This window comes from Nonomuraea sp. NPDC059007 (assembly GCF_042740555.1).
Lineage (GTDB): Bacteria > Actinomycetota > Actinomycetes > Streptosporangiales > Streptosporangiaceae > Nonomuraea.
Window position 1 is genome coordinate 113971 of sequence record NZ_JBHYJD010000007.1, and the last position, 56693, is coordinate 170663.

Below are 56693 nucleotides of genomic sequence, written 5' to 3' on the forward strand. Positions count from 1 at the left end.
AGACCATCGAAGAGGGACATCACGGGATGATGTTCCAGGAGTTCGTGAACCGCACGAAGATGCCGGTACGCGGCATGCCGGGGCCGCTCAGCCTCATCGCCCAGGTGGCGCCGTGGATCCCGCTGATCTCCACCGAGCTGTTCTTCATCTTCGTGCTCGGCGGCGAGGACCCCATCGACCACGTGCAGCGCAAGATGCTCAAGGACGGCAGGAAGCACCACCCGCTCGAAGAGACGATCATGCGCATCCACATCGCGGAGGAGGCCAGGCACATCTCCTTCGCCCGGCACTACCTGCGCAACCGCGTGCCGCGCATGCCCCGCCACCGCAGGCTGCTGCTCGGGATCATCTCGCCGATCATCCTGGGCGTCATGGCCCGGATCATGCTGGCCCCGCCCGGCCCGATGATCAAGCGCTTCAACGTCCCGCCGCACGTGGTCAGGGACGTCTACACCAACAGCCAGGCCGCCGCGGCGGAGATCCGCGACTCGGTCGGCAAGACCCGCGAGCTGTGCGTGGACGTCGGCCTGGTCAACCCGCTCACCCGGCGGATCTGGCAGGTCATGGGCATCTGGGCGCCGAGCGGGAAGAGCGCGTGAACTCCTCGCCCGCCGGGCGGGTGAAGTGCGCGATCGTCACCGGAGGCGCGTCCGGAATCGGGCGGGCGCTGGCCCGGGACCTGTCCCTGAAGGGCGTGGCGGTGACGATCGCCGACCTCGACGAGGCGGCGGGCAGGCGGGTGGCGGCGGAGTTCGGGCTGGACTTCGCCCCGCTCGACGTGACCGACGCCGAGGCCGTGGCCGCCCTCTTCCACCGGGTACGGCAGGAGCGCGGGCGGCTCGACTTCGTGTTCAACAACGCGGGCATCGCCATCGGGGGCGCCACCGAGGAACTGTCCCTGGCGCACTGGGACAAGGCCGTCGACGTGAACCTGCGCGGCGTGGTCCACGGGGTGCACGCGGCGTACCCGATCATGCTGGAGCAGGGGTTCGGGCATCTGGTCAACACCGCGTCGATGGCGGGGCTGGTGCCGGCGCCGTTCATGCTGCCGTACACCACGACCAAGCACGCGGTGGTCGGGCTGTCGCTGGCGTTGCGGGCGGAGGCGGCGGCGCGGGGCGTGCGGGTGAGCGTGGTGTGCCCGGGGTTCACCGACACGCCGCTGCTCGACCACGCCAACCCGGGACTGCCGGAGACCGAGATGGGCCGCCAGGCCAGGAGCGCGGCGGTGCGGGCTCAGGGGCGGCTGTACTCGGTGGACGCGCTGTCGCGCGACATCCTGCGCGGGGTGGCGCGCGACCAGGCGCTCATCGTGGCTCCGGCCTCGGGGCGGATGGCGTGGCGCGGGGCCAGGATGTTCCCGGCGGGCGCCGTGCGGGCGGCGGCGCTGGCCGGGCGGCGATTGCGTGTTTCACTTCCCGACAAAGCGGACATATAGCCATAAATCGGGGAGGTGTTCCGTGTGAGTTCCAAGTCGCGCCAGTCGCGCGAGCAGCACGAGGACAGTACCGGCCGGCGATCCGAAGTGGAGACGCCGAAACCCTTCGCGAAGGTCAGGGCGGCCTCGCGGGGGACCACGGAACGCACCGCGTCGGGCGGCGCGCTCTCGCGGCGGCTGGCCAAGCAGTCCCTCCCCCTGCGCCGCGGCCAGCGCGGCGGCACCACCAAGAGCTGACCTGGACGCCCTAGGCCGCCACCTAGGGAACGCCGGGGCGCCCCCACCGCCCACCTGGGGGCGCCTCCGGTTCCAACGAGCGGCGCGGCCGGAACCCCGAGCGGCCGCGCGTCACGTGGGGGTGGAACCGAGAGGCCGGTCCCGGGCCCTCCAGCCCGGGACCGGTACGCAAGCTAGAGCTGGGGCTCCGGCCGCAGTTCGACGCGGGCGTCCCGGGGCGCGCCGTCCATCTCCAGCACGACGATCTCGTTGGCGCCCTCACGCAGCAGCGGCCACGGCAGGTACAGGGTGACCTGCGGGCCCTTGTCCCAGTAGCGGCCGAGGTGGAAGCCGTTGACCCACACGTGCCCCTTGACCCAGCCGGGCAGCGCGAGGAAGCCGTCCGCCGGCCGTTCGACGTGGAGGGTGCCGCGGTGGAAGGCCGGGCCCTCGGCAGCGGACGAGCGCCCCCACGGCAGCGCCGAGACGTCGGACAGCGGCACGGGGTCGATCTCCCAGCCGAACAGGTACTGCTGGTCGTGCTGGACGCCGTCCAGGACGCCCTTGCGCTCGCCCACCAGCGGGCCGTAGTTGACCCGGCCCATCGCCTCGACCACCAGCGTCAGCTCCGCGCCCTCCGCGGGCGTCTTGACCTCCACGTCCGAGGCCCCGTCGCGCTCCAGCACCCCGGCGACGGCGCCGTCGACGAGCACGTTCGCCCGGTCGTGCAGGCCCCTGACGCGCACCCGGAGCGCGTCGCCGCGCGGCCCGGGGATCCGCGTGCGATAGACGGCCAGGCCGTAGTCCTGGCCGAGCTCCTCGAACGTACGCGTGGCCGCGCTGCGCACGGTCCCGGCCGAGAGGACGTCCAGGCAGTCGAGCAACGCCAGCCGTTCGCCCAGCTCCACCCGCTGCGGCGGCAGCGTCTCCTGAACGCTCTCCGGCACCGGCGGCAGGTCGGCGTGGCGGCCCAGTACCTCCCGGTACGCCCAGAACTTCGGCGTCAGCGCCCCGCTCTCCGAGATCGGCGCGTCGTAGTCGTAGGAGGTGACGGTCGGCTGGTAGGTGTCGCCGTCGGCGTTGGCCCCGGCCCAGAAGCCGAAGTTGGTGCCGCCGACGGCCATGTAGAAGTTGACGGAACCGCGCTCCAGGATCTCCTCCAGCGCCTGGGCGGCGTCCCGCGGGTCGCGGGTGTGGTGCCGCTCGCCGTAGTGGTCGAACCAGCCGTTCCAGAACTCCATGCAGAACGGGTCGTCGTCCGGCCGGTGCCGCGCCAGCGCCTCGAACTGCCGCTCGGCCCCGCTGCCGAAGTTGGCCGTGGCCAGGACGCCGGGCAGGGTGCCACCGGTCAGCATCAGGTCCGTGGCGCCGTCGGAGGTGAACAACGGGACGTCGATGCCGCGCCGTACCAGGCCGTCGGCCAGGTGGCGCAGGTAGACGGGGTCGGTGCCGTAGGAGCCGTACTCGTTCTCCACCTGCACCATGACGACGTTGCCGCCCCTGGTCGCCTGGTGGGCGGCGATGCGCGGGATCAGTTCGTCGAAGAAGCGGTCCACCGGCTCCAGGAAGCGCGGGTCGTGGCAGCGGTAGGGGCCGGGCAGCCATGACGGCAGCCCGCCGTTCTCCCACTCGGCGCAGATGTACGGCCCGGGCCGCACGATGACCTTCAGCCCGGCCTCACCCGCCGCCAGGAAGAAGCCCTCCATGTCGGCCAGGCCGGTGAAGTCGAACCGGCCGGGGCGCGGCTCGTGCAGGTTCCACGGCACGTACGTCTCGACCGTGTCCACACCCATCGCCCGCAGCTTGCCCAGCCGGTCCGGCCACTGCCGGGGCAGCGTCCGGAAGTAGTGCATGGCTCCGCTGAGCACCTTCATCGCCGGTTCCCTTTTGCCGATTACGGTTTGCTTCGCCGTACTTTAGAGCATGTGTGCTCAGGGACGGCGGGCGAGCAGGACCTGCGTGCGGACCTCCTCCACCCAGCGGCCGGACGGGTTCGCCGCGGTCAGGGCGGCGCGCAGCGCGCCGACGAAGGCGTCCTTGCGCTCGCCGAGGCGGGCGGGCGCCGAGTAGGAGTAGGAGAGCTGCAGGCCGATCACGTCGCCCTGGTCCCGGTCGCGCCGCCAGGTGAACACCTCCGCCTCCAGGTCCCCGAACGGCGAGTCGGCCAGCACCTCGTCGTGGTGCTTGCCGCTGGCCTGGAAGGAGTCGCGGGCGGTCAGCCCGTTCACCCCGAACTCCTCCCGCACCCGCCGCGTCACCGGCTCCCACGGCAGGTTCTCGTGGTCGCGCGTGGGGCCGACCAGCGCGACGATCCCGTCCGGCGGCAGCAGGTCGTCCAGGTCGGCGAGGACCGTCCGCCGGTCCATCCAATGGAAGGAACGGCCCATCACCACATGGCCGAAACCCGGCAGTTCCCGCAACGTGGTCGAGTCGCCGGCCAGCCACCGGATGTTGGCCCGCCCGGCGCCGAGCTTGCGCCCCTCGGCCAGCATCTCCTCCGCCGGATCGACCGCCAGCACCCCTTCCACCTGCTCCGACAGCGGGATCGCCACCGTGCCGGGGCCACAGCCCAGGTCGAGCACGGTGGCCCGCGCGCCGAACGCCGCGGCCAGCCGGTCGATCGCCGCGTCGCCGTGGTCGGCGCGGTGTCTGGCGTAATAGGGGGCGGCACCGCCGAACAGGTCATCCATAGGTGGGACCATAGACGGGTTTCGAGGTGTTCGAGGGAAGGTCAAGATCGGTGAGGCGGCTTCTCACGGTCCTGCTGCTCGCCTGTGCGGCGGTCGGCGGCTGGATCGCTCCAGCGCGGGCGCACAACGTGCTGGTCTCCAGCGATCCCCGAGCGGACGCGGTGCTCACCGCCGCGCCGCAGCGGGTCACGCTCGTCTTCGACCAGCCGGTACGGCAGGGCTACGCGCAGATCGGCCTGACCGGGCCGGGGGGCGAGGCGCTGACCGCGGGCGCGACGGTGGTGGCCAAGGAGCGGGTGAGCGTACCGCTGAAGGCGCTGACCGCGAACGGCGCTTATGTGGTCGGCTACCGGATCCTGTCCTCGGACGGGCACCCGGTGACCGGCCAGGTGCGCTTCACCCTCAAGCTGTCCGCCCCGGCGGGCGAGTCGCCGCCCGGCGACGGGCAGCCCGGTGCCGCCGCGGTGGCACAGCCCGCCGACCTCAGCGCGCGGGCCGCGGAGGCGGCGGCCAACGGCGGGGCCGGGATGGCGGTCGTCTGGATCGTCGGCGCCCTGCTGCTGCTCGGGGCCGGAACCGTGATCGCCCTGCGCCGAAGCGCCCAGCCCGCCACGGAGCCCCCGTCCCCAGGCGACAAAGGCACGCGGGCATGAGCGGCACCACACCGGTGCGCAAGAGCGACGAGCCCGAGGCCGGGACACCCGGTCCGGGCACCGACCGCAGCCCGGCCGGGACGCGCGGTCCGGCAGAGGCGCACGAGAGCGCCGGAACGCGTGAGAGCGCCGAGGTGCGTGGGTCGGCTGGGGTGCGTGGAATGGCCGGGGTGTTCGTGCTGGCCGCCGTCGCCTCGGCTGTGGTGGCGAGCACGGTGACCGCGCAGGAGGCGGTGCCGGGGATCGTGCTGCCGGGGCCGGTGGTGGCCTTCGGGCTGCCGGTCGTGCGGGTGCTGCTCGACGTGGCCGCCGTGGCGACGGTCGGGCTGAGCCTGCTGCCCAAGCTGCTCGGGTTCGACGAGCCGGAGCGCACCGAGCCGGTCCTGCGCCGGGTGCGCCCGCTGGCCGTCACCGCCGCCTGGGCATGGGCGATCTGCGCGCTGGTCACGATCGTCTTCCAGGCCGCCGAGCTCAACCCGGGCGGCGTCCCCACCCTCGGCATGATCACCGCCTACGTGAACGGGGTGGGTACCGGCCAGGGGCTGCTGTTCAGCGCCGCGTGCGCGCTGGCGGCGGCGGGGATCGGGCTGATGGCGGTGCGGTTCGGCGAGAAGGTGCCGGCGGAGCTGCGGATCGTGGTGGCGGCGTTCGGGCTGCTGCCGATCCCGGTGACCGGGCACGCGGTCGACTCCGTCTGGCACGACCCGATCATGATCTCGATGGAGCTGCACGTGATCGGCGCCGCCGCCTGGACCGGCGGGCTGCTGGCCACCGTGGTGTTCCTGGCGCCGCGCCGCGACCTGCTGGCCACGGCGCTGCCCAGGTTCTCCCGGCTGGCGACGCTCGCGCTGGTGCTGGTGGCGGCGTCCGGGCTGGTCAGCGGCCTCGGCACGCTGGCGCTGACGCCGGGTGTGGAACTGCCGGGCGCGATCCTGACCACCGAGTACGGCCTGCTCGTCGTCACCAAGGTCGCGCTGACCGCGCTGCTCGTGCCGCTGGCCGCGCACATCAGGTGGCGCCTGCTGCCCGGCATCGCCGCCGGAAAGGCCACCTCCGTGGTCGGCTGGGCGAGCGCCGAGGTGGCCGTGATGGGCCTGGCCTACGGCGTCGCCGTAGCCATCACCCGCGCCTCGATCGGCTGAGGCGGACACAACCCCCACACGGCCAGCGGAATGCTCAGGCGGGTACGACGTCGCGGGGTTCGAGGGGGTGGAGTTCGAAGCGGTTGACGAACCATTCGCAGGCCAGCCAGGCGGCCAGCAGTCCCGCTCCCGCCCAGACAGCCGACGCCGTGGCCAGGGGCGGGGCGCCCAGGAGTCCTTCCATGCCGTTGAGCGTGCCGTACACGCCGCCCATGAGCGCGCTCTGCGCGATCAGCCCGCCGTAGACGGCGGCGGTCGCGAGGACGGTCCCGGCGACGGCGCGTACCACCGGCATCCTGATCGCGAACGCCAGGTCCACCGCGATCGCCCCGGCGACCAGGAAGAACGGCACCGCCGACGGCGGGAACCCGGTGGCGGTCAGCATCGGCCACACCAGCGTCCTGAACCCCACGTACGCGAGCGCGACCAGCGTGGCGCTGCCGAAGCGGCCGATCATCAGCCGGGCGACGGCGAGCACGGTCATGCCGACGACGACGGCGTAGACGGGATAGAGCGCGTCCGGCACCGGCAGTGAGAAGCCGACCATGGTGGTCCGGTCGACCTCCCGCCCCATCTGGTCGGCGGCGAACTGCAGCAGGATCGGCTCGGCGTAGGCGGAGTTGTTGTCCCAGGCGCCGATGGACAGCACGCCGTACTCCTGGTGCTGTTCGGGGAAGTGCACGTTCTCCAGGAAGAACGCGAAGAACGCGCCCAGCACCACGGTACGCTCCCGGCCGGGCGGCGCCCCGGTGAACCAGCCCCGGATCACCCCGGCGATCATGAAGAACGTGCCCACGTACAGCAGGATGTGCGACGGGCTCCACGAGGTGATGTCGAGGCCGTTGACGCGGTGGTTGATCAGGTCGAGCGGGACCGCCACCAGGAAGATCCCGGTGCCCCACTGGATGAGCCGCAGCGCCGTCCTGTCGACGCCGTAACCGGTGTAGCCGTGGACGATGGTGAGGGCCAGGGCGAGGACCGTTCCAGCCGAGTTCAGCAGGTGCGGCGGGGCCAGGTCGTCGCGCAGCCACTTGAAGTGCCAGGAGACGTCCCAGGCAGAGCCGAGCAGTTTGAGTGAGAACGCCGCCAGCCAGCCGTAGTAGAGGACCCGGAAGAGGTCCGGTGGCGTCTCGCGCCCCGCCTGGCCTCTGGTCCAGTACGGCAGAGCCCAGTCCTTGATCATTGCTGCTCGTTTCACGGCACGAAATCTTGCCCGGCCTTTACCCACATCGCAATCGGACACAAACCGCAGATCAAGCCGGGCGCAGCCGTACGGGAAGGTGCTTGAGGCCGTTCTGGAAGTTGGAGGTGAGGCGGACCGGCTCCCCGATGAGCGTGACCTCCCAGCGCAGCAGTTCGGTGAAGACGGCGCGCATCTGCACTCTGGCCAGATGCGCGCCCAGGCAGAAGTGCGGTCCGAAACCGAAGCTGACGTGGTCGTTGGGGGTACGGCCGGCGTCGAAGCGGTCAGGGTCGGCGAAGGCCGCCGGGTCGCGGTTGGCGGAGGCGTGGTAGACGACGACCTTGTCGCCCTCCTTGATGTCCTGGCCGGAGAGGGTGAGGTCGCGCGTGGCCGTACGGCGGAAGTTCATGACGGGCGGCCAGAAGCGCAGCATCTCCTCGATCGCGGACGGCAGGAGCGCGGGGTAGGCGCGCAGGCGGGCGTGCTCGGCGGGATGACGCAGGAGGGTGAGCAGGCCGCCGGGGATGCCGTTGCGCAGGGTCTCGTTGCCGGCGACGGCGAACAGGAAGAACATGTTCTGGAACTCGTCCTCGGTGAGGCCGCCCTTGAGCATGGCCGACATCACGGACGTCTCGTCGGTCGGGGTGGCGGCCAGCGCCTTGGCGTAGGCGAACATGTCGGCCAGGGCGGCCTTCGAGCGGGGGTTCACGCCGGGTTCGAGCTCGGGGCGGGCCGCCAGCGCGAGCCGTCCCATGGGGCTCAGCCGCCGCGCGTCGGCCGTGGACAGGCCCGCGTAGTCGGCGTCCTGGTAGCCGATCACCCGCGAGGCCCAGTCGTGCAGCAGCCGCCGGTCGCCGTCCGGCACGCCCATCACGTGCGCGAGCGTCCAGACCGGCAGGTCGGCCGCCACCTCCACGAAGTCGCACTCGCCCGCCGCGAACAGCGCCGCCGCCCGCCCGGCGATCGTGCGCTCCAGCAGCCGCACGGCCCGGGGCGAGAACGCCGCCGCCACGATCCTGCGCAGCCTGGAGTGGTCCGGCGGGTCGGTGTTGAGCATCATCGCCCGCACGAACGCGAGGTCGGCCGGCGTCGCGGGATCGCGGATCTGGGTGGCGCCGCGATGGGAGGAGAAATCCTCGGGTGTACGCAGCACGTGCTTGACCTCTTTATGCCGAAATACACCGAAATATCCGGGCCCTGCCTGCCACGGCCCCACCGCGAGCTCCGGAATCCAGTGCACCGGCGCCTCATCCCGCAACCGGGCGAACAACTCGTAGGGCACGCCACTCTCGTACGTCGACGGCAGAAAAACGGTCTCCACACCCATGGCCCCCAGCGTGCATGATGACCCCGTGACACCTGAAGAAGGCGACGCGATTCTCCGGGACTACTTCGCCCCCTGGATCCAGGACCTCGGGCTGCGCGTGGAAGAGGTCGGCGAACGCCACGCCGTGGTCCGGCTGCCCTGGTCCGACGCGCTGGCCAGGCAGGGCGGCGGCCTGTGCGGGCAGGCCATGATGGCCGCCGCCGACACGGCCACGGTGATCGCGATCTCCTCGGCCAGGGGCGGCTTCGTGCCGATGACGACGGTGCAGCAGTCCACGACGTTCCAGCGGCCGGTGGCGGGCAAGGACGTGCTGGTGCACGTGCGGATCACCAAGCTGGGCAGGACGCTGGCGTTCTCCGACGTCACCCTCACCCCCGACGGCGCCGCCGACCCGGCCGCCCACGCCAGCACCGTCTACGCCATCCTGACCTGACCCGCCTCACGCCAGCCGGCGGCCCGCCATCACGGGAGCCGGAGCCCGCATCACGGCAGCGGGCGGCCCGCATCACGCGAGCCGACCGCCGCTTCACGGGAGTCGGCCGCCCAGCGGTGGGCGCCCCAGCGGGCGGCGATCTCGGCGGCGCTGGTGAAGTGGGCGCGGGCCGTATCCTCCTCGCCCAGCAGGCGGGCCAGTTGCCCGAGCGTGTGCGCGGGCGGTGGCAGCGCGACCGACATGCTGCCCGCGCCCGCGGGCGGCCCGCCGGCGTGCGGGAGCAGCGCGTCGTACAGCTCACGCGCGCCCGCACCCTCGTCCAGCGCGACCATCGCCATCGCGCGGAAGGCGGCGAAGACGGGGAAGAAGTAGTCGGCCCTGATCGGCACCGCCCGCCGCCGCATCTCGCGGGCCTCCTCCAGCCGTCCCTCCGCCGCCAGGACCACGGCGACCAGGTCCGCGGCGAGCCCGCCGTACTCCTGCAGCAGCCGCCACGCCACCTCCGGCAGGTCCTCGTCCATGAAGGCGGCCCGCACGAGCAGCAGGTACCCGTGCGCGTGCAGCGAGCCGTGCGCGGCCATCCGCGCCGTGGCCTCGGCATAGGTACGGCGGGCCGCGACGTCGTCCCCCCGGATGCGGGCGAGGGTGGCCAGCGCGCACTCCCCCACGTTCACCGGCTCGGTCATCCGGTAGCGCCTGGCCAGTTCCAGGCTCTCCCCGACCAGTTCCAGAGCCCGCTCCGGCTCGCTCCCCGCGACGGCGACCGTGGCGCGCAGGAACAGCGTGTACCACTGGTACTCGGGCGTCTCCACGCGCGCGAGCCGTTCGGCGATCCCGGCGCGTTCCCGCGCGTCGAGCACCGGGTCGAGGTCGTGGGCGAGGGTGGACAGGGCGCGGGCGAGCAGCGACGGGTCGTCCAGGCCCGCGGCGATCGCGACGGCGCGCCGGGCGGCGGCCCGCGCCTCGGGCGCGCCCTGGGCGGCCAGTTCGGCGGCGTAGGCGTCCAGCAGGCGGCAGCGCACCTCCTCCTCCAGGCCGGGCCGCTCCATGAGCCGCTCCAGCAGTGCCACGAGCGGGCGGTCGACGCTGCCGTAGGCGTGGTTCTGCCAGGGGACCGGGCCCGTCCACGCGGTGAAGGCGGCGATCTGCAGGCCGGGCTCGCCGCCGGCGGCGTCGATGGCGCGCTGCCTGGTGGCCCTGGCGCCGCCGAGGTCACCGGCCCGCACCTGGGCGCGCAGGAGCCTGCCGAGCAGGTCGATGCGCTCGGCGGGGGTGTGCCCGGCGCCCTCGCGCTCGTGGCCGTCCAGGCAGGCCAGGACGTCGGTGAGCAGGTCCACGGCGGCCGCGTGGGCGAAGCGCGCCTCGGCCAGCTCGGCGGCGCGCACGCCGTACTCGACGGCCTTGGGGGTACGCGCCCGCGCGTAGTGATAGGCCAGCGCCGGGGCGTCGTCCGGGTAGCGGGCCTCCAGGGCGTCGCCGATCCGCAGGTGCAGGCGCTTCGCGCGGGCCAGCGACACCTCCCCGGCCACCGTCTCGCGCACCAGCGCGTGCACGAACCGCACCCGTCCCGCCTCGGGCTCGGTGAGCAGCCCGGCGATCAGCGCCGACTCCAGACCGTCGAGCACCGCTTCCTCGCCGAGGTCGGAGGCGGCGACGAGCACGTCGACGCTCGCCTCCCGCCCGGCGACCGCCGCCAGCCTGAGCACGCTGACGGCGCCCTCCGGCAGCCTGGCCAGCCGCCGCAGGAGCACCTCCCGCACCCCCTGCGGCACCCCGTCGAGCAGCGCCCGCGCGCCGGCGGCGGGCCGGAAGGCGCCTTCGCTGTCGAGCAGGCGGGCGGTCTCGCGGACGAAGAACGGGTTGCCCCCGGTGCGCTCGGTCAGCGCCGCAACCGTGGGGGCGTCGACCGGCACGTCGCTCAGCCCGGACAGCAGGGCGGCCACCGCCTCCGGCGCCAGCCCGGGAAGGGGCAGGCGCAGCGGTTCGCGCCTGGCCAGCGCGGCGAACGTCTCGGTGAAACCGCCGTCGAGCTCGTCGTCGCGGTAGGCGGCCACGAGCAGCACCCTGCCCTCCAGCCCGGACATCAGCGCGAGCGTCTCGGCGTCGGCCCAGTGGAGGTCGTCGAGCATGATGGCCAGCGGGCGTTCACCTGACACTCCGGCCAGCCACGACCAGACCGCCCTGTGCATGAGGAAGCGGCCGGTGGCGGCGTCGCCGTACACGGTGGCGGTCTCGCCGAGCAGCGGCGCGAGGGTGGCCGCGAGCTCGGCCGGCGGCGGCGCGTGGGCGGCGACGGCCCGCAGGATCTCACCCCACGCCCACGCGGGCGGGACCCCCTCGGCCCGCGGGCAGCTTCCCGCGGCCACCAGCCACCCGTCACGGGCCAGCCGGTCGCGCAGCCGCCGCAGGAGCGAGGTCTTGCCGAGCCCGGCCTCCCCGCTCACGAGCGCGACTCCTGGTCCGCCGGAGCGCGCGGAGGCGGCCGCGCGCAGCAGCGCCTCCAGCTCGTCCGCGCGCCCCACGAACCCCCCGCCATCCGGTACGGCCCGCGTACCCTCACCCTCCGGAGCGGCGGCCACCGGCGCCACGACGGCCTCGACCCGCCCGTTCAGGATGGCCGACTCCAGCCCGGCCAGCGCCGGCCCGGGATCCAGCCCCAGCTCCTCGGCCATCACCTCGCGGGCCCGCCGCAGGGTGGCCAGAGCGTCTCCCTGCCGCCCCGCGTGCCACAGGGCCAGGGCGTGCAGCCGCCAGCCCTCCTCGCGCAGCGGGGCCTGCCTGATGAGCACCTCGGCCTCGGGCACCGCTTCCGCCGCGTCGCCCGCCCGCAGCCCGGCCGCCACCCGCAGCTCCCGCGCCACGTGCCGCAGTTCCTCCAGCCGCGCCACCTCGGCGAGGGCCCATCCGGCCCCTGCCGCCTCGGCGTAGGCGGGTCCCCGCCACAGCCCGAGCGCCCGTTCCACCCGGGCCCGCGCCGGCGCGCCGTCGAGGGAGCGCGCCTCGTCCAGCAGCCGCTCGAACTCCCACGCGTCCACGGCGTCCCCGGCCAGCCGCAGCGCGTACCCCGGAGAAGCGCTCACCAGCACCTGCGCGGGCGTGCGCGGCGCCCGTCCGGGTTCGAGAAGCCTGCGCAGGTTGGAGACGTACGCCTGCAGGGACGCCAGCGCCTGCGCGGGGGCGCGGTCGTGCCAGAGGTCGTCGATCAGCCGGTCGGCGGAGACCACGTGCCCGCGCGCGGCCACCAGCACCGCGAGGACGGCACGCTGAAGCGGCCCGCCCAGCGGCACCGCCACCCCGTCGACCTCGGCCGCGAACGACCCGAGCACCCTGATCCGCACCATCGCCCCACATGGTACGAGGAGCTCCAAGCCGGACTCCAAGTCCCTTCCAAGCACCGCCGCGGAAGCTGTGGCCATGAAGAACAACGCCCGCGCCCTGCGCGTCACCGCCGCCACGCTGACCTGGATCGTCGCCCTCATGATCGGCTACATCGGCTTCAGCTACCTGTTCACTCCGATGTCCACCGCCCCGGGCTTCGGCCTGCCCGCCTGGCCCGGCGCGGAGGCGGCCGGTTTCCTCAACGTGAAGGGCGTGCGCGACGTGGTGTCCGGCCTGGTCCCGCTGGCGCTGCTGCTGTCGGGTCAGCGCAGGGCGCTCGGCTGGAGCCTGGCGGTGATCTCGCTGATCCCGTTCGGCGACGCCGCGGTCATCCTGGCCAACGGCGGCTCGGTCGTGACCGCGCTCGCCGTCCACACCGCCACGGCCGTCGTGGTCCTGGCCACCGCCGCCCTCCACCTGCGGATCTCAGTGATCTCTCAGAATCGGTAAGTATGCTCCGACCTCATGAGAAGAGTGTCCGCGCTGGTCGCGGTACTTGCCCTGATCGGGGCGGTGGCGTGGCTGGTGTGGCCGTCGGGTCCGGAGGTGCGCGGCCAGGAGAGCCGCCTCGCCGTCACCGACGGACCCGCCGACGACCAGCGGGTGGAGCTCGACACGACGTTCTTCCCGCCCGCGGGCGGCGGGAAGGCGCCCGCGGTCCTGCTCGCGCACGGCTTCGGCGGCAGCAAGCAGAGCGTCCGCGACGACGCGCTACGGCTGGCGCGGGACGGCTACGCCGTCCTCACCTGGTCGGCCCGCGGGTTCGGCCGCTCGACCGGCCAGATCGCGCTGAACTCCCCCGACTACGAGGTCAAGGACGTCAAGCAGCTGATCGACTGGCTGGCCAGGCGTCCCGAGGTCGTCCTGGACAAGGCGGGCGACCCGCGCGTGGGCATCGCCGGCGGCTCCTACGGCGGCGCCATCGCGCTGATGACCGCCGCCCACGACGCGAGGGTCGACGCGATCGTCCCCCAGATCACCTGGTACGACCTGGCCGACGCCCTCTTCCCCGACGCCACCGGCCAGGGCCCGCAGAGCGGCGTGTTCAAGAGCCTGTGGGCGGGCTTCTTCTTCGGCAGGGGCGCCCCCTCGGCGCAGGGCCTGCAGGCGCTCACCCGCCGGCCGGCGCCGATGACCGCCGACGAGGCGCGCTGCGGCCGCTTCCTGCCGGAGATCTGCGCGATCTACCAGCAGGTCGCCACGACCGGCAGGGCCACGCCCCAGGCGGTCGAACTCCTGCGCAAGGCCAGCCCCAGCTCCGTCCAGGGCCGCATCAAGGCGCCCACGCTGCTCATCCAGGGCCAGCGCGACTCGCTGTTCCCGCTGGGCCACGCCGACGCCAACGCGAAGGCGATCGCGCCGGGCACGCCGGTGAGCGTCATGTGGTTCGACGGCGGCCATGACGGCGGCAACGGCGAGGCCGACTGGCTCTACGCCCAGACCTCCGCCTGGCTGGCCCGCTACCTCAAGGGCGACACCGGGGCGGCCCCGGTGAAGGCGTTCACCGTGACCAGGGACGGCGGCCGCGACCCCGGGACCCGCCAGCGCATCCGCCTGCACCCCGAGACCGCCGCGTACCCGGGCCTGTCCGGCACCACCACCACGGACGTCACGCTGTCCGGCCCCGAGCAGAACGTCGTCAACCCGCCCGGCGGCAACCCGGCCTCCATCTCCACGGTGCCCGGCGTCAGCGGCCTGCTCGGCGGCGGCGCCCAGAACAACCTGAGCGTCTCCCTCGACATGCCGGGCCAGGCGGCGAGCTTCGAGTCGGCCCCGCTGACCGCCCCGCTCCAGCTGACCGGCGCGCCGTCGGTGAAGCTGCGCGTCTACGGCAAGGGCGAGGTGACGCTGTTCGCCAAGCTGTACGACGTCCCCGACGCCATCCAGCCGCCCACCCTGCCCGCCGGGCTGGTCGCGCCGCTGCGCGTGAAGATCCCCGACGGGGCGCAGAGCGCCGACGTGACGGTCGCGCTGCCCGCGCTCGACCACCGGTTCACCGTGGGCCACCGGCTCCGGCTGACCGTCACCACCACGGACATGGGCTTCGCCACCCCGGCCGAGCCGGCCTCCTACCGCGTGGCGCTCGCCGCCCCCGTCCTGAGTGTGCCGACGGTGGCGACGCTGAGCGCCCCGGCGGGCGGCGTCGCGTGGTGGGTGTGGGCGATGCCGCTGGCCGCGATCGTGCTGGCCGCCGTCCTGCTGGCCCTGGGCAGGGCACGCAGGGGTACGGCGGGCCGTACCGGCGGGCAGGACGCGGCGCCGCTGGAGATCAGCGGCCTGACCAAGGCCTACCGCAACGGCGAGAAGGCCGTGGACGAGCTGTCGTTCCGCGTCGAGCAGGGCCAGGTGCTCGGCCTGCTCGGTCCGAACGGAGCGGGCAAGACCACCACGATGCGGATGATGATGGGCCTCATCCACCCGGACGCCGGAGAGATCCGCATCTTCGGCGAGCGGGTGACGCCGGGCGCGCCCGTGCTGTCGCGGCTGGGCTCGTTCGTGGAGGGGCCGGGCTTCCTGCCGCATCTGTCGGGCCGGGAGAACATCGAGCTGTACTGGGCGGCGACCGGCAGGCCGGCGGCCGAGGCGCACATGGAGGAGGCGCTGGAGATCGCCGGGCTCGGCGCGGCGCTGGAACGTGCCGTGCGCACGTACTCGCAGGGCATGCGGCAGCGGCTCGCGATCGCCCAGGCGATGCTGGGCCTGCCCGACCTGCTGGTGCTCGACGAGCCCACCAACGGTCTCGACCCGCCCCAGATCAGGGAGATGCGCGAGGTGCTGAAGCGCTACGCCCGCGACGGCCGCACGGTGATCGTCTCCAGTCACCTGCTGGCCGAGGTGGAGCAGACCTGCACCCACGTGGTCGTCATGCACCGCGGCCGCCTGATCACCACCGGCCCGGTGGCCGCCCTGCTGGCCAGCTCCAACGGCCACGGGCCACGCCTGGAGGACGTCTTCCTTGACCTGATCGGAGAGAACTCGTGAGCGAGGAGCGGACGAAGGAGGCACTCCGCACAGCGATGGAGGAGGGCGGGCGACCCAACACGGCGGAGGGCTACGCGCCGGGCAGGACGCTGCCGTTGCGGGTGGAGATCGTCCGCCAGTTCAAGCGGCGCCGGACCATGGTCATGTTCGGGCTGCTGCTCGCGCTGCCGTGGATCCTGGTCATCGCCTTCCAGTTCGGCCCCCAGCAGCCCAGCGGGCAGCAGGCCGGGCTGCGCATCTCCGACCTGGCCACGGCCAGCGGCCTGAACTTCGCCGCCTTCGCGCTGTCGGTCTCGGCCAGTTTCCTGCTGGTGGTGGCGGTTGCGCTGTTCTGCGGCGACACGGTGGCCAGCGAGGCGAACTGGTCGTCGCTGCGCTACCTGCTGGCCGCGCCGGTGCCGCGCGACCGCCTGCTGCGCCAGAAGCTGATCGTGGCCCTGGGCTTCTCCGCCGCCGCGGTCGTCGCGCTGCCGCTGATGGCGCTGCTGGCCGGGACGGTCGCCTTCGGCTGGGACGACATCCAGGTGCCGGGCACCGGCGAGGTCATCCCGGCCCTGGACGTGCTGCCGCGCTTCGGCATCGTGATCGGCTACGCGCTGGTCAGCCAGCTCGTGGTGGCGGCGCTGGCGTTCCTGATCTCCACGGTCACCGACTCGCCGCTCGGCGCGGTCGGCGGCGCGGTGGGACTGTGGATCGTCTGCACGATTTTGCAGGCGGTCGAGGCCCTGGGGACGCTGCGGGAGTTTCTGCCGACGTTCTGGAACACCGCCTGGCTGGACGCGCTCGCGCCCACCATCGACTGGGGCGGCATGGCCAAGGGCGCCTCGATCTCGGTGACGTACGCGGCGCTGCTGCTGGCCTTCACCTTCCGCCGCTTCCGGCGCAAGGACGTGGTGTCCTAGGCCCAGTGGGGCGGCTTGTTCTCCAGGTAGAAAGAGTCGTCGTCGGCCTCGCGCCAGTCGCCCCAGGCCACGTCGGTGTCGTCGGCGGTCTGCTCCGGGAGAAATTCGCTCACGGAATACATGCTACCGAGACGAACAAACCCGACCCCGCGCCGTCCGCCGCCCCAAGGACATCAGGTTTGACCGGGGGTACGATGCCTGTGCAGGTGTCGCCTAACCCCCCGTGAGGCTGCCCATGGCCACCCCTACAGGTTGGCGGCGAGAAGGCAATCTGCCGGCGGAGCTGACGAGCTTCGTGGGCCGCAACCGCCTGCTCGCCAATCTCAAACGCCACCTGGGTGAGTCACGCCTGGTCACGGTCACCGGCATCGGCGGCGTGGGCAAGTCGCGCACGGTGCTGCGCCTGGCCCACCAGGTCCGCTCCCAGTTCGAGGACGGCGTCTGGTTCGCCGATCTGGCCCGGCTGCAGGACACGGGCATGGTCAAGCACACGATCGCCTCGGCGCTCGGCATCGCCGACCAGTCCTCGCGCGAGGCCTCGGAGTCGCTGACCGAATGGGTCGGCGGGCGGCACATGCTGCTCATCATCGACACCTGCGAGCACCTGGTCCAGGGCTGCGCCGAGCTGGTGGAGGAGCTGCTGGCGGCCAACCCGAGCCTGCGCATCCTGGCCACCAGCCGGCAGTCGCTGCACCTGCCGTACGAGCGGGTGGTGCCGGTTCCGCCGCTGCAGGTGCCGGGCGAGGACCTGACCGAGAGCCTGTTCACCAACGAGTCCGTGCAGCTGTTCGCGGACCGCGCCGGTTCGGTGATGCCGGAGTTCGTGCTGGACGAGCACAACATCGGCTCGGTGGCCGAGCTGTGCCGCCGCCTGGACGGCATCCCGCTGGCGATCGAGCTGGCCGCGGTGCGGCTGCGGGCGCTGTCGGTGGACCAGATCCTGGCCCTGCTCGCCGACCGGTTCAGCCTGCTGGCCGGGGCCAGCCGCACCGCGCTGCCCCGCCACCAGACGCTGCGCGCGGCCATCGGCTGGAGCCACGAGCTGTGCGAGCCGGCCGAGCGGCTGCTGTGGGCGCGCCTGTCGGTCTTCGCCGGGGACTTCGAGCTCGATGCCGCCCGGTTCGTCTGCTCCGATGACCGGCTGCCCTCCGAGGCCATCACCGACCTGGTCACCGGCCTGGTGGAGAAGTCGATCCTGCTGATCCGCAGCAACCACGCGGGCGTACGCTACAAGCTGATCGACACCCTGGCCGAGTACGGCGAGGAGTGGCTGGACAAGCTCGGCGAGAGCCAGCAGATGCGCCACAAGCACCTGCAGTACTACCTGAGCCTGGCCCAGCGCAGCGAGGACGCCTGGTCCGGCCCGCGGCAGATCTACTGGTTCGTGCGCATGCGCCAGGAGCATGACAACGTCCGGGTGGCGCTGGAGCACGCGCTGCACACGGCGGGCGAGGCCGTACTGGCGCTGAAGCTGTTGTCGTCGTTGTGGTTCATGTGGATCTGCTGCGGCTTCACCCGCGAGGGCCGCCTCTACCTGGAGCGGGCGCTGCAGGCCAACCCCACCCCCAGCAAGGAACGCTGCAAGGCGCTGTGGGTGCTGTCGTACGTGCGCAGCGCCCAGGGCGACAGCACCGGCGCCCTGTCTGCGGCCGAGCAGTGCAGCACCGAGGCGGTCAGGGTAGGCGACTCCAAGGCGGTCATCCTGGCCTCCAAGATGCAGGGCACCGCCGCGCTGCTCCAGGGCGACCTGCAGAAGGCCAGCGCGCTGCTGGGCGTGGCGATCGAGTTCAACACCGACAACAAGGAGCTCAACCCCGGCCTGCTGCCCGCGATCGTCGAGCTGTCGATCGTGCTCACCTCGCAGGGCGAGCTGTATGAGGCCGAGTCGCTGCTGGTCGACTGCCTGCAGGTGTGCAAGGAGCGCGGCGAGCTTTTCGTCAGCTCCTACGCGTACTGGGCGCTGGCGCTCACCCGGCTGGCCACGGGCAGGGCCGACGACGCGCTGCAGGACGCCCAGGAGGGGCTGCGGATCAAGAGGCACTTCCACGACACGCTGGGCACGCTGATCGCGCTGGAGACCACCGCGCGCATCTACACGGCGCTGGAGCAGCCGTTGCTGTCGGCCCGCCTGCTCGGCGCGCTGCAGCAGAACTGGAAGACCGCGGGCCTGCCGATGCTGGGCGCTCCGTGGCTCACCGACGACCACGACAAGCTGGTCAAGGAGTGCCAGAAGTCGCTGGGCGAGGTGGCGTACAAGCAGGCGTCGGAGTTCGGGGCCAAGCTTGACCTGGACGAGGCGTCCGCGCTCGCGCTGGGCGAACTGGACGCCCCGTCCTGACTCAGACGGCCTGGGCCCATTCGGTGCCCGTCGGCCAGGCGTGCACGTACCTCGCGCTGCCCAGCGAGTACTCGATGTGGCCGCGGACCCAGTGCTCGAGCCCCTGCACGTACGCGCGGACGGCGCGGGTGCCCCACGTGTCGACCGACCCGCGCAGGCGAACCATCTCGGCGACGGCGCGATCATGCATGGTCGCGACCTCGTCGAGCGCCTCCTGCAGGGAGTAGCCCCGATGGGTGATGAGCACGTTGACGAGGTTGTGCCGGGCCTTGTCGTGCTTCTTCTCCTTGGCGTAGGAGAAGAGGTCGTTGTCCCAGACCACGAGGTCGTTGGCGTGCTCGGTGAGGGCCCTGATGTCGGGATGGTGCCATTCGTCGGGGGTGAGCCGCCGGCCACCCGCGATGTCGATCAGGGCGTAGACCGGGTACATGGCACCGGTGCGGCGGCGCATGAACACGTAGTCCTCCGGGCTGGGGACCACGTTGGACTCGCGGTTGGCGGCCTCCCAGACCTGGGCGAAGATGTACTCCTTGGTGGCCGTCGACCACCGGTCGAGCTGGTCGCGCTCCGCGTGCTCGGCGATGCGTTCCTTGAGCCCCTGCAGTGACTTGGCGAACACGTTGGTGACGGGTTCGTCGGATTCGATGTCGTGCAGGACCCGGAACATCTCCGGGAGGGCCCTGGCGATGAGTGCGGTGTGGCGGCTGAGGTTCTCCGACTCGCAGAAGCCGTCGTCGAAGGCGAACAGCCAGATGCACCAGTCCATGAGGAGCTTGAGCATGTCGCGGTCGACCAGGGGGTAGGCTCGGGCGGTGAGCCATCCGAACCTGGCGCTCTTGTAACGTTCCAGCATGTCAGGCTCGTTCAGCATGCCTGACTCGAGGAGCCAGGCGAAGCTGTCTTCGCTGGCCTCCACGACGTAGGGGTTCACCTCGCTTTCGAACGGGCACTGCAGGATGGGGATGCGGAGGGATGGGTTGTTTGTGGCTTGCGCAGAGGTTCTAGCCATGACCTCATGATCGCAATGATCTTGGAGGGTGGCCATATCGCATTAATAGCGAATTTTCTGCCCTTGGGGGCTATGTCAACCAATCCTCGACCCCGAACATGCGGGCTGTGTCGATAGCCGATGGGTTGCCCGTTTTGGGGTCCGCACCCGCTTCCAGCAGCGCTTTGACCACTTCGGGCTCCTTCTTGAACACCGCCCCCGCCAGCGGCGTCTGCCCGCGGTCGTTCGGCCGCCCGGGGTCGGCGCCCAGCTCAGCGAGCATCCGCACGGTCGGCGCGTGCCCGTGGTAGGCCGCGAGCATCAGCAGGGTGTCGCCCTTGCCGTTGGTCAGATTGGCCGGCACCCCGGCCTCCACGTACGCGCGCAGCGTCCCGGTGTCCCCGGCCCTGGCCAGATCGAACATCCTCGTGGCGAACTCCTCGAGCTCCTGCTCCCCGTCCATGACGCCCATTCTGCCTCGATAGGGTGCCCTGCACGGAATCGTTCCGGCTCGCCGTGGGTTGCTGTGGAGAGTACCTAGGGAAAGGCTGTCCAACCGTGTTCGACCCGACGGATCTCTACAAGCTCGCCGAAGATGCGCCCGAGCTGACCGATCCGGTGCTGTTGTACCACTTCGATGGTTTTGTCGATGCGGGCGGCGCCGGACGACTGGCGCTGGGCCACCTCCTGGCCGAGCTGGAGCACCGGGTCGTGGCCACGTTCGACGTGGACCGCCTCCTCGACTACCGCTCCCGCCGGCCCATCATGACCTTCGACACCGACAAGTGGGTGGACTGCGAGAGCCCCGAGCTGGCCGTCTATTCCGCCGCCGACGCCACCGGCACACAGTTCCTCGTGCTCAGCGGCCCCGAGCCGGACCGCGAGTGGGAGCTGTTCGCCAAGGCCGTGGGCGCGCTGCTCGGCGAGCTCAAGGTGAGCAAGATCGTGACCCTGCACGGCATCCCCATGGCCGTGCCCCACACCCGGCCGCTCGGAATCACCATGCACGCCAGCCGTCCCGAGCTCATCGGGCCCCAGAGCAGCAACTTCGGCCGGGTCCAGGTGCCCGGCAGCATGGCGGCGCTCCTGGAGTTCCGCCTGGGCGGCCAGGGACACGACGCGGTCGGCTACGCCGTCCACGTGCCCCATTACCTCTCGCAGGCCGAGTACCCCCACGCGGCCGTCACCGCCCTGGAGGCCGTCACCCGCGGCACCGGTTTGGTCTTCCCGATGGAAGGGCTGCGCGACGCCGCCGAGCGGACCAACGTGGAGATCGAGGAGCAGATCCGCGGCTCGGCGGAGCTGTCCACCGCGATCGAGGGCCTGGAGCAGCAGTACGACGCCTTCGCCGCCGGGTCCGACAAGGAGAGCCTGCTGGCCGAGCCGTCGTCGATGCCGACCGGCGACGAACTCGCGGCGCAGTTCGAGCGTTTCCTGGCCGAGCGGGACGAAGATCTCTAAGTAACCTGGGGCCATGGACGACATCCAGGTTGGCCTGATCGGTTACGGCCCCGCCGGGCAGTTCTTCCACGGGCCGCTGGTCCACGCCACCCCGGGCCTGCGCCTGGCCGCCGTGGTCACGCGTAACCCGGAGCGCGCGGCCGAGGTGGAGCGCAAGTACGGCGCGGCGGCCGTACCCGACGCCGAGACGCTCTTCCCCCGCTGTGACCTCGTCGTGGTCGCCTCGCCCAACCGCACCCACGTCCCGCTGGCCACCGAGGCTCTGGCCTCGGGCCTGCCGGTCGTCGTGGACAAGCCTCTGGCCGCGACCGCCGAGGAGGCCACCAGGCTGGTGGCGCTGGCCAAGGAGCGGAATCTGCTGCTGACCGTCTTCCAGAACCGGCGCTGGGACGGCGACTTCCTCACCCTGCGCGCCCTGCTGGAGGAGGGCCGGCTCGGCCGGGTGGCCAGGTTCGAGTCGCGCTTCGAGCGCTGGCGCCCCCGTCCCAAGGGCGGCTGGCGCGAGTCCGGCGGCGCCCAGGAGGTCGGCGGCCTGCTCTACGACCTCGGCAGCCACCTGGTCGACCAGGCGCTCCAGCTGTTCGGCCCGGTCCGCACGGTCTACGCCGAGAGCGACGCCAGGCGGGAGGGCGTGGGCTCCGACGACGACACCTTCGTCGCGCTCACCCACGACAGCGGCGTCCGCTCGCACCTGTGGATGAGCGCCGTGACCGGGCGGCTGGGCCCGCGCTTTCGCGTGCTGGGCTCGACCGGCGCCTACGTCAAGTACGGCCTGGACGTCCAGGAGGACCGGCTGCGCGCCGGAGCCACCCCGGACCAGCCCGGCTTCGGCGACGAGCCCCAGGATCGCTGGGGCCTGCTCGGCACCGACGACGCGGCCCGCCCGCTGCCCACGGCGCCCGGCGCCTATCTCGCCTTCTACCGGGGCGTGGAGTCCGCGCTCAGGGACGGCGGCCCGGCCCCGGTGGATCCCGCGGGCGTGGTCGAGGCCCTGAAGGTGATCGAGGCCGCGCGCCTGTCCTCCCTCCAGGGCATGCTCACCCACCTCGGCTGAAGCTAGAGCAGGCGGGCCCGCAGGGCCGCGGTGTCGTCCTGCGTCCAGCCGTGTGAGCGCAGCCACTCCAGCGGCCCGCCGAAGCGGTCGTCGAGCACGCCGAGGAACTGCTCAAGGTAGGGCGCGCGCGGCATGTGGTCGTCGGCCGGGCGCGAGTCCAGGTCGTCGCGGTAGGTGGAGCTGGCGCGCAGCCGCGCCAGCACCCGGTCCATCCGCTCGCCCGTGGCCGTGTAGTCGGCCACGATCGCCTCCCTGGTCACCCCGGACACCTCCAGCGCCAGCGCGGCGACCACGCCGGTGCGGTCCTTGCCGGCCGCGCAGTGCACGATGGCCGCGCCGTCGTCCAGCGACAGCGCGCGCAGCGCCCCGAGCACCGAGTCCGGCCGGTCGCGCAGGTAGCCGAAGTAGAAGCCGGTGACACGCAGTTCCTCGTCCAGCTGGCGCTCCTGCCAGGGCAGCACCTTGTCGGCGTCGATGGAGTCCGCCTCGACGTCGGTGTGCCTGCCGCCCTCGGCGAAGAAGCTCAGGTTGTGATGCGTGACCTCGGCCACACGGATCAGCGGGCCGGGACCCTCCAGCGCGACCTCGGCGTGCGAGCGAAGATCCACCACGTGCCGGATCTTGAGCTCACCCACGAGATAGGAGACGTCACGCTCGGTGAGACCCTGCAGGTTGTCGGAGCGGAAAATCCTGCCGGAGCGGGTGGTCCGGCCGTCCTTCGTCGGCAGCCCGCCCAGGTCACGAGCGTTGACAGCGCCTTGTAGCTCAATCCAGCTGTTCATCTGATTAACCTACATGTGAGCGAATTCCCGGTTCATAACGCAACATGAACGTATGGATCCGCGCGCTCATCCCCCGCGGCTGGTCATCGACCCCTCTCTGCCGGCCGAGATCTCGGTCGAGCTCCGGGCCAGCCCGCACCTGCTCCACATGGCTCGCCGCGGGCGGCGGATGGAGCGGACGTTCAACCCGGCCCTGCTCATCGTGCTGCCCGGGTTCCTGCTGCTGATCTGGGTGCTGACCAGCACCGTTGGGATGATCGTGGCCGGCGTCGGCATGGGGTTGATCGCACTGCTGCGCTGGGCGGCCACGGGCATCTCCAACAACACGGCCCGGCGGCGCCTGAGGCTGGCCCACGAGTACTCGGCCCACTACGTGCTCCCCCATGACCTGGACTACCCGTGCTCGCGGCTGCTGCGCCGGGCCCAGGACGCCGTGGACACGATTCTCGCCGCCGACGTGCAACGGGCCGGGCTGCTCGACTCGGTCAACAACCGGGTCTCCCTGCCGGAGGAGGTCTGGCAGATCGGCACCCGGCTGGCGAAGCTCTCGTCCATGCACGCCGAGCACGGCCAGATCGTGCCCCAGCTGATGCCCTCGGCGCTGGAGGACGCGTTCAAGCCCTACAGCAGCGCCCTGGACGCCGCCTGGACGTCGCTGTCGAAGCGGGTACGCCGCCTGGAGGAGTACGCCCTGCAGGTACGCAAGGCCGACGAGGTCTACCACGCGCACCTGCGGCTGGAGGCGCTGGCCGCCAGGACGCCCGACTACCAGGCCCTGATCGCCGACACGGTCCGCGACGACCTGGCCCGCGCGCACATCAGGGAGCTGGCCGCCCAGGCCGCGCAGGTGCGCAAGCTCTTCGAGCAGAGCATCGACGAGGCCAGGCAGACGGCGGGCGAACTGCTCAGGACGCCGCTCGCCTGAGCAGTTCGAGCGTTCTGCGCGTGCCCGCCTCGTTGCCGAGGCTGCGGTAGATCTCCCTGGCCTGTTCCAGCGGTTCGACCGCGGCCTCGCGCTCGGCCGCGTCCAGGTGCGCCTCGCCCAGGTAGCGCAGGCATTGGGCCATGCGCCAGCGCTCGCCCAGCTCCTCGAAGGCGGCGTAGGCGCGGCGCAGCTCGTCCTGGGCCTCGCGGACCCGGCCCATGCGGCCGAGGACGCGTCCGGCCGACTGGGCGCTGCGCGCGACTCCCCAGGAGTCGCCGAGCGCGGCCAGGATGTCGCCGGACTCGCGGACGTGGTCCAGTTCGACCAGGCCGTTGGCCGGGTTTCCCACCTCTCCGGCCGAGCGCAGGCAGCGGGCCACCTCCCACAGCTCGCCGCGCTGCTTGAACATCTCGGTGGCCCGGTCGAGGCTGAGTCCCGCCCTGGTGAAGTGCTCGGCCGCGGCCCTGGCCTCGCCCTCCCTGCGCAGGCCGCGGGCCTGGGCGGCGAGGGCCTCGCCGTACACGCGGAGGGTCTGTGCCTCGGAGTAGCGGTTGCCCTCGCGCTCGAAGACCTCCAGCGCGTCCTCCAGCAGCTCGCGCGCCTCCGCGGTGCGGCGCTCGGCGAGGCGGAGCTCGGCCAGGTTGCGCTGGGTGCGGGCCATCCACCAGAGGTCGTCCACGTCGCGGAAGCCGGCGATCGCTTCGAGCAGGTAGTCCTGGGCACGGTCGAGGTTGCCGCCGCTGTAAAGGATCATGCCGATGGTGCGCCGGCACCGGGCCGACCACCAGGACTCGCCGAGCTCGGTGAAGATCTCCAGGGCCGTCTCGGCGTCGGCGGTGCTGCCGCCGCCGGCCACCGCGGCGCGGTCGAGCAGCGCGATGCCGAGCATGCGCCGGTCGCCGGTACGCAGCGCCGCCTCGTGACCGATGTCGGCGACCGCCCGCCAGTCGGCCCAGTAGGCGCGCAGGGAGTGGCACAGTGAGCAGAACGCCCTGGCCAGCGCCCAGGTCTGCTCCCACAGCTCCAGCTCGCGGGCGTGGTGGATCATCGCGATCATGCTGAGCCGCTCGGCGTTGAGCCAGTCGGCCGCCTGCGACTGCCCCTCGGTGCTGGAGCGCCGCCCGCCCCTGCTCCAGTCCTGCGGCCAGCGGTCCTGGGCGGCGGCCTCGGCGCGGTGGCGGTAGCCGCTCAGCACCCGCTCGGTCGCCGGCCCGCGGCGCTCCTCGGGCAGTTCGGCGGCGAACAGGCGGACCAGGTCGTGCAGGCGGTAGCGCATCACGCCGGTCGCGTCGGTGCCTGAGCACTCGGCGAGCTGGGCGTCGATCAGCGCCTCCAGCTGGTCGCCGCCGTCGAGCTCGGAGGTGTCCAGCAGCGCGCCGGCCACCCAGCCGGGTACGTCGGGAGCCGTCAGGCCGGAGAGCATGCGCAGCAGGCGGCGCTGGATGCCGGTGCAGTCGTCGTAGCTGAGCTGCACGGAGGCGCGCACGCTCTTGTCCACCCTCGGCGCGAGCTCCAGCTGGTCCAGGCGGCGGCGCTCGTCGGCCAGGCGGCCGGCCAGCTCGCGTAAGGACCAGGTGGAGCGGGTGGCCAGCCGGGCGCCGCAGATGCTGATCGCCAGCGGCAGGTGGTCGCAGATGCCGACGATCTTCTTGGCCGACTCCAGGTCGTCCACGACCCGGGCGCCGCCGGCCAGGCGGGCCAGCAGTTCGACGCTCTGGGCCTCGCTGAAGACCGGAAGCTGGAAGTCGATCGCGTTCATCAGGAACAGCGGGTGGCGCGAGGTGACGATGACGGCGCAGCCCGGGTCGGCCGGCAGCAGCGGCTTGACCTGCTCGCCGTCGTCGGCGTTGTCCAGGCCGATGAGGATGCGCCGGCCCTTGGTCCAGGTGAGCCAGAGCTTGCGCAGCTCCTCCATGCCGCCCGGGTCGGTGGTGAGGCGGACGCCGAGCGCGCGCAGGAAGCCGATCAGCACCTCGTCCGGGCCCACGCCGCGTAAGTCGGCGTAGAGCCTGCCGTCGGGGAAGCCGCCGGCGACCTCGTGCCCGAACCTGGCCATCAGCGCCGACTTGCCGACCCCGCCCCTGCCGTACACGGAGGCGACCAGGGGCGGCGCGAGCTCGCTCGGCTTCCTGCGCCCGGCGAAGACCGAGCGCAGCTCGTTGAGTGACTCGGCGCGCCCGGTGAAGTGCTCGGGCACCGGCGGCCACTGGTCGGGCGCGCGGCCCGGCGCCTCCGGGGCGATCAGCCGCTGCCGTCGCGGGCGCACGCCGCCCTCGGTGGTGGCCCACGTGGTCAGGCCCACCAGAAGCGCGGCGGTCGCGGTGACACCGATCTTGGCTATCGGCGGGATCTCCCATTCAAGAGAGGCCGCCAGGATGCTCGCCGCCGCCGCCGCGACCCCCGCCGCGACGGGCGCGGCCAGCGGAACCCTGCGCCTTCTCGGCTTGGGCTCGGGCATCGGCTCGTCGGGCGGACGCAGTGGGCCAGTCAAGAAACACCCCCTTCGGGGCTGATTCAAGCTGATTCTGTACGGCCGGCGCCAGAGGTCCATCGATGGGGTACGGCCGGGGCCGGCCGTACCCCATCAAAGGGGTCAGAGACCGATCACCTGACAGGTGGCGGTCACGGTCTTGGCCGGGTCGCTCTCCGAGGTGGCGGTCAGCTTGACCTTGGCCAGGCGGCTGCCTCCGTCGCCGCGCACGGCGTTGACGGTGACGAGCTCGTTCTTGCCGAAGTCGACGGCGGCCAGGGCGTTGGGCAGCTGGGTGCTCCAGCCACGGCCCTGGACCTCCGCCTTCAGGCGGTAGACGTCACCGTTGAGGTAGGCGCTGACGTCCTCGGGGTGCTGCCCGGCGGCCGGGGCGGCCCTGCCGGTGTTGAACAGCGGGAACTTGCAGGTCGACACGCCCTTGGCGGTCGGCAGGCCGAGGGCGGGCAGGACCTTGACGCCGCGCTTCTGCGGGCCGGAGCCGTCGAGGGAGCGGATGGCGACCGTGTAGGACAGCACGCCCTTGCGGTCGCGCTTGACGTCGGTGACGTAGAAGTGCAGGCGGTTGGCCTGGTCGACGAACTCGTACTCGCTGCCGGAGTCGGTTCCGGCGTGGAAGAGCGCGTCGGACAGTTGGCGGTAGTCGCCGATCGTGATCGGGACCTTGGTGCCGTCGGGCAGGACGTAGTCGGTCATGCCGATGTCCTGCGGGTTGGCGTCCACCACCCACTCGAACGGCGCGCGGTCCTCGTTCTTGGTCTTGGCCAGGAGCACGCCGGAGTCGGGGGTGAAGGAGTCGGTGCCCATCCGGTCGACGACCTCGACGGTGTAGTTCTCGTAGCCGCCGCCGTCGCACAGCGGGTTCTGGGCGGGGTCGCAGGCGGGCGACTTGTCGCCGGTGTCGAACTGCAGGTTGACGCCCGACAGGCCGGCCGGGCCCGGCTGGACCGTGCGGGCGGTGATCTTCGCGGTGACCAGGCCGGAGTCGTCGAGCGCCTCGCGCGACAGGCGCAGGACGTTGGCCTCGTCGACCATCTCCAGCTTGATCTTGTTGCGGAGCATGTGCTGGGCGCCCATGGACGCGCCGGAGGTCGGCGGGATCAGCCAGCGGCTGTGCGGGCCGCCGGGTCCGTTGAAGCTGCCCCGGCTGAGCATCTCCCAGATTCCCGTGTACGCCCTTCTGGGCGGCACGCCGTACGGGTTGTTGTAGTTGTCGGCGATGCCGAAGATGTGGCTCAGCTCGTGGGCGTAGACGGCCATGCCGGAGCTCTCGGCCTGGACGGAGTCGACGCCGAAGCGGGCGTTGGGCCAGAAGTTGGAGCCGGCCTGCCAGGAGGTCCACTCGACGTAACGGGTCCTGACCCAGTTGGGGAGGCTGGGGTCGTCGGGGCCGAACTCCTCGGTCACATCCTCCTTGGTCGGAAATTTCATCATTCCGAACTCTTGCCAGGTGGCCGATTCGTCCTGGCCGGCGCTCAGGTAGAAGATGAAGTCGAACTTCGCGGCCTCCTCCGGCCCGATGTCGCCGATCCAGAGCGCGTTGCCCTCGGTGCGCAGGTTCTTGTTGCAGCTGTCGCCGGCCGGGCAGCCGGTGCCGCCCTGGAACTCCATGGCGTACTCGTGGTCCTTGCCGGTCATCGTGTACGGGCCGAAGCCGGTCAGCTCGACCCCGATGCGGCCACCGGAGTCCTCCATCCAGTACTCGTGGATGGTGTGCCCCTTGTTGAGGGCGTTCGGGGTGTTGAGGAAGTCCTGGTAGAACTTGGCGACCTGGCCGCGCGGCACGTCGTGCGCCTCGGCGCTGGGGTTCTTGTAGACCGTCGAGCCCTTCGGCTGGGTCACCACGAACGGCTGGTTGGGGTAGTCCAGCAGCACCAGCGCGCCCTTGAACGTGCGCTTGGAACCCTTGACGTTCGGGTCGTTCCACTTGGTGCCGGGAGGCTTCTTGTAGTCGGCCCACGTCATGTGGTCCGGGTTCTCCCAGTTCTGCGGGTCGATCGGCTTGAGCGGGCCGTCGCCGGGACGCGAGCGGAGCGCCTGCGCCCCTTCCGGCTCGTCGCGCTGCCAGGGCTGGGTCTGCGGCCAGTGGTCCTGGCGCCAGGGGTGTTCGGGGTCGGTGGGAGGTGCTGCGGAAGCGGGGGTGGCTGTCCAGGCCAGCGGGACGAGCACGATGCCCGCTAAAAGGCCTTTAAGCAGCTTCTTCGGGAGATTCACGGATTGGACGGTATATACGTTATTGACGGAGATCACCGATCAGTTGTAGGGAAGAGCCATCACTTCCTATCCGACAAATGTCGAAATCGCCTGGTGACCGGTGGCTGATCTTCAACGCATCGTGGACGACCTCGCCGCCCGCCTCGACCGGCCCCTCCTCCTGGAGGACCGGGTGCAGCGGGTGGTCGCCTACAGCGAGCAGAGCGGCGCGATGGACGACATCCGCCGCGACTCCATCCTGCGCCGGCACACCACGCCCGAGGTCCGCTCCTGGCTGCGCGCCGCCGGCATCCACGACGCGAGCGCCCCGCTGCGCACCCCCGGCGCGCCCCCGCTCGGCCTGCTGCCGCGCGTCTGCGTCCCGGTACGGCACGGCAGCGCCCTGCTCGGCTTCCTCTGGTTCATCGACGCCGAGCCCGAGATGCCCGACGCGGACATCGCCCTGGCCGCCGCGTCGGCTCCCCTGCTGGCCCTGGCGTTGTTCCATGAGAGCCTGGCCTCCGGGCTCGCCTCACACCGCGAGCTGGAGGCGGTCACCGGCGTCCTGCTCGGCGAGCGCGACGCGGCCCGGCAGCTCATCGAGGCCGGCGCCTTCCCGCAGGGGCAGCCGGTGACCGCGCTGGTGGCCAGGCCCGTGGCCGCCGAACCCGACGAGCCGCTGCGGATGGCGCTGGAGCAGGGGCTGCTGGCCCTGCGCCGCCGGCTGTCCGGACACCATCCGCTGCACCTGGTCCGCTACGACCACGGCGTGCTGCTGGTGGCCGGGCCGGCGGTCCCGGCCGAGGACGTGCACGCGGCGCTGGCCGTACCGGTGGTGGTGGGGGTCGGGCGTACGCGGCCCGCGCTCGCCGACGCGGCGGGCTCCTACACCGAGGCCCTGCACGCGGCCGAGACCGCCGCCCGCGTCCCCGGCCTGGGCCCCTCGGCCGAATGGGCGCGGCTGGGTGTCTACCGGCTGCTGACCGGCCTGCCCGACCACGAGCTCCACCCCGGCCTCGAACACCTGCTCGCCGACCCTCAGCACCTGCCGCTGCTGGAGACGCTGGAGACCTATCTGGACCTGGCCGGCAGCGCCGTGGCCACCTCGCGCGCCCTGCGGCTGCACCGGACCTCCCTGTACTACCGGCTCCAGCGCGTCGAGGAACTCGCCCAGACCGACCTCAAGGACGGCGGCGAACGGCTCGCCCTGCATCTTGGCCTAAAACTGGCCCGATTGTCTGGCAGGTATCGCCCCCGTGTCTGATTGCATACGCGGCCCAAGCTGCCGTTTAATGCCAAAAGGAGAAGATCCGACGGGAGAGTTGATGCCGGCAGGAGCGCGTGCCGCAAGAGTCCTTCGCAGCCGCGCGCCCGCGCCTGTGGTCGTGCATTCCGCGCCTCTGGTGCTGCCCATCTGCGCGGAACCGATCCGCGACGGCGCCGTCGCGGTCCGTCGCGACCGGGTGCTCCAGGTGGGGCCGAGGACGTCGGTGCTCGCCGCCCACCCCGCCGTCGAAGAGGTCCACTGGAAGGGCATGATCACGCCCGGCCTCGTGGACGCCTGCTCCCCCGCCGCCGCCCCGCCTCCCGGCGTCACCGCCCGCGCCACCGTCGTCACCGGCCTGGCCGACCCGGCCGCCGTACCCGCGCTGCGCGGCGTGACCTACCTCGCGGTGAAGACGGAGTCGGAGGAGGCCTGGGAGGACACCGGCCGCGACGCGCTCATCACCGCGATCCGCGAGGTGGCCTTCCCGGTCGGGATGGCCGCGCACACCGGCGACCCGCTGGTCCTGGAGGACCTCGCGGTGCTCGCCAGGACCTTCGGCCTGCGGGTACTCGTCGACCTCGACCGCCACAGCGCCGCCGCGCTGGACGAGTCCGGCATCCTGGGCCCGCACTGCCACGTCGCCTGCGCCGGACCGCTCGACCCGGGTGAGCGCAAACTGCTGCGCCTGCGCAGAAGCGTGGCCGCCGTCTGCCCGTCGCTGCTGCGCGAACGCCCCGAAGACGCCCTCGCCCTCCTCGACGAGGGCAATCTGCTCGCCCTGGGCACCCGCGGCGAAGGCTCCCCGCTCGACCAGGCCCGCGCCATCCGCGACTACGTCCGCGGCCGTGGCCAGCGCCCACCCGGCCTGGACCAGCGCCTGGTCGAGGCCGCCACGCTGGGCGGGGCGCGGGCGATGGGCATGCACACGGGCCCCGGCCGACTGGGCATCCTCGCCCCGGGCGCCCGCGCCGACTTCGCCGTCTTCGACGCCCGCGGCCGTTACCCGTACTCCGCCCTCCTTTCCGGGCCGCCCTGCCTGGCCACCGTGATCGCGGCCTGAGCCGGGGTCGTCCCGGAAACAGCAACGAAAGTTGCCAGGACGCTGGTGAGAGCCGCAGCATCGGGCCAGAGGTGATCGCCGACGGGCGATGAGCCCTCCCACGCCCGCCCACTTCGCGGGCCGGTGCCCTCTCACCCTTGAAGGAGAACTTTCGCATGCCCACCTTCACGCCCCCTCTCAACCGACCCGCGTCCGCGATCCCTCCCGAACGGCCGGATTTCTTGGCTTCTGTCGCGTTCACCACCTCCCTCGAACAACCCGCGTTCACTCCCCCTCACGCGTTCGCTGCTTCTGCCGAACGGCCCGCGTTCACTCCCCCTCGCGCGTTCGCTGCTTCTGCCGAACGGCCCGCGTTCACTCCCCCTCGCGCGTTCCCTGTTTCTGTCGAACGGCCCGCGTTCACTCCCCCTCGCGCGTTCGCTGCTTCTGTTGAACGGCCCGCGTTTGCCGCTTCTGTCGAACGGCCCGTGCGATGAGCGTCGAGGCCCAGGCGCCGCCCGTCCGGGGGCGGTTGCCGCTCGGGGTGTACCTGCTGGCGTTCAGCCTGTTCGCGATGGGCAGCGCGGAGTTCCTGCTCGCGGGAGTTCTGCCGGCGATCGCCGCGGACCTCGACATCTCGCTGTCGGCGGCCGGCGGGCTGATCTCGGCGTTCGCCGCCGGGGTCGTGGTGGGCGGTCCGCCGCTGGCCATCCTGACCCTGCGCTGGCCGCGCCGTACCACGCTGGTGGCCGCCCAGGCCGTCTTCGCCGTTTGCCTGGCGATCGGGCTGGTCACCGACGACTACGCGGTGATCGTGGTGACGCGTTTCGTCTGCGGGCTGGCCTATGCCGGGTACTGGGCGGTCGCGGCGGTGACGGCGATCAGCCTGGTCACGCCCGACCGCACCGCCCGCGCCTCCGGTGTCGTGGTCAGCGGGCTCAGCATCGCGATGATCGCCGGCGGCCCCGCGGGCGCGCTGCTCAGCTACTTCACCGGCTGGCGGGGCGGCTTCTGGGCCGTAGCCGCCCTGACCATCGCGGCCGCGGTCCTCACCATGGTGGCGTTGCCCGCGACGAGCGCGAGCGCCGTACCCAGCGTGCGGGCAGAACTGCGCACCATGCGACGCCCCCAGCTGTGGGTGGTCCTCGCCATCACGCTGCTGAGCACCGCCGCCTACATGATCACGTTCAACTACCTGGCGGCGTTCCTGACCGGCATCACCGGTGTACCGGCCGTGTGGGTCCCCGCGATCCTCACCCTGTTCGGCGTAGGCGCGTTCGCCGGACTGTCGGTGGGCGGCAGAATCGCCGACCGCAAACCCACCCGCGCATTGCTCGCCGGAGCGATAGGGATCGCCGCCGCCTCCGCCCTGCTCGCACTCCTGTCCCGCAACATGGTGGCCGTGGTAGCCCTGGTCCTCGTGCTCGGAATCGCCGGATTCATCCTGAACCCAGCGATCTACGGCCGAGTGTTCACCCTGGCCGCCAAGGCCCCCACACTGGCAGGAGCCACCACGGTCTCGGCGTTCCAGCTAGGCATCAGCCTCGTCCCCGCCCTGGCCGGAGCCGCGCTCAACGCGGGAGCAGGACTCACCTCGGTCATATGGATAGGCGCCGCCCTGGCCATAGCCACAGTGCCCCTGATCCTCCTGGACCGCCGCCACTCGGACTAACCCACACCACCTCGCACGGGCCGACCCACCACCGTCACACGGGCCGACCCACCACGGTCGCACGGGCCGACCGCACCACCATCACCCGGGCCGACCGCACCACCATCACCCGGGCCAGCGTGGACAGCGGCACGGACCACCACCCACCCACAGGCCCGACACCCCCACCACGCGGAGCGTACGTGCCCCGCCCAGAAGCACCGCGACGACGGGGCCGACGAGGCCCCGGCGTTGCAGGCGGCGACACCGCAGGCTGCGGCGTTGCCGCCTGTGGCGTTGCGGGCGGCGACCTTGCGGGCAACGGCCTTGCAGGCAACGGCACGGCACCAGAGGCGGCAGCGTTGCCGACAGCGGCACTGCCGTCCAGGGCGTTGCGGGGCAGCACCGAGGTCCGCAGCGCTACGGACTGCGGCGGAGTGGGCCGCAGCGCTACCGGCGGCGGCGACGCCGCCGGCCGTGGCGTTGCGGGCCGTGGCGTTGCGGGCCATGGCGTTGCGGGCCATGGCGTTGCGGGCGGCGGCGTTGCCGGTGCCGTGGGAGGTCGGGATGCGAGGTGGGGATGGGATGGTTAGGGTTCGTCTACGAGGGTGAGTAGGTCGCGGAGGGTTTCGCGTTGCTCGGCCGACAGCGGGGCGAACAGGTCGGCGGCGACCTCGGCGCGTACCAGTTGCACCCGTACGAAGGCCCCGCGCCCCTCCTCGGTGAGGACGACCAGTGTCGAGCGGCGGTTGGCCGGGTCGACCTCTCGGCGCAGCAGCCCCGCCTCCTCCAGCGCGTCGACCACCGGCGTCACCGAGCGGGGCGCGATGCGCAGGGCCTCGGCGAGTTGCACCATCCGCAGCGGCTGCCCGGCCTCCATGAGGACCTTCAGGGCACGCGCCTGGCTGGGACTCAAGCCGAGCGGCTCCAGGCCGGTCCGGTAGCCGCGCCGGAAGCGGTGGCTGATCCGGTGCACGAGTTCCAGCAGTTCGGTGGCGTCCTTCACCCCGCTGAGCTTATCTCACTGTTCGCTGGAATGAATATGAGGTAACCTCCGTTTGAGTGAACATCTGAAAAGGAGCCCTATGACAGAGGAACCCCGCGCGCCCCTGCGGCGCATCATCCGACTCTTCCGCCCCTACCGGGGCCAGCTGGGCGTCGTGCTCGGCCTCATCTTTCTTTCCTCGCTGGTGTCGCTGGCCTCGCCGTTCCTGCTGCGCGAGGTTCTCGACGTCGCCATCCCCACGCGCGCGGTCGGGCTGCTGTCCCTGCTCGTGCTGGGCATGCTGGCCGTGGCCGTCGCGACGAGCATGTTCGACGTGGTGCAGACGCTCATCTCCACCCGCGTCGGCCAGCGCGTCATGCACGACCTGCGCACCACCGTCTACTCCCACCTGCAGCGCATGTCGCTGGCCTTCTTCACCCGGACGCGCACCGGCGAGGTGCAGTCGCGGCTGGCCAACGACATCGGCGGCATGCAGGCGGTCGTCACCAGCACCGCGACGTCGATCGTCTCCAACCTCACCACCGTCGTGGCCAGCTTCGTCGCCATGCTCGTGCTCGACTGGCGGCTGACGGCCGCCTCGCTCGTCCTGCTGCCGCTGTTCGTGTGGATCAGCCGCAAGGTCGGCGAGGAGCGCAAGCGCATCACCGCCCAGCGCCAGCGCAAGCTCGCCACGATGTCGTCGATGGTGCAGGAGTCGCTGTCGGTGAGCGGCATCCTGCTCGGCCGCACCATGGGCCAGTCGCCCGAGCTCACCGGCCGCTTCACCCGCGCCTCCGACGAACTGGCCGACCTCGGCGTGCAGTCGAGCATGGCCGGGCGCTGGCGGCAGTCCACCATCCAGATCGTCATGGCCGCGATGCCCGCGGTCATCTACTGGGTGTCCGGAATGACGTCGGCCGTCTCCATCGGCACCGTCGTGGCGTTCACCACGCTTCAGGCGGGACTGTTCCGCCCCGCCCTCTCGCTGATGCGCACGGGCGTGGAGGTGCAGAGCTCCCTCGCGCTGTTCGGCCGCATCTTCGAGTACCTGGACCTGCCCGTCGACATCACCCCCGGCACCCGCGCGCTGGAGCGTCCGCGCGGCGACGTGCGCTTCGAGCACGTCTCCTTCTCGTACGGCGACGCCCCCACCCTGACCGGCATCGACCTGACCATCCCCGCGGGCAGCAGCCTGGCCGTCGTCGGCGAGACCGGCTCGGGCAAGACGACGCTGAGCTACCTGCTGCCACGCCTGTACGACGTGAGCTCGGGCCGCGTCACCATCGACCGCGTGGACGTGCGCGACCTCTCCTTCGAGACGCTGGCCGCCACCGTCGGCGTGGTGTCCCAGGAGACGTACCTGTTCCACTCCTCCATCGCCGACAACCTGCGCTTCGCCAAGCCGGACGCGACGGACGAGGAACTGGTCGCCGCCGCCCGCGCGGCCCGCATCCACGACTACATCGCCGGCCTGCCCGAGGGGTACGACACGGTCGTCGGCGAGCGCGGCTACCGCTTCTCCGGCGGCGAGAAGCAGCGCCTGGCCATCGCCCGCACGCTGCTGCGCAACCCGCCCGTCCTCATCCTCGACGAGGCCACGAGCGCCCTCGACACCCAGACCGAGCGCGCCGTCCAGGAGGCCCTGGACACGCTGGCCGAGGGCCGTACCACGATCACCATCGCCCACCGCCTCTCCACGGTCCGCCACGCCGACCAGATCGCCGTCCTGGACCACGGCCGCGTCGCCGAACTCGGCACCCACGACGAACTGCTCGCCGCCGACGGCCACTACGCCGCCCTGATCGCCCGGGATCTCCCGCTCACCCTCATCTGACCGCCCATGAGCTGGAGCTCCCTCCCCGGCGGCACCCCGCACGGGCGTACCCTCTATGCGTGCAGAACACCAGATTCGCCCGCTCCGGCATGGTGTGCAGCGTGGACCACCTCGCCTCCGCGGCCGGGATCGCCATGCTCGACCGTGGCGGCTCCGCGGCCGACGCCGCCATCGCCACCAACGCCGTTCTGACCGTCACCGCGCCCCATATGTGCGGCATGGGCGGCGACCTGTTCGCGCTCGTCCACGACGGGCAGGTGAGCGCGCTGAACGCCTCCGGCCGCGCCGGATCCGGCGCCGACGCCGAACGGCTGCGCGCCGAAGGGCGCACCAGGATGCCGCACCTGCACGACATCAGGTCCGTGCCCGTGCCGGGCTGTGTGGACGGGTGGATCGCCCTGCACGGCAGGTACGGCAGGCTGCCGCTGGCCGACGTGCTCGCCCCGGCGATCCGGCTGGCCAAGGACGGCTTCCCCGCCTCGCCGCTGATGCTGCAGGGGGCGAAGGCCGCGGCCACGCGTCCCGGCGGCGGCGACTTCGCCGGTGTCACCGCCGAGGGCGACCTGGTACGCCGGCCCGGCGTGGGCCGCACGCTGGAGGCGGTCGCCGCCTCGGGCAGGGACGGCTTCTACCTCGGCGAGTTCGGACAGGGCCTGCTGGAGCTGGGCGCGGGCGAATACACCGCGGCCGACCTCGAACGGGTCAACGCCGACTGGGTCAACCCCCTGCGCGTACGGGCCTTCGGGCACGACGTCTGGTCCGCCCCGCCCAACTCCCAGGGCTACCTGCTGCTGCTCGCCCTCGGCATCGCCGACCGCCTGGACCTGCCGTCCGCCCCTGCCCGCTCGGCATGGGCGCACCTGCTGGCGGAGGCGGCGCGGGCGGCCGGTCACGACCGCCTCGCCGTACTGCATGAAGACGCCAAGGACCTGCTCGGCGAGCACGAGATCGCGCGGCGGCGGGCGCTGGTGGACCCGGCGGCGCGCCGCAGGGTGCGCGTACCCGCCGCGGACGGCGACACCACCTACCTGTGCGCCGTGGACGGCGACGGCATGGGCGTCTCGCTCATCCAGTCGAACGCCTCGGGGTTCGGCAGCATGGTCTTCGAGCCGCGTACCCGGATCAACCTCCACAACCGGGGCATCGGGTTCTCGCTGACGCCGGGGCATCCGGCCGAGTACGCGCCCGGCCGCCGCCCGCCCCACACCCTCACGCCCGCCCTCATCACCCGCCCCGACGGATCGTTGCGCACCGTCGTGGGCACCATGGGCGGCGACGCGCAGCCGCAGATCTTGCTGCAGGTCATCACCCGCCTGCTCAGGTACGGCGAGGCGCCGGGCACGGCCATCTCGGCGCCACGCTGGAAGCTCGGCGGGACCACCGGGTTCGACACGTGGGACGCGCCCGACGAGATGGCCGTGGAGGTGGAGGCGGGCACCGCGTGGGGCGACGGGCTGGCCGCCCTGGGCCACCCGGTGCTGGAACGGCCGTACGGGACCGGCTTCGGCCACGCGCACCTCATCGACGTACGGCCCGACGGGGTACTCGCCGGCGCCGCCGACCCCCGCTCAATGATCGGCGCCGCCATCGGCCGCTAACCCCGCCCAGCCACAGCCCAACGGCAGCCACGCCCATCGGCCATCACCGACAGCCGGCTCACCCCACCGCACTCTGGGCCGAGATGGCCGAACGGGCGACTTCCGCGCCGTGGGCCGAGGCAGCGACCTCGAAGGCACAGGTAGGGGACACGCGGCCCAGCGGGACGCGGCGTGAGAACACGCGGCGCACGGGCACGAGGGCCCCTGGCCGCTACCCAGGCGGCACACGACGCAGAGGACGCGCAGCGCGGGGCGCGCATGCGGCGCGGGCTGCGGGGGCGGGCGCGCGGGGCGGAGGACCCGCGGCGCGGGGCGGGGCGTGCGGGGCGGGGCGCGAGGTGTGGGCGCGCGGCGCGCAGGGTGCAGAGCGCGGGGTGCAGAGCGCGGGTGTGGGGATGGTGGGGTTGGGGTGAGGGGTGGGGGTGGTGGATGGGCAAGGATGGATTGGTTGAGGGGCTTTGGGGGGCCAACTCGTTGGGTTTCCGGGGGTTGCGTGGGTAGGGAGCGCGTATGACCGAAACACCGGACCGCTACGGATACAGCGACGAGCAAGGCATAGAGGTCGAGGAGTGGAACGACGACCTCGGCCTCAACCACGAGATCCGGGAGGAAGACCCGGGGCGCGGTGACACGCTCGACGAGCGGCTCCGGCGGGAGCTGCCCGACGGCCCCGGCCGCGAACCGCGCGCCGACCACCGCCTCACCGCCCCCGACGAAGGGCTCGTCGACGGCGAGGAAGTGGGTGAGGACTGGGGCAGCGACGCCGGCGAGGATCTGTCAGCCGAGGAGCGTGCCGTTCACATCGAGCCGGATCGCTGAGCGAGGGCGGGCAGCAGCGCCTGGAGGTCGTTCACGACGAGGTCGGCCACTTCGGCCGCCTCGGGGCGGTCGGCGTGCAGGTGCCCCCACGGGCCGCGGCGCAGCAGGGCGGTGCGCATGCCCGCCGCACGCGCCGGGCGGACGTCGTTGTCGAGGCGGTCGCCGACGTACAGGATCTCGGCGGGTTCGCGCCCGGCCACCGAGGCGACCTTGGCGAAGAACTCGGGCGCCGGCTTGGCCACGCCCCACCCGTCGGAGGTGTGGATGGAGTCGGCGGGCAGGTCCATGGCGACGAGGGCGTCGTAGGCCTCGACGGGCTGGTTGCCGGCGATCACCACCTGGTAGCCGGCCGCGCGCAGGGCGTGGAGCGCGGGGCGTACGTCCGGGTAGAGGTCGCCGGCGTCGAAGTTGTTGCGCAGCCCGTCCGGGTCGTCGCGCCGCCAGGCGGCGATCTCGGCGTCCACGTCGAGGCCGGGCCGTACGATCTGGAAGGCGTCGCGGTGCGAGCGGTCGAGGGCGGCCACGCCCCCGAGCACGCCCATGAACGTCAGCCGCGTCACCCCGAGCCGGTCGGCCCAGCGGCTCCAGATGCGGGTCTCGTCGATGAGCGTCTCACCGACGTCGAACACCAGCGCCTTGATCATCTGCCTCTTCCCTCGTGCGCGGACGCACACCAGGGTACGAGACCTACGGCCGGGCCTCGCGCCAGCGCTCCACCACGCGCTCGACGTTGAACGGGAACAGGTCGACCGGCGGCCCGCCCGCCCCCCGCTTGATCGCCTTGTTGATCTTCTCGTTGATCCCCTGGACGAGGGTACGCACCTCGCCCTCTGAGCCCGCGTTCAACGCCAGTTCGAGCACCTCGTCGGCCTCCTTGCGCAGCGCGAGGCTGGGCGGCAGCGGCATCGACAGGCCTTCTTCGGCGAGTTTGTTCTTGATCCACCAGTTGTCGTCCTGGGGGCGGCCCGCCCCGGGGATCGGCTTGCCCGCGCCCGGCAGATCGTCGAACTCACCGCGCTCGGCGGCCTCGCGGATCTGCCGGTCGATCCATGACTCGAAGGGCATGCCAAGGGGTTTGCGCTCCGTCATGCCTCGATCGTACGTGCCATGATCAGGCAGGCGATGGCGGGGATCGGGAAGAGCATCAGGTAGAGGTTGGGGATCCACCAGGCCAGGGAGAAATCGCCGCGCAGCGTCCAGAACGCGATCGCCATCAGCCCCGAGGCCATGGTCAGCACGAGCGAGACCAGCATGAGCGGCGGGCCGCCCGGCCGGGGCACGCCCCCGCGCAGCAGCCACAGGCTCGTCAGCCCGGTCGCGCTGGCCAGCATGTCGATCCAGAGGAACGACCAGTTCCAGTCGGCCATGAGCGGGTTGGCGTAGTCGGCGAAGGCCCACTCGGGCGGGATCAGCCCGAGGCCCGTCACGCTGAAGTAGACGACGAAGCCGACGTCGGTGCCGAGCATCAGGGCCTTAGTCGCGCGCAGCACGGTCGATCATCTCCAGGAGGTAGCGGCGGGTGCTCTCGTGCAGGTCGGGTGCCGGCTCGCCGAGTCCGAGCAGCCGCGCCGCCCACCATCCGTCCACGGCCAGGCGTACGGCCGTCGCGGCCGCCGGGTCGATCCCGTCGTCGGTCAGCCGTTCCTGCCAGGCGGCGTAGCGCTGCCTGAGCGGCTCCAGCCCGGCGGGATCGACCAGCACCCCGGCCAGCAGGGCGACGGTGACCCGGTCGGCGGGCGCCGCGGCGGCGGGCCGTTCCGGGATGGTGGCCTCGATGTAGGCCCGCAGATAGTCACCGGGCCGCTCGCCCGCGCGCGCCAAAGCGTCGTCGAAGGCGGCGGTCAGGCGTTCGACCATGCCGGCGACCAGCGCCTGCTTGGTCGGGAAGTGGTAGAAGAGCCCCCCTTTGGAGACTCCGGCCCGCTTGGCGACGGCTTCGAGCGTGAGCGACTCGGCCCCGTCGGCGAGCAGGACGTCGGCGGCGGCGTCGAGCAGCCGCTCCTTGGAACTGGGTCTGGGCACGCCTCAAAACTGTACCGGTCAGCCGGTACACTTTCAATCGGGCAGCCCGGCCTCGAACGCCAGCAGCCCCGCCTGGGTCCGGTTCGAGCAGCCGAGCTTGATCAGGATGCGTGAGACGTGCCCCTTGACCGTGGCCTCGGTCAGGAACAACTCTCTGGCGATCTCCGCGTTGCTGCGCCCCGCGCCCAGACCGGCCAGTACGTCCCGTTCACGCCCGGTCAGCGCCTCCAGCCTGCGCCGGGCCGTCTGGCGGCGGACCGCGCCGTCCAGCAGCCGGGACGCCGCGGGACCCGACAGCACCGTGTGACCGCCCGCCGCCGACTTCACCAGGTTGATCAGGTCGGCGGGCGGCGTCGACTTCAGCAGGTACCCGCCCGCCCCGGAGGTGAGCGCGCGCAGCACGTAGTGGTCGGCGTCGAACGTGGTCAGCACCAGCACCACGGGCGGCGCGGGCAGCCTGGCGATGCGCGTGATGGCCGCCAGCCCGTCCACGCCGGGCATCCGCAGGTCCATGAGCACCAGGTCCGGCCGGTGGCGCACCACCGCCTCGACCCCGGCGGCGCCGTCGTGCGCCTCGTCCACCACGGTGATCTCGCCCGACGATCCGAGGATCGCGCGCAGGTGGGCGCAGACCATCGGCTCGTCGTCCACCACGACGACGCTGATCACGACGCCACCGGCAAAGTGAGGTCGACCACGAAGCCTCCCGCCTCCGACGGGCCCGCCGCCAGCGTCCCGTCCACCAGTTCCACGCGCTCGCGCAGGCCGAGCAGGCCGGTGCCGGAGCCGGCCGCCGCCAGCTCGGGGTCGCCGGGACCGGCGGGAGCGGAGTTGGCCACCGTGATGCGCACCCGGTCGCCGCTGCGGCGCAGCCGTACCGTGGTGTCGGCGCCGGGCGCGTGCTTGCGCACGTTCGTCAGCGCCTCCTGCAGGGCGCGCTGCGCCGTACGCAGGACGACCGGCGAGACCAGCGCGTCGTCGGCCTCGAACCCGACGCGCAGACCCGAGCCCTCGACCAGTTCCGCCAGCGCGGGCAGGAGCGGCACCTCGGGCTGGCCGCGCACCGGCGCCGACGGGGCGCGCAGCACGCCGACCAGTTCGCGCAGTTCCTCCAGCGCCTGGCAGCCGGTGGCGCGCAGCGTCTCGGCCGCCTCCCTGGCCGGGCGGTCGGCGGCGGTCAGGCCCAGGGCGCCCGCCTGGAGCACCATGAGGCTGACCCGGTGGGTGACGAGGTCGTGGATCTCGGCGGCGAGCCGTACCCGCTCCTCTCCCCTGGCCTGCTCGGCGAGCAGGTGCTGCTCGCGCTCGGCCCGCTCGGCGCGGTCGGTGAGCGCCCGCAGCAGGTTGACGCGCGTGGACAGGTACAGGCCGAGCACCCCCGCGGCCGCGGTCAGCAGCACGGTGCGGATCCCGAACTCCGACGTCGGCCCCCACCACACCGCCAGCGCGGTGAACAGCGCGACGGGCACCACCGCGGCCGGGCTGCGGGGCGCGTGCCGCAGCGCCAGATAGGCGGCGAACGGCGCGGCCGGCGGCGCCCAGAGGAGCATCTCCAGGTGCACCGGCGCCGCGAGCAGGTGGACGAGGGCCGCCCCCACCGTCGCCCAGGCGACCACGAGGGGCGAGCGGATCAGCAGGACCAGCCCGGACGCGACCAGCGCGACGGCCACCGGCCACGGCGGGCCGAGCGTGCCCACGACGTGGAGCGAGAGCATCAGGGCGGCGAGGGTCATCACGACGCGCATCAGCACGCCCTCACCCTAGGCCGCCACCGCCCGCACCGGACCCTACGAAAGTCGCAGGTGTCACCACTTTCCGAGCTTCTGCCCGACGGCCCCGCGACGGTGGAATCTCTCCCATGAACCACACCATCACCCTGGAAGGACTCACCAAGAGGTACGGCCGCGCCACCGCCGTGGACGACCTGACCTGCGCCGTCCACCCCGGAGTCGTCACCGGCTTCCTCGGCCCGAACGGGGCGGGCAAGAGCACCACGATCCGGATGATCGTCGGCCTCGACCGTCCCAGCTCGGGGCGGGCGGCCGTCGGCGGCCGGCCGTACCACGGGCTGCCCGCGCCGCTGCGCGAGGTCGGCGTCCTGCTGGACGGGCGGGCCGCGCACCCGCGCAGGAGCGCCCGCGACCACCTGCGCATGCTCGCGGCGAGCAACCGCATCCGCGACAGGCGCGTCACCGCCGTCCTGGAGCAGGTGGGCCTGGACGGCGTCGCGGACCGGCGGGCCGGGACGTTCTCGCTGGGCATGTCGCAGCGGCTCGGCATCGCGGCGGCGCTTCTGGGCGATCCGGGCGTGCTGATCTTCGACGAGCCGGTGAACGGGCTGGACCCGGGCGGCATCCGCTGGATCCGCGGCCTGATGCGCGGGCTGGCCGCCGAGGGCCGTACGGTCCTGGTCTCCAGCCACCTGCTCGCCGAGATGGAGCAGACCGCCGACCACCTGATCGTCATCGGCCGGGGCCGCCTGCTGGCCGACACGCCGATGACCAGCGTGACCGGCTCCCTGGAGGACGCCTACCTCGCCCTGACCGCCGACAGCGTGGAGTTCGGATCATGAGAGCGGAATGGATCAAACTGCGGACGCTTCACTCGACCTGGTGGTGTCTGGCCGCCCTCGCCGTCCTCACGGCGGGGCTCGGTGTGATCATGGCAGGCGCCGCGGCGGAGGCGGCCCGCGAGGGCGAGCGCCTGGAGCCGGTCGCCGCCAGCCTCCAGGGCGGCCTGCTGTTCGGCCAGGTCGCGATCGGTGTGCTGGGCGTGCTCGCCGTCACCTCCGAGTACGCGGGCGGCACCATCAGGACCAGCGTGATGGCCGTACCGGGCCGGAGCCGCCTCTTCGCCGCCAAGTGCGCCGTGGTGGCGTCGCTGGGCACGGCCGCCGGGCTCCTGACCGCCGTGGCCTCCTTTCTGATCGGCCAGCACGTCTTCGCCGTCTCGGGCCTGCCGCACGCCGCCCTGGGCGACCCGGGCGCGCTGCGCGCGGTCGTGGGCGCGGGCCTGTACCTGGGCATGCTGGGGTTGTTCGGGCTGGCGATGGGGTTCCTGGTCCGTTCGACGGCGGGCGGCGTCATCATCGTCGTCTCGGCCACGGTGCTGGTGATCGCGATCCTCCGGCTGCTGCCGGAATGGGTGGCGCGGATCTGGCCCACGGTCGCGGGCCTGTCCGTCCTGTCGCCGGACGGCCACCTCGGCGGCTTCGCCCTCTACACCGCCTTCGTCGCCCTGGCCGTGGCGGCCGGGCTGGCGGTCTTTTACCGGCGAGATGTCGGGGCATGATGCAATACTGAGCGTACCCGCCCGGACACGAAGGGACAGGTCCCATGGCCGCTACTGCGCGTAGGCAAGGCGTGACGCCCTACGAGGCTCCGCCTGCCGAGCTGCCTTCCACCGTGCGGGAGCTGTTCGATGCCCTACCCCCCCTCCCCGGTCTCCGGGTCGAGGTCATCGAAGGGAACCTGCACGTGAGCCCCGTTGGATCCCCGGAACACCAGGGCGCCTTCGCAGATCTTCACGATCTGCTCTTCCCGGTCAGGAAGGAGCGAGGCTGGAAGGGATACCCGGGTGGCCTGGACGTGTGCGTCGAAGGCCCGCGTGAGCCGGTCGTGCCCGACTACGTCCTCCTGCCGCCCGACTGTCCCCGATGGGGAGAGCGCGAGATGCGCTCATCGGGCCTGATCATGGTGGCCGAAGTCGTCTCGCCCAGCAGCAAGCACGACGATCGCGTCACGAAGGTCGGCCTCTACGCGACCGGCGGTGTCCCCGTCTACCTGCTGCTCGACCCGCTCGAGCGGAAGGCGACCGTCTACAGCGACATCGCCGACGGCGCCTATCAGGCCAAGGACGAATGCGTGCTGGGCGAGACCCTGCACCTGCCCGAGCCCGTCGACTTCGACCTGGAGACCACCGCTTTCAAGGAGTGAGCTTCTCCATCGCCTTCGTCGCCCTGACCGTGGGCGCCGAGCCGGCGGTCTTTACCGGCGAGATGTCGGGGCATGATGCAATACTGAGCGTACCCGCCCGGACACGAAGGGACAGGTTCCATGGCCGCTACTGCGCGTAGGCAAGGCGTGACGCCCTACGAGGCTCCGCCTGCCGAGCTGCCTTTCACGGTGCGGGAACTGTTCGATGCCCTACCCCCCCTCCCCGGTCTCCGGGTCGAGGTCATCGAAGGGAACCTGCACGTGAGTCCCATAGGTGCGCCGAGGCACCAGCTGATCGCCGGGCTGCTCTATGAGCTGATGATCCCCGTCCGGCGCAAGCACGGCTGGGCGAGCTACGGAGGGGTCGGCATCTGCATCGAAGGACCCCGGGACACGCTCGTGCCCGACTACGTGCTCGCTCCGGCAGACTGCTCCCTGTGGGGAAACGAGCTGCAGTCACGTGGTGTGATCATGGTGGCCGAGGTGGTCTCCCCCGGCAGTGTCCGCGAGGACCGCGTCGCTAAGCCGAAGCTCTACGCGGTCGGCGGCATCCCCGTCTGCCTCGTGATCGACCCGATCGCGCGCACGATGACCGTCTACAGCAACATCGTCGACGACGCGTACCAGGACGTGCACACTAAGTCCCTCGGCACCACCCTGCACCTGCCCGAGCCCATCGACTTCGAGCTGGAGACCACCGAACTCACGGAGTGAGCTTCTCCATCGCCTTCGCGATGCGCTTCTCCGAGACCGGGGTTGGGGTGCCCAGGGTCTGGGCGAAGAAGCTGACGCGGAGTTCCTCGATCATCCAGCGGATCTCCCGCACGTCCGGGTCGGTACGGCGGGCCGGGGCGAGCCGGTCGAGCAGGTCCTGGTAGTCGTCCTCGACCTTGTGGACCCGGTCCATCCACTCCTCATCCCGCCACGGCTCCTCGGGCAGCTTGGTCAGGCGGCGCTCAAGGGCCCGGAGATAGCGGGAGATGTCGGGTAGGCGTTTCACTCCGGTCCCGGTCACGAAACCCGCGTAGACGAGCTTGCCGAGCTGGTCGCGGGCGTCGTCCGTGGAGGCGCTCCGGCGCAGGCCGGACAGCTGGGTGCCGATCGTGTGCCAGGTGCTCAGGATCTGCTCCACCTTCCCCAGCACGTCCCGGGCGGTGTCGTACAGGTCGGCCCGTACGTGCTGGTAGAGGCGGTCGAAGGAGACCGGGTCCCAGGCGGGCCCGCCCACGTCGGCCATCAGCTGGTCCACCGCCGCGTTGACCACGTCGTCGAACAACGCCACCGCGCCGCCATGGGGGCTGCGCGACAGCGCCAGCTTGGCCTGGTTGGACAGGCCGCCGAGCAGCGACCTGGCCGGGTTGGTGACGTTGAGCAGCAGCAGGCGGCGGGTGCCGGTCCACATGGAACGGCGCTGCTCGGCCGGCGTCTCGTAGATCTTGACGCCGACGCTGGAGCCCTCGTCCACCAGCGCCGGATAGCCCTTCATCCGGCCCTGCTCGAACACCTTGGGCAGCGTGCCGAAACTCCACGTGTGGAGCCCGGTGCGCTCGACGTCGTCGCCGGCGGCCGAGAGCGTCTTGCGCAGGCGCGGGGCGAGCTGCTTCTTCAGCCCGTCCAGGTCCTTGCCCTCGGCGATCGTGCGCTTGCGCTCGTCGATCACCCGGTAGGTGACGCGCAGGTGGTCGGGCACCTGGTCGAGCTGCCAGGCGTCGCGCGGGACGCGTACCCCGGTCAGCCGCAGCAGCTCGCGCTCGACCGCGTCGAGCAGCGGCTCGCCGGTCGGCTTGACGCCCGCGAGCACCTGCTTGGCGTAGTTGGGCGCGGGCACGAAGTTGCGGCGCAGGTGCTTGGGCAGCACGCGGATCAGCGCGGTGATCAGCTCCTCGCGCAGGCCGGGGATCTGCCAGTCGAAGCCGTCGCCGTTGACCTGGTTGAGCACCTGCAGCGGCACGTGCACGGTAACGCCGTCGGCGTCGGCGCCCGGCTCGAACTGGTAGGTCAGCTTCATCCGCTGGCCGAGCTGCCGCCACGTGTCGGGGTAGTCCTGGGCGCTGACGTCGGCGTTCTCGTTGACCAGCATCTCCGGCGTGAACGTCAGCACGCTCTTGTCGGAGACCGTCTTCCACCAGGAGTCGAAGTGCCGCGCGGAGACGACGTCGGCCGGCACGCGCTGGTCGTAGAAGTCGAACAGCGCCTCGTCGTCGACCATGATGTCGCGCCGCCTGGCCCGCGCCTCCAGCTCCTCGACCTCGCCGAGCAGCTTGCGGTTCTCGCGCAGGAACGCGTGGTGGCTGTCCCAGTCGCCCTCGACCAGGGCGTGCCGGATGAACAGCTCCCGTGACAGCTCCGGGTCGATGCGCCCGTAGTTGACCTTGCGGCCGACGACGAGCGGCACGCCGTACAGCGTGACCTTCTCCAGCGCGATGACCGCGCCCTGGTTCTTCTCCCAGTGCGGCTCGGAGTAGTTGCGCTTGACGAGATGCTGCGCGAGCGGCTCCACCCAGTCGGGCTCGATCTTGGCGTTGACCCGGGCCCACAGGCGCGAGGTCTCGACGAGCTCGGCCGACATCAGCCACTGCGGCTGTTTCCTGGCCAGCGCCGAGCCGGGGAAGATCGCGAAGCGCGCGTTGCGCGCGCCCACGTACTCCTGGATCGGCCGCCGCCCGTCCTGCCCGCGCTGCTTGTCCACGACGTCCTTGACGCCGATGTGCGACAGCAGCCCGACGAGGAGCGAGGAGTGGATCTGGTACGGCGCGGCCGGCGCGCTGTTCGGCTGGACCCCGAGCGTCTGCCGGATCTGGCTGTAGATGTCCTGCCACTCGCGTACCCGCAGGTAGTTGAGGAACTCGGACTTGCACAGGCGGCGGAAGGCGCTGGAGGACAGCTCCTTCTGCTTGTCCTTGAGGTAGTTCCAGAGGTTGAGATACGTGAGGAAGTCGGACTCGGGGTCGGCGAAGCGCCGGTGCTTCTCGTCGGCCTGCTGCTGCTTGTCGGCGGGGCGCTCGCGCGGGTCCTGGATCGACAGCGCGGCGGCGATGACCATGACCTCGCGTAGGCACCCGTTCTTGTCGGCCTCCAGCACCATGCGCGCCAGGCGCGGGTCGACCGGCAGCCCGGCGAGCTTGCGGCCGACGCCGGTGAGCTTGCCCTGGGCGTCGAAGGCGCCGAGTTCGACCAGCAGGTTGACGCCGTCGCGTACCTGCCGCTTGTCCGGCGGCTCGACGAACGGGAACGCCTCGATGTCGCCCAGCCCGATCGAGGTCATCTGCAGGATGACGCTGGCGAGGTTGGTGCGCAGGATCTCCGGGTCGGTGAACTCGGGCCGGTTGAGGAAGTCCTCCTCCTCGTACAGCCGGACGCAGATGCCGTCGGAGGTACGCCCGGACCGCCCCTTGCGCTGGTTGGCGCTGGCCTGCGAGATGGCCTCGATGGGCAGGCGCTGCACCTTGGTGCGGTGGCTGTAGCGGGAGATGCGGGCGAAGCCCGGGTCGACGACGTACTTGATGCCCGGCACGGTCAGCGACGTCTCGGCCACGTTGGTGGCCAGCACGACGCGCCTGCCGGTGTGGCGCTGGAAGACGCGATGTTGCTCGGCGGCGCTCAGCCGGGCGTACAGGGGGAGGATCTCGGTGTTGCGGAACTCGGCCTTGGACAGCGCGTCGGCGGCGTCGCGGATCTCCCGCTCGCCGCTGAGGAAGACCAGGATGTCGCCCGGCCCTTCCAGGACCAGTTCCTTGCAGGCGTCCACGATGCCCTGCGTCTGGTCGTCGTCCTCGTTGAGCGGGCGGTAACGGACCTCGACGGGGTAGGTGCGGCCGGAGACCTCGACGATCGGGGCGTCGCCGAAATGGCGGGAGAAGCGCTCGGGGTCGATGGTGGCGCTGGTGATGATGATCTTGAGGTCGGGACGCTGGGGCAGCAGCTGTTTCAGGTAGCCGAGGATGAAGTCGATGTTGAGGCTGCGCTCGTGGGCCTCGTCGATGATCAGCGTGTCGTACTGCTCAAGCAGCCGGTCGTTCTGCAGCTCGGCCAGCAGGATGCCGTCGGTCATGAGCTTGACCAGGGTCTTGTCACTGGCCTGGTCGGTGAAGCGGACCTTGTAGCCGACGGCCTGGCCGAGGTCGGTGCCGAGCTCCTCGGCGATGCGCTCGGCGACGGTGCGGGCGGCGATGCGGCGGGGCTGGGTGTGCCCGATGAGGCCGCGCACGCCCCGCCCGAGTTCGAGGCAGATCTTGGGGATCTGCGTCGTCTTTCCCGATCCGGTCTCGCCCGCGATGATCACGACCTGGTGGTCGCGGATGGCCGCGAGGATGTCGTCCTTGCGCTGGGAAACGGGCAGCTCCGGCGGATATTTCACCACGGGTACGGCTTCGCGGCGGCGGGCCAGGCGCTGCTCGGCGCGCTCCACGTCGGCGAGGATCTCCGCGGTGATCTTGTCCCGCGCCTCGCGCGAGCGCACCCGGCGCACGCCGTCGAGCCTGCGCCGAAGCCGCCGCTGGTCGCGCGGCATGAGCTCGGGCAGGCGGCTCTGGAGCTCGGTGAGTGGAGAAGACAACGACGAGGTTCCCATACTGCTTTCAGGATATTTGAGCCCCGCGTGCCGGGTGCCAACGGTCCATCGTGCCTGACCGCGCCGTGGATCGCATCCCAATATCGGCAGCGTCCGTGACCGGCCGCGGTGTGTCAGCACTCTCCCCAGAGTTCACCACGGTCGATCACGGACACTAGTGAGACTCCTGAGACGCCTGAAGGGTTGCATGATCCCGAAGGATTTCTGGCCGTATGGACGCGCCTCCTGACCGATGACACGATCGAGGCGGAGGTGCCATGCGCCGTTCAGCCCGCCGCATCCTGCGTGATGTCCGTGAGCGCAGGAACCTCGACGCCTACGTGGTCGCGGTCGTGGCGATCGTCTTCGCGGTGCTGACGCTGGTCGGGGAGGCCGTGGCCGAGCAGTACCGGTGGGCGGCGATCCTGGCCGGGATGGGCGTGCTGCTCCACCGGATCACCGTGCCCGACCGCTCGCGCCCGCCGCTGGGCGACCGGGCCGACTTCGAGACGCATCCTCTGCGCGACCGGCTCACGGATGCGAAGGAGGTGTGGCTGTTCGCCCCTTCCGGCATCAACCTGCTGTCCGAGGCCAACTGCGAGATCATCCGCCGGACCGTGCTGAGCCGTTCCGACGGCGTCTTCCGCGTCGTGCTCCTGGACCCGGAGGAACTCCACGCCGTCGACCTGGCCACCCGTCAGCTCGACGCCGGGCTGGAGTTCCCCTTGCAGAACCTGCCGGCGAGCATCGCGACGGCGCTCGACCGGCTGGCCGCGATGACGGACTGGCATGTGGCGGGCGGGGTGGAGTACGCCACTTTCTCCTACAATCCGGGATTCAGCATTCTCGCCGTCAATCCGGCGGGCGGCGACGGCACGGTGATCGTGGAGCTCCACGGCGTCGGCAACCGGGCGACCGACAACCGTATGCACCTGGAATTGACCCGGCGCGCGCATGGGTACTGGTACCACTACTGGATTGAGCAGTTCGAGAGGATTTGGGACTCTTCAAGAGTGCTTAGCCGACAACACGGTGAATAGCGACTGAGAAAGGGACACCACATGGCCGCAGGGGGTTCTATGGGCGAGTCCATGCTCGTCGATCTGACCCATATCCCGTTCGACCGCCTGGCAACGGTGCCGGATGAGGTCCTGCGCGAGTCTCTGGCCCGCCACATGGCGACCGACCCCGCCAGCCGGCGATGGAACAAGAGCGACAAGGCCTGCCCCCAGCCCGATCAACCTGGCCCGCGAGATCGGTGACCGGCGGCTACGCCCGGCACACGCTGTCGCCCGCCGACCTGGCCGGGCTGGGCGCGGGCGAGCTCCCGCCCGCGCTCGCCGACACGCTCAAACGGGCGATCGCCAGCAGGAACATCGCCCTGCTCGAATCGGTCCGGCGGCTGTCCGGCTCGGCCGCCATCGACGACCTCTGGCGGCGCCTGGGCGCCCATCCGGGCCACGCGCTGGACGTCCTGATCTCGCCCCAGCTCGGCGCCTGGGCCGACGACGCCCTGCGCTACGGGACCGGCGACACCGGCGTCCTGCTGGCCGCGCTGGAGCGTGAGCAGGGGCCGGTCGCGCTCGACGGTCCGAGGCCGCTCAGGCTCCGGTTGGAGACCGGTGAGCCGCTGCGGGGGCATTTCGGGCTGGCGGTCGCCGACCGGCTCGGGCCGGTGGACTGGACGGGGTTGTGCCGCCAGGCGTACCGGCTGCTGCGCGCGCGGCACCCGCGCGTCGCCGCCGCGATGGCCGAGCTGGTCACCACCGTCGTGCCGGTCGTCCCGCCGGCTCCGCCCGAGACCTTCAGCGCCACCTCCGGCGCCGCCTTCGGCGCGGTGGCGCTCTCCGCTCCCGCCGACGCCGCGGAGCTGGCCGCCACGTTCACCCACGAACTTCAGCACCAGGTGCTCGGGGCGGCCGAGGAGATCGTCGCACTGACCGTGCCGGGACATCCGGGCCGGTTCGCGGTGCACTGGCGGGACGGCGAGCGCGACGCCGGCGCCACCCTGCAGGGCATCTTCGCGCACGTGGCCGTGGTGGAGTTCCACCGGGCCGAGTGGCTGGCGGGGCCGCGGGAGGACCGGCCCGGCCACGCGGCGGCCTTCGCCCTGTGGCGGCTGGCGACCGGCCGGGCCATGGAGCAGCTCGGCCGGTCGGGGGCGCTGACACCGGCGGGGGCGGTCCTGGCCCGGCCGCTGGAGGCCCGCATCCGCGCCGCCCTGGCCGAACCGGTCCCCGCCCCGGCCGCCCGCGCGGCCGAAGCCGCCTTAGCCTGAACGCGCGCCAAGCCAGCCTGAGTGCCCGAGAGACCGCCCTGGCCCGGGGGTTCAGCTCATCATCGGTTCCACGTCGAGGTTGATCCGGCCCTGCTGGGCGGCCAGGCGGGCCTCGGGGTGCTCGATGGACAGCGTCTCGGCGTAGGCCGCCAGGATCTCCTCGCGCAGCCGCGCGGCGCCCTCCTCGTCGCCGTCGGCCAGCCGGTCGACGGAGAGGTTGGCCCCGGTGGCCAGCGTGCAGGGGTGGAACCCGCCGCGTACCCGCCGATGGCCCTCATAGGCCGCCTCGCCCAGCTCGCGAGCCTGGCGCACCGCGCCCATCATGGCCAGGTCGCTGGCGAGGTTGTGCATGACGACCAGCGTGCTGGTGTGGTCGTCGCCGAAGTGGCGGCGGAACCCGGCGAGTGCCTGTTCGTTCAGTTCGCGGGCGGCGCGCGGGTTGCCGCGTACCCGCATCACGACCGCGAGGTTGGCGCGGGCCGACAGCGTGTTGGGGTGGTCGTCGCCCGCCGCCTTCACCCAGCCGGCGACGGTCTGCTCGCCGAGCGCCTGGGCTCCGGCCAGGTCGTCGATCAACCGGCGGTCGTTGATGACGTTCGTGGACACCAGCAGCGTCATCCTGTGGTCGGGCCCCTTGGACGCGATCTGCGTCGTGAGGGTCTCCTCGGCCTGGGCGGCGGCCTGCTGGTGGAAGCCCACGCGGCGCAGCGCGATCGCCAGGTCGAGCGCGGTGAACACGCGCAGCGCGTCCCAGGGGGCGTTCATGCGCACGAGCAGCTGGTCGACGTCCCTGATCATGTCCAGGCCCTGCTCGTAGCTGCCCATGCGGCGCAGGTCGCGGGCCACGGCGAAGCGGGAGGTCAGGGTCTGGTCCTCCTGGGGCCCGAACATGTTCTCGCGCATGGTCAGCGCGATCCGGTCGTGCTCCAGGGCCTCCTCGAAGCGGCCCAGGCAGCGCAGGCTGATCGCGATGTTGTTGCGCACCTGGAGCGTGAACTCGTGCTCGGGGCGGAAGACCCGCTCGTAGCGCGGCAGCAGATCGAGGTCGTTGTCGAGCGCCTGCTGGTAGCGGCCCATCATGCACAGGTCGACGCCGTGGCTGAGGGCGCAGGCCAGGTAGGTCTGGTCGTCCTCGCCGAAGGTGCGCAGCCGTTCGAGCGTTTCGAGGTTGAGCGCGTAGGCGCGCTCCCAGTGGCCGCTCAGCCGGGTGGCCTTGCCGACCTCGATGGCCAGCGCGAGCGTGTGCCGGTCGTTCTCCCCGAAGCGGAGCTTCCATTCGTCCAGGGCCAGCTCGCCGAGCGAGAGGCTCTCGAAGAAGCCGCCGCGTCGGTGCAGGCGGCGCACCTGGTTGATGATCAGCTGCCGGACGGTGGCGTCGGCGCTCTCGACGGCGCCCGACGGCACGATGTGGCTGCGCGAGCGCTCGTAGAGGGGGTCGCTCTCGTCGAGTCCGGGCGCGCCGGGATCGGATCCGGCCAGCAGCAGGTGTACGGCATGGCGGAACCGCTCGGCCTGCTCCGGGTCCTCGCGCGTCAGGCGGCTCCGGGTCACGGCCTGGACCACGCGGTGCATCTGCACGGCGTTGAGCACACCGTCGATCTTGGCCAGGGAGAAGCGGGCGAGCTGGCGGGCGGCCTGCCTGAGCTCGCCGACGTCCCCGAGCACCCGGCCGAGCTCCTCGGGCAGGTCACCGGCCTTGGCGGGCTGCGCGAGCAGTTCCTCGGCGATCGGCTCCGGCGCGAAGAACGCCATGACCTGGAAGAGCGTGTCGGCCTCCGGCGAGATGGCGTCGCGCGAGACGCCCCAGGTGGCGGCCACGGCGAGCGGGTAGGGGATGTCGACCTCCCGCGCCAGCAGCTCGTGCGCGTTGTCGCGCAGCTTGGTCAGGTACTCGGCGGCGGAGGTCCCGGTCTCGTTCATGTACGCGGCGGCGTGCTCGGCGGCCAGCGGCAGGTGCCCGAGTTCGGCGGCCAGCGTGGCGGCCTCGGCCCCGCGGCCGGCGAGGGCGGGCACCCGCTTGCTCAGGAACTCCACCGTCTCGTCGGGGGTGAACTCCCCCACCTCGATCCCCGAGACGCCCAGCGCCTTGCGCCAGTGGGAGTCGCGCGAGGTGATGATCACGTGTCCTCGCCCCCGCGGGATGTACTCCGAGATCATCCCGGCGTTGTTCGCGTTGTCGAAGATGATCAGCCAGTCGCCGTACGGCTCGCCCTTCTCCAGGGCCTCGATCACCAGCTGGGCCGAGTAGTCGCGCTCCTCGGCGCGGAAGCCGGGGGGCTGCATCCGGCGGCCGAGCGCGACCAGGCCGTTGACCACGGCGGTCTCCTGCTCCGACCGGATCCACCAGACGAGGTCGTAGTCGCCGCGGTGGCGGTGGGCGTACTCGGCCGCGATCTCGGTCTTGCCGACGCCGCCGAGACCGAACAGTGCCTGGGGCGGCTGGTCGATCACGGCCGCGCTCTCCCGGGCCAGGCCGCGTCTCAGTTCCTCGATCTCGGCGATACGCCCGGTGAAGTTGGGGTTACGGAAAGGGATTTCCTTGCCCCATGCGGTGACGCGGGATCTCGCTCCGCCCTCGGACGCCCCTAGTGTCACGCCGATCGCTCCCTGCTCATATTCAAACCGGAGATATGTCCCACGAATGGGGATTTGTACGCATTGAACGCCTCACCTTGTCAAGCTTCAATGGTAGGCGAGGACTTCTTGCTTCCAGACTGCCCGCCGCCGAGGAGATATGGCGTTTTTCCTGGCCGTTGACTCACGCCGTTCCATCCGGATTACTGAAGATTCCACCTGGACCAGAACGGCAGGGAACGTGCAGAGCACTAGAGGCTGGGAGAATCTGGTTAAGTCAATTAAGGAGAAAGAGTGTGTCCCTTTCTTGGGTGCGGGCGCGAGCCAGGGCCTGCCCACGGGCGCGGCGCTGGCCAAGGACTGGGCCGAACAAGTCCGCTATCCGTACCATGACGCCGACAACCTGTCCAGCGTCATGCAGTATGCAGTTGTGATGGCGTTCAATCACGATGCAAACCAACTCAAACGGGCACTCCACCGGACAGTTTTCTCGCAAGTCACGTTAACTACCGATCAGCTTGATATCCACCACATCTTGGCACGTTGCGATCTTCCTCTATATCTGACGACGAACTACGACGATTTCATGGTGGAGGCGCTGCAACGAGCTGGTAAAAGACCGACCTGGAATGTTAGTCCGTGGTATTCCTCCGGGATGGACGATGACGACGACCGGCGGCCGCCCCTGCCCGCCGACGACCCCACGGCCGAGCGTCCCCTCGTCTTCCACCTGCACGGCCACCACTCCATCCCGCACTCGATGGTGCTGACCGAGGACGACTACATCGACTTCCACGTCCGTCACGCCCGCGACGGGCGGGACAAGAGCCTGACCCCTGAGGGCGACAGGGCGGCCATCGTGCCGTCCTACGTCCGCACCCGGTTACGCCGCGCGCCGCTGCTCTTCCTCGGCTACAGCCTGCGCGACTCGACCTTCTGGACGCTCTTCAAGTCGCTCATGATCGCCATGCCCGACGGGCAGCGCAGCAGCCACGTGTGCCTCCAGCTCGATCCGCGGGTGAAACGAAGGGCCGCGGTGCGCGAATACCTAGACAAGCGGTTGGGCCGGCAGCAGATCGAGATCTTCTGGATGTCACTGGAGGAGTTCACCGCCATGCTCGACTCGCGGCTGAGAGGGACGTGATGAACGACTCGCCCTACGTCGGTCCACGCCCGTTCCTGCGCTCCGAGGCGGGCCTCTTCTTCGGCCGCCGGGTCCAGGCCCGCAACCTCTCCCTCGACTGGCTGGCCGACCGCGTCACCGTACTGCACGGGCCGCCGGCGGTGGGCAAGACCTCACTGCTGCAGGCGGGCATCCTGCCGCTCCTGGAACAGGAGCCGCACGTCGTCACGCTGCGCCCGAGCCGCCTCGCCCCGCCCGCGCCACCGCGCGCGGTCGCCGCCGGGCACAACGCCTTCGTCTACTCGGTGCTCAGCGACTGGGGAGCGCCGGCCTCGCCGGGCACCACCGTCACGGAGTTCCTGGCCGGGCGGGTCACCCGGATGCCGCCGAGCGGGCGGCTGCTGGCGGCCGTCGACCAGTTCGAGGAGGTCTACAGCGCCTTCCCGACCCGGGTGGCCGAGCGCGAGGGCCTGCTGCGCCAGCTCGCCGGGGCATTGGCCGACATCCCCTCGCTCAACCTGCTGCTGGTCGTGCGCGACGACCATCTCGCCTCGGTCAAAGCCAGCGAGGCCCTGCTCGGGGTGCTCCCGAACTACCGGCAGCTCTACGGGCTCGACGAGCGGGCGGCGGCGGAAGCCGTACAGGGACCAAGGCGTGGGACCGGCAGGGAACTGCCGGACGAGGAGACGCGCGCGCTCGTGGACCGGCTGCGCACCAGCACCCACGCCGACCTGCTGGGCAACGTCGTCACCGTGGAGGAGCCCCTGGTCGAGCCGCTGCACCTGCAGATCGTCTGCGCCGAGAGCTGGGCCGATCCCGGCCTGACCGGCATCCCCGGCGTCGCCCAGGCGCTGAGCGCCTTCTACCGGCGGGCCACCGAGGAGGCGGGCCTGGAGACCGGCGTCCCCGTGGCGAAGGTGCGCGCGTGGGTGGAGTCGGCGTTCATCACCGAGTACGGCACCCGCGACACCAAACTCCGCGGGCTGACCAGAACGGCCGACATGCGCAACGAGCTCGCCGACGCCCTGGTCGCCCGGCACCTGCTGACCGCGACGACACGCCTGCGCGGCACGTGGTACCAGCTCGGGCAGGACCAGATGATCGAGGTCGTACGGCGGGCCGGCGACGACGGGTTCGCCGAGGCGGGGCCGGCCGGGATACCCGCCGACGCCGGTGTCTTCACCGAGGCCGCCGCGGCCGCCTTCGGCGAGGGCAACTTCACCGGCGCCCGCCGCCTGGCCTCCGTCGCCGCCAGCCGCTACCAGGAGGAGGGAGACACCCGCAGGCAGGCGCAGGCCATGGCGCTGCACGGCGAGATCGCGCTGGTGGAGGGCGACCTGAACGCGGCCAGGGAGAGCTTCAGGAGCGCGCTCAACGGCTTCGAGTCGCTGGCCGACCGGGTCTCCACGGCGCGGTCGCTGTCGGCGCTGGCCAACGTGGTGGCCACCAGCGGCGACCACCGGGCGGCGGCGGACCTCTACCGGCAGGCCGTGGAGATCAACCGCACCGACGTCGAGGCCAGGACCGGCCTCGGCTTCGCGCTGTGGCGGCTGGGCTCGCCGGCGGACGCGGAGGCGGAGTTCGCGCAGGCGATCACGGCGCGCCCCGGCGCCGAGGCCGCCGCGACCGCCCGCGCGCTGTCCGGCCGCGGTCAGACCCGCGTCGACCTGCGCCTGTACGCCAGGGCTCTCGCCGACCTCGACCGGGCCCTGGCCTCCGGCCTGAACCCGGAGGACGAGGCGGACGCCCACTCGGCGCGGGCGCTGGCCCTCGCGGGGCTCGGACGGCACGAGGAGGCGGCGGCCGCCATGGAGACGGCCCTGCTGCTGGCGCCCGGCCATCCGCTCACGCGGGAGCGTGCGGCCCGCCTGCGCAGGTGAGGGCGGCGCCGATGATGCCCGCCTCGTTCTGCAGCGCGGCGGGCACGATCGGGGTGTCGATCTTCACGTGCGGCAGGAACCTGTCGGCCTTCTTGCTGACGCCGCCGCCGATGATGAACAACGAGGGCGAGAACAACATCTCCACGTGCTTCAGGTAGGTCTCGACGCGTTCCGCCCAGTCCTTCCAGCCGAGGTCGTGCTCCTCGCGGGCGCGGTCGGAGGCGCGGTGCTCGGCGTCCTTGCCGTGCAGTTCGAGGTGGCCTAGTTCGGTGTTGGGCACGAGCGTGCCGTCGATGAACAGGGCGCTGCCGATCCCCGTGCCGAACGTCAGCATCAGGACGGTCCCCTTCCGTCCCCGGCCCTCTCCGAAGGCGAGTTCCGCCAGGCCCGCGGCGTCGGCGTCGTTGATCACCCGGGCGCCGTCGAACAACTCCGAGGCGTTGACGCCGACCCACGAGTGGTGGACGTTCGCGGCGGTCTTGACCACGCCGTCCATCACCACGCCGGGGAAGGTCACGCCGACCGGACCGGTCCAGGCGAAGTGCTCGACGATCTCGGCCACGGTC

The 56693-nt window shown here is 71.7% G+C and carries 47 protein-coding genes and 1 pseudogene (2 of these 48 only partly in view); 28 read left to right on the forward strand and 20 right to left on the reverse strand.

The window, feature by feature from the left end; genetic code table 11:
• The 3 genes in view from ACFWY5_RS13655 to ACFWY5_RS13665 are tightly spaced (at most 24 nt apart) and all read left to right on the forward strand, a layout consistent with a single transcriptional unit that may run on beyond the window.
• A protein-coding gene (locus ACFWY5_RS13655) for a diiron oxygenase (RefSeq protein ID WP_379632010.1) crosses the window boundary here: on the forward strand, positions 1-599 show its 3' portion. It extends 385 nt beyond the left edge of the window; only the last 599 of its 984 coding nucleotides appear in the window; its start codon lies beyond the left edge, outside the window; the stop codon is at positions 597-599.
• Positions 596-1438, forward strand: coding sequence for an SDR family NAD(P)-dependent oxidoreductase (locus ACFWY5_RS13660; protein WP_379632012.1), 843 nt, complete (start codon positions 596-598; stop codon positions 1436-1438). The genes ACFWY5_RS13655 and ACFWY5_RS13660 overlap by 4 nt, the downstream gene beginning before the upstream one ends.
• Before the next feature lie 24 nt (positions 1439-1462).
• Positions 1463-1675, forward strand: coding sequence for a hypothetical protein (locus ACFWY5_RS13665; protein ID WP_379609662.1), 213 nt, complete (start codon positions 1463-1465; stop codon positions 1673-1675).
• A gap of 173 nt (positions 1676-1848) precedes the next feature.
• Here the strand turns inward: ACFWY5_RS13665 and ACFWY5_RS13670 are convergent, their stop codons facing one another.
• Both ACFWY5_RS13670 and ACFWY5_RS13675 read right to left on the reverse strand, forming a co-directional pair.
• Complete coding sequence (locus ACFWY5_RS13670; RefSeq protein WP_379632014.1) at positions 1849-3528, reverse strand: beta-galactosidase family protein; 1680 nt, start codon at positions 3526-3528, stop codon at positions 1849-1851.
• A gap of 57 nt (positions 3529-3585) precedes the next feature.
• Positions 3586-4344 (reverse strand): class I SAM-dependent methyltransferase, encoded by a 759-nt coding sequence (locus ACFWY5_RS13675; protein WP_379632015.1) that lies wholly within the window; start codon positions 4342-4344, stop codon positions 3586-3588.
• Between the two features lie 50 nt (positions 4345-4394).
• Between ACFWY5_RS13675 and ACFWY5_RS13680 the strand changes: the two genes are divergently transcribed.
• Both ACFWY5_RS13680 and ACFWY5_RS13685 read left to right on the forward strand, forming a co-directional pair.
• Positions 4395-4997, forward strand: coding sequence for a copper resistance protein CopC (locus tag ACFWY5_RS13680; protein WP_379632017.1), 603 nt, complete (start codon positions 4395-4397; stop codon positions 4995-4997).
• Positions 4994-6139, forward strand: a complete 1146-nt coding sequence (locus ACFWY5_RS13685; protein WP_379632019.1) for a copper resistance D family protein — start codon at positions 4994-4996, stop codon at positions 6137-6139. The genes ACFWY5_RS13680 and ACFWY5_RS13685 overlap by 4 nt, the downstream gene beginning before the upstream one ends.
• 34 nt (positions 6140-6173) lie before the next feature.
• Here ACFWY5_RS13685 and ACFWY5_RS13690 read toward each other — a convergent pair whose 3' ends face one another.
• Together ACFWY5_RS13690 and ACFWY5_RS13695 are read right to left on the reverse strand one after the other, a co-directional pair.
• The gene (locus ACFWY5_RS13690; RefSeq protein ID WP_379632020.1) at positions 6174-7337 is read right to left on the reverse strand and encodes a hypothetical protein; all 1164 of its coding nucleotides are present in this window, start codon (positions 7335-7337) and stop codon (positions 6174-6176) included.
• 55 nt (positions 7338-7392) lie between these two features.
• Positions 7393-8649, reverse strand: coding sequence for a cytochrome P450 (locus tag ACFWY5_RS13695; protein ID WP_379632022.1), 1257 nt, complete (start codon positions 8647-8649; stop codon positions 7393-7395).
• A 25-nt stretch (positions 8650-8674) separates the two neighbouring features.
• On the opposite strand from ACFWY5_RS13695, the gene ACFWY5_RS13700 reads away from it, so the two are divergent.
• A complete protein-coding gene (locus ACFWY5_RS13700; protein WP_379632024.1) occupies positions 8675-9082 on the forward strand; it encodes a PaaI family thioesterase in 408 nt (135 codons plus the stop codon).
• 50 nt (positions 9083-9132) lie between these two features.
• On the opposite strand, the gene ACFWY5_RS13705 is transcribed toward ACFWY5_RS13700, so the two are convergent.
• Positions 9133-12423, reverse strand: a complete 3291-nt coding sequence (locus ACFWY5_RS13705) for a BTAD domain-containing putative transcriptional regulator (RefSeq protein ID WP_379632026.1) — start codon at positions 12421-12423, stop codon at positions 9133-9135.
• A gap of 73 nt (positions 12424-12496) precedes the next feature.
• Between ACFWY5_RS13705 and ACFWY5_RS13710 the strand changes: the two genes are divergently transcribed.
• The 4 genes from ACFWY5_RS13710 to ACFWY5_RS13725 all read left to right on the forward strand — a co-directional run bounded on the left by ACFWY5_RS13710 (position 12497) and on the right by ACFWY5_RS13725 (position 18682).
• Positions 12497-12910, forward strand: a complete 414-nt coding sequence (locus ACFWY5_RS13710; protein WP_379609653.1) for a DUF4267 domain-containing protein — start codon at positions 12497-12499, stop codon at positions 12908-12910.
• A gap of 15 nt (positions 12911-12925) precedes the next feature.
• Entirely contained in the window at positions 12926-15442 is a 2517-nt protein-coding gene (locus ACFWY5_RS13715) for a CocE/NonD family hydrolase (RefSeq protein WP_379632028.1), read from the forward strand.
• Complete coding sequence (locus ACFWY5_RS13720) at positions 15439-16344, forward strand: ABC transporter permease (RefSeq protein ID WP_379632030.1); 906 nt, start codon at positions 15439-15441, stop codon at positions 16342-16344. The genes ACFWY5_RS13715 and ACFWY5_RS13720 overlap by 4 nt, the downstream gene beginning before the upstream one ends.
• Positions 16345-16567: 223 nt before the next feature.
• On the forward strand, positions 16568-18682 hold the full coding sequence (locus ACFWY5_RS13725) for an ATP-binding protein (protein ID WP_379609650.1): 2115 nt from the start codon (positions 16568-16570) through the stop codon (positions 18680-18682).
• Position 18683: 1 nt separating this feature from the next.
• Here the strand turns inward: ACFWY5_RS13725 and ACFWY5_RS13730 are convergent, their stop codons facing one another.
• A complete protein-coding gene (locus ACFWY5_RS13730; protein WP_379609649.1) occupies positions 18684-19691 on the reverse strand; it encodes a hypothetical protein in 1008 nt (335 codons plus the stop codon).
• Between the two features lie 70 nt (positions 19692-19761).
• Positions 19762-20142, reverse strand: a complete 381-nt coding sequence (locus tag ACFWY5_RS13735; protein ID WP_379632031.1) for an ankyrin repeat domain-containing protein — start codon at positions 20140-20142, stop codon at positions 19762-19764.
• A gap of 86 nt (positions 20143-20228) precedes the next feature.
• Here ACFWY5_RS13735 and ACFWY5_RS13740 point away from each other — a divergent pair, with 86 nt between their 5' ends.
• Positions 20229-21131: a proteasome assembly chaperone family protein gene (locus ACFWY5_RS13740; protein ID WP_379609647.1), complete on the forward strand. Its 903-nt coding sequence runs from the start codon at positions 20229-20231 to the stop codon at positions 21129-21131.
• A 13-nt stretch (positions 21132-21144) separates the two neighbouring features.
• On the forward strand, positions 21145-22185 hold the full coding sequence (locus tag ACFWY5_RS13745) for a Gfo/Idh/MocA family oxidoreductase (RefSeq protein WP_379632033.1): 1041 nt from the start codon (positions 21145-21147) through the stop codon (positions 22183-22185).
• Positions 22186-22187: 2 nt separating this feature from the next.
• Here ACFWY5_RS13745 and ACFWY5_RS13750 read toward each other — a convergent pair whose 3' ends face one another.
• The gene (locus tag ACFWY5_RS13750) at positions 22188-22967 is read right to left on the reverse strand and encodes a tyrosine-protein phosphatase (protein WP_379609645.1); all 780 of its coding nucleotides are present in this window, start codon (positions 22965-22967) and stop codon (positions 22188-22190) included.
• Between the two features lie 52 nt (positions 22968-23019).
• On the opposite strand from ACFWY5_RS13750, the gene ACFWY5_RS13755 reads away from it, so the two are divergent.
• Positions 23020-23892, forward strand: a complete 873-nt coding sequence (locus ACFWY5_RS13755) for a hypothetical protein (RefSeq protein ID WP_379609644.1) — start codon at positions 23020-23022, stop codon at positions 23890-23892.
• Here the strand turns inward: ACFWY5_RS13755 and ACFWY5_RS13760 are convergent.
• Together ACFWY5_RS13760 and ACFWY5_RS13765 are read right to left on the reverse strand one after the other, a co-directional pair.
• Positions 23873-26383, reverse strand: a complete 2511-nt coding sequence (locus tag ACFWY5_RS13760) for an ATP-binding protein (protein ID WP_379609643.1) — start codon at positions 26381-26383, stop codon at positions 23873-23875. The genes ACFWY5_RS13755 and ACFWY5_RS13760 overlap by 20 nt on opposite strands.
• Positions 26384-26485: 102 nt before the next feature.
• Positions 26486-28594: a M6 family metalloprotease domain-containing protein gene (locus ACFWY5_RS13765; RefSeq protein ID WP_379609642.1), complete on the reverse strand. Its 2109-nt coding sequence runs from the start codon at positions 28592-28594 to the stop codon at positions 26486-26488.
• Positions 28595-28694: 100 nt separating this feature from the next.
• Between ACFWY5_RS13765 and ACFWY5_RS13770 the strand changes: the two genes are divergently transcribed.
• The 3 genes from ACFWY5_RS13770 to ACFWY5_RS13780 all read left to right on the forward strand — a co-directional run bounded on the left by ACFWY5_RS13770 (position 28695) and on the right by ACFWY5_RS13780 (position 32551).
• A complete protein-coding gene (locus ACFWY5_RS13770) occupies positions 28695-29837 on the forward strand; it encodes a PucR family transcriptional regulator (protein WP_379609641.1) in 1143 nt (380 codons plus the stop codon).
• Between the two features lie 121 nt (positions 29838-29958).
• Positions 29959-30900 carry a hypothetical protein gene (locus tag ACFWY5_RS13775; RefSeq protein ID WP_379632035.1) on the forward strand — a complete coding sequence of 314 codons (942 nt, stop codon included), beginning with the start codon at positions 29959-29961 and terminating at the stop codon, positions 30898-30900.
• A 472-nt stretch (positions 30901-31372) separates the two neighbouring features.
• The gene (locus ACFWY5_RS13780; protein ID WP_379632037.1) at positions 31373-32551 is read left to right on the forward strand and encodes a Cmx/CmrA family chloramphenicol efflux MFS transporter; all 1179 of its coding nucleotides are present in this window, start codon (positions 31373-31375) and stop codon (positions 32549-32551) included.
• Positions 32552-33119: 568 nt separating this feature from the next.
• Here ACFWY5_RS13780 and ACFWY5_RS13785 read toward each other — a convergent pair.
• Complete coding sequence (locus ACFWY5_RS13785) at positions 33120-33536, reverse strand: MarR family winged helix-turn-helix transcriptional regulator (RefSeq protein ID WP_184974820.1); 417 nt, start codon at positions 33534-33536, stop codon at positions 33120-33122.
• 79 nt (positions 33537-33615) lie between these two features.
• Here ACFWY5_RS13785 and ACFWY5_RS13790 point away from each other — a divergent pair, with 79 nt between their 5' ends.
• The 3 genes from ACFWY5_RS13790 (at position 33616) to ACFWY5_RS13800 (ending at position 37766) form a co-directional block, all read left to right on the forward strand.
• Positions 33616-35349 (forward strand): ABC transporter ATP-binding protein, encoded by a 1734-nt coding sequence (locus ACFWY5_RS13790; protein ID WP_379632039.1) that lies wholly within the window; start codon positions 33616-33618, stop codon positions 35347-35349.
• 59 nt (positions 35350-35408) lie between these two features.
• The gene (locus ACFWY5_RS13795) at positions 35409-36947 is read left to right on the forward strand and encodes a gamma-glutamyltransferase family protein (protein ID WP_379632041.1); all 1539 of its coding nucleotides are present in this window, start codon (positions 35409-35411) and stop codon (positions 36945-36947) included.
• A 510-nt stretch (positions 36948-37457) separates the two neighbouring features.
• Positions 37458-37766 (forward strand): DUF5709 domain-containing protein, encoded by a 309-nt coding sequence (locus tag ACFWY5_RS13800; RefSeq protein ID WP_379609636.1) that lies wholly within the window; start codon positions 37458-37460, stop codon positions 37764-37766.
• Here the strand turns inward: ACFWY5_RS13800 and ACFWY5_RS13805 are convergent.
• From ACFWY5_RS13805 to ACFWY5_RS13830, 6 genes are read right to left on the reverse strand one after another with little or no spacing between them, the layout of a single operon-like run.
• Entirely contained in the window at positions 37745-38410 is a 666-nt protein-coding gene (locus ACFWY5_RS13805) for an HAD family hydrolase (RefSeq protein ID WP_379609635.1), read from the reverse strand. The genes ACFWY5_RS13800 and ACFWY5_RS13805 overlap by 22 nt on opposite strands.
• A 43-nt stretch (positions 38411-38453) precedes the next feature.
• The gene (locus ACFWY5_RS13810; protein WP_379632043.1) at positions 38454-38855 is read right to left on the reverse strand and encodes a DUF1992 domain-containing protein; all 402 of its coding nucleotides are present in this window, start codon (positions 38853-38855) and stop codon (positions 38454-38456) included.
• Positions 38852-39256: a DUF5360 family protein gene (locus ACFWY5_RS13815; RefSeq protein WP_379632044.1), complete on the reverse strand. Its 405-nt coding sequence runs from the start codon at positions 39254-39256 to the stop codon at positions 38852-38854. Before ACFWY5_RS13815 ends, ACFWY5_RS13810 begins: the two co-directional genes overlap by 4 nt.
• The gene (locus ACFWY5_RS13820) at positions 39240-39788 is read right to left on the reverse strand and encodes a TetR/AcrR family transcriptional regulator (protein ID WP_379609632.1); all 549 of its coding nucleotides are present in this window, start codon (positions 39786-39788) and stop codon (positions 39240-39242) included. The genes ACFWY5_RS13815 and ACFWY5_RS13820 overlap by 17 nt, the downstream gene beginning before the upstream one ends.
• A 33-nt stretch (positions 39789-39821) precedes the next feature.
• The gene (locus ACFWY5_RS13825; protein ID WP_379609631.1) at positions 39822-40457 is read right to left on the reverse strand and encodes a response regulator; all 636 of its coding nucleotides are present in this window, start codon (positions 40455-40457) and stop codon (positions 39822-39824) included.
• Entirely contained in the window at positions 40454-41533 is a 1080-nt protein-coding gene (locus tag ACFWY5_RS13830) for a sensor histidine kinase (RefSeq protein ID WP_379632240.1), read from the reverse strand. The genes ACFWY5_RS13825 and ACFWY5_RS13830 overlap by 4 nt, the downstream gene beginning before the upstream one ends.
• 113 nt (positions 41534-41646) lie before the next feature.
• Between ACFWY5_RS13830 and ACFWY5_RS13835 the strand changes: the two are divergent.
• The 4 genes and pseudogenes from ACFWY5_RS13835 to ACFWY5_RS13850 all read left to right on the forward strand — a co-directional run.
• A pseudogene (locus ACFWY5_RS13835) lies at positions 41647-42306 on the forward strand (ABC transporter ATP-binding protein); the annotation flags it as partial.
• A 50-nt stretch (positions 42307-42356) separates the two neighbouring features.
• Entirely contained in the window at positions 42357-43079 is a 723-nt protein-coding gene (locus ACFWY5_RS13840) for an ABC transporter permease (RefSeq protein ID WP_379632046.1), read from the forward strand.
• A 44-nt stretch (positions 43080-43123) separates the two neighbouring features.
• Entirely contained in the window at positions 43124-43723 is a 600-nt protein-coding gene (locus ACFWY5_RS13845; RefSeq protein ID WP_379632048.1) for a Uma2 family endonuclease, read from the forward strand.
• A 120-nt stretch (positions 43724-43843) separates the two neighbouring features.
• Entirely contained in the window at positions 43844-44437 is a 594-nt protein-coding gene (locus tag ACFWY5_RS13850) for a Uma2 family endonuclease (protein WP_379632050.1), read from the forward strand.
• Here ACFWY5_RS13850 and hrpA read toward each other — a convergent pair.
• The gene (hrpA, locus tag ACFWY5_RS13855) at positions 44427-48293 is read right to left on the reverse strand and encodes an ATP-dependent RNA helicase HrpA (RefSeq protein WP_379609627.1); all 3867 of its coding nucleotides are present in this window, start codon (positions 48291-48293) and stop codon (positions 44427-44429) included. The genes ACFWY5_RS13850 and hrpA overlap by 11 nt on opposite strands.
• Positions 48294-48550: 257 nt before the next feature.
• Between hrpA and ACFWY5_RS13860 the strand changes: the two genes are divergently transcribed.
• The 3 genes from ACFWY5_RS13860 to ACFWY5_RS13870 are packed head-to-tail and all read left to right on the forward strand — an operon-like array spanning position 48551 to position 50550.
• Complete coding sequence (locus ACFWY5_RS13860) at positions 48551-49312, forward strand: hypothetical protein (protein WP_379632052.1); 762 nt, start codon at positions 48551-48553, stop codon at positions 49310-49312.
• Positions 49313-49363: 51 nt separating this feature from the next.
• Positions 49364-49534 carry a hypothetical protein gene (locus ACFWY5_RS13865; protein ID WP_184974785.1) on the forward strand — a complete coding sequence of 57 codons (171 nt, stop codon included), beginning with the start codon at positions 49364-49366 and terminating at the stop codon, positions 49532-49534.
• On the forward strand, positions 49531-50550 hold the full coding sequence (locus ACFWY5_RS13870; protein WP_379609625.1) for an aKG-HExxH-type peptide beta-hydroxylase: 1020 nt from the start codon (positions 49531-49533) through the stop codon (positions 50548-50550). The genes ACFWY5_RS13865 and ACFWY5_RS13870 overlap by 4 nt, the downstream gene beginning before the upstream one ends.
• 51 nt (positions 50551-50601) lie before the next feature.
• Here the strand turns inward: ACFWY5_RS13870 and fxsT are convergent, their stop codons facing one another.
• Entirely contained in the window at positions 50602-53145 is a 2544-nt protein-coding gene (fxsT, locus tag ACFWY5_RS13875) for an FxSxx-COOH system tetratricopeptide repeat protein (protein WP_379609624.1), read from the reverse strand.
• A 412-nt stretch (positions 53146-53557) separates the two neighbouring features.
• On the opposite strand from fxsT, the gene ACFWY5_RS13880 reads away from it, so the two are divergent.
• Together ACFWY5_RS13880 and ACFWY5_RS13885 are read left to right on the forward strand one after the other, a co-directional pair.
• Entirely contained in the window at positions 53558-54268 is a 711-nt protein-coding gene (locus ACFWY5_RS13880) for an SIR2 family protein (protein WP_379632242.1), read from the forward strand.
• Positions 54268-56127, forward strand: coding sequence for a tetratricopeptide repeat protein (locus ACFWY5_RS13885; RefSeq protein WP_379632055.1), 1860 nt, complete (start codon positions 54268-54270; stop codon positions 56125-56127). Before ACFWY5_RS13880 ends, ACFWY5_RS13885 begins: the two co-directional genes overlap by 1 nt.
• Here the strand turns inward: ACFWY5_RS13885 and ppgK are convergent.
• On the reverse strand, positions 56093-56693 hold the 3' portion of the coding sequence (gene ppgK / locus ACFWY5_RS13890) for a polyphosphate--glucose phosphotransferase (RefSeq protein WP_379632057.1). The gene runs 134 nt beyond the window's last position; 601 of the gene's 735 nt are visible here — the last part of the coding sequence; its start codon lies beyond the right edge, outside the window — the gene reads right to left on this strand; its stop codon occupies positions 56093-56095. The two genes, ACFWY5_RS13885 and ppgK, sit on opposite strands and share 35 nt — an antisense overlap.

Excerpts from the sequence above, each read along its gene's own strand:
- ACFWY5_RS13810 (WP_379632043.1), bottom strand. The coding sequence starts at position 38,855 with ATGACGGAGCGCAAACCCCTTGGCATGCCCTTCGAGTCATGGATCGAC.
- hrpA (WP_379609627.1), bottom strand. The coding sequence starts at position 48,293 with ATGGGAACCTCGTCGTTGTCTTCTCCACTCACCGAGCTCCAGAGCCGC.
- ACFWY5_RS13830 (WP_379632240.1), bottom strand. The coding sequence starts at position 41,533 with ATGCGCGTCGTGATGACCCTCGCCGCCCTGATGCTCTCGCTCCACGTC.
- ACFWY5_RS13710 (WP_379609653.1), top strand. The coding sequence starts at position 12,497 with ATGAAGAACAACGCCCGCGCCCTGCGCGTCACCGCCGCCACGCTGACC.
- ACFWY5_RS13885 (WP_379632055.1), top strand. The coding sequence starts at position 54,268 with ATGAACGACTCGCCCTACGTCGGTCCACGCCCGTTCCTGCGCTCCGAG.
- ACFWY5_RS13755 (WP_379609644.1), top strand. The coding sequence starts at position 23,020 with ATGGATCCGCGCGCTCATCCCCCGCGGCTGGTCATCGACCCCTCTCTG.
- ACFWY5_RS13805 (WP_379609635.1), bottom strand. The coding sequence starts at position 38,410 with ATGATCAAGGCGCTGGTGTTCGACGTCGGTGAGACGCTCATCGACGAG.
- ACFWY5_RS13880 (WP_379632242.1), top strand. The coding sequence starts at position 53,558 with ATGGCGTTCAATCACGATGCAAACCAACTCAAACGGGCACTCCACCGG.
- ACFWY5_RS13850 (WP_379632050.1), top strand. The coding sequence starts at position 43,844 with ATGGCCGCTACTGCGCGTAGGCAAGGCGTGACGCCCTACGAGGCTCCG.
- ACFWY5_RS13780 (WP_379632037.1), top strand. The coding sequence starts at position 31,373 with ATGAGCGTCGAGGCCCAGGCGCCGCCCGTCCGGGGGCGGTTGCCGCTC.
- ACFWY5_RS13865 (WP_184974785.1), top strand. The coding sequence starts at position 49,364 with ATGCTCGTCGATCTGACCCATATCCCGTTCGACCGCCTGGCAACGGTG.
- ACFWY5_RS13685 (WP_379632019.1), top strand. The coding sequence starts at position 4,994 with ATGAGCGGCACCACACCGGTGCGCAAGAGCGACGAGCCCGAGGCCGGG.
- ACFWY5_RS13735 (WP_379632031.1), bottom strand. The coding sequence starts at position 20,142 with ATGGGCGTCATGGACGGGGAGCAGGAGCTCGAGGAGTTCGCCACGAGG.
- ACFWY5_RS13840 (WP_379632046.1), top strand. The coding sequence starts at position 42,357 with ATGAGAGCGGAATGGATCAAACTGCGGACGCTTCACTCGACCTGGTGG.
- ACFWY5_RS13790 (WP_379632039.1), top strand. The coding sequence starts at position 33,616 with ATGACAGAGGAACCCCGCGCGCCCCTGCGGCGCATCATCCGACTCTTC.
- ACFWY5_RS13705 (WP_379632026.1), bottom strand. The coding sequence starts at position 12,423 with ATGGTGCGGATCAGGGTGCTCGGGTCGTTCGCGGCCGAGGTCGACGGG.
- ACFWY5_RS13845 (WP_379632048.1), top strand. The coding sequence starts at position 43,124 with ATGGCCGCTACTGCGCGTAGGCAAGGCGTGACGCCCTACGAGGCTCCG.
- ACFWY5_RS13800 (WP_379609636.1), top strand. The coding sequence starts at position 37,458 with ATGACCGAAACACCGGACCGCTACGGATACAGCGACGAGCAAGGCATA.
- ACFWY5_RS13695 (WP_379632022.1), bottom strand. The coding sequence starts at position 8,649 with ATGGGTGTGGAGACCGTTTTTCTGCCGTCGACGTACGAGAGTGGCGTG.
- ACFWY5_RS13730 (WP_379609649.1), bottom strand. The coding sequence starts at position 19,691 with ATGGCTAGAACCTCTGCGCAAGCCACAAACAACCCATCCCTCCGCATC.
- ACFWY5_RS13675 (WP_379632015.1), bottom strand. The coding sequence starts at position 4,344 with ATGGATGACCTGTTCGGCGGTGCCGCCCCCTATTACGCCAGACACCGC.
- ACFWY5_RS13745 (WP_379632033.1), top strand. The coding sequence starts at position 21,145 with ATGGACGACATCCAGGTTGGCCTGATCGGTTACGGCCCCGCCGGGCAG.
- ACFWY5_RS13715 (WP_379632028.1), top strand. The coding sequence starts at position 12,926 with ATGAGAAGAGTGTCCGCGCTGGTCGCGGTACTTGCCCTGATCGGGGCG.
- ACFWY5_RS13860 (WP_379632052.1), top strand. The coding sequence starts at position 48,551 with ATGCGCCGTTCAGCCCGCCGCATCCTGCGTGATGTCCGTGAGCGCAGG.
- ACFWY5_RS13750 (WP_379609645.1), bottom strand. The coding sequence starts at position 22,967 with ATGAACAGCTGGATTGAGCTACAAGGCGCTGTCAACGCTCGTGACCTG.
- ACFWY5_RS13670 (WP_379632014.1), bottom strand. The coding sequence starts at position 3,528 with ATGAAGGTGCTCAGCGGAGCCATGCACTACTTCCGGACGCTGCCCCGG.